Here is a 57,671-nt window from a genome sequence, read left to right on the forward strand (position 1 = left end):
TGCCCGCCGCGGCCCGGCCGAAGGCCTCCAACTGCGCCGGCGGGCTGTCCTTGTCCTGCGCCGAGGTGGCCAGGAACAGCCCGACGTCGGCCCTCTTGGCCTGCCGGACCAGCCACAGCGGACTGTTGCGCTCACGCAGCACCGGATCGGCCAGCACCTGCGGATCGCCGCCCAGCGGATCCGGGTCCAGGGCCGCCCCCGCCCGGAACACCTTCGGGTACTGCAAGGGCAGCTTGGCCGCGCAGAACGCCCCCGTCGAAACCCCCATCAGCCCCCAGCCCTTCGGCTCGCGCAGCGTACGGAAGTTCTTCGCGACCAGGTCCGTCACGTCCTCCGCGAGCCAGCTGGCCACCTTCCGCGTCGGCGTGTTGCTGCAGTCCGTGTTCACCCCGCCCGGGTAGATGTCCGGGATCACCACGATGAACGGGTGCGCCGCGCCCAGCCGGATCAGCTGGTCCAGCGTCCCCGGCATGCCGCCCAGATCGATCCAGGTCCGCGGCGAGCCCGGATACCCGTGCAGCAGCATCAGCACCGGGAACCGGGTCTTCTCCGCACCCGGCGCCCCGTACTCGGGCGGCGTCCACACGATCACCTGCCCGGCCAGTTTCGAATGCGAGCCGCGGAAATAGGTGCTCCGCGTACCGTCCCCGCCCTGGGTGAACTTGGCCCGGCCGAGCGGCGGCCCCGTCATCGCCGAGGAGTTCTGCACGTTCTCCGTGCCCAGCAGGTCGTTCCACGAGGAGTAGAGCCCGTAGCTGCCGTTGATCCACGTCGCGATCACCGCGATGGACGTCAGCTGGCACAGCGCGATCATCAGCACCCGCACGGGCCAGCGCACCCACCCCGGCCCGGGGATCCGGTTCCACAGCAGCAGCGCGGCGAGCATCGCGAGCACGGTGACGGCGATGAGGGTGACGAGGAACGACGTACTGGTCAGCTCCACGAGGGCCGGCTCCTGACGTGCGGGTCGGTTTCCCAGGATGTCCGCATCATGCCTTCCTCCCGGGCCCAGGCCGGACACGCACCGACACCGAGTGCCACCCGGTCGCCCCGTCGGGGACGGTCCCCCTGCGCACGCCCGTCTGCACGGCGCCCGTGCCGTCCGTGGCGCGGACCTCCAGCGTGTGCCGCCCGGGGCCCGCCTCCCACTCCCACACCCACTGCCGCCAGGTGTCGTTGCCGTCCGCCGCCCCGAGCCGGGCCTCCTGCCACGGGCCCCCGTCCACCCGCACCTCCACACGGGAGATCCCCCGGTGCTGCGCCCACGCCACCCCCGCCACCGCCACCCGGCCCGCCGGCGGCTCGGCGGACGGGCGCGGAGTGTCGATACGGGACTGCGTCTTGACCGGACCCTGCTGCGCCCAGGACCGGCGCACCCAGTACGCGTCGTACTCCGCGAAGGTCGTCAGCCGCAGCTCACTCAGCCACTTGCAGGCCGAGACGTACCCGTACAGGCCCGGCACGACCATCCGTACGGGAAAGCCGTGCGCGAAGGGCAGCGGCTCGCCGTTCATCCCGACGGCCAGCAGCGCGTCCCGGCCGTCCATGACCGTCTCGACGGGCGTGCCGATCGTCATCCCGTCCACCGAACGCGACACGAGCTGGTCCGCCGGCCCGCCCTGCGAGGGCGGCCGGACCCCGGCCTCGCGCAGCAGGTCGGCCAGGCGCACGCCGAGCCAGCGGGCATTGCCCGCGTACGGGCCCCCGACCTCGTTCGACACGCAGCACAGGGTGATGTCGTGCTCGACGAGCGGGCGGGCCAGCAGCTCCCGCAGCCCGAGTTCGAGCGGGGCGGACACGCCCTCGCCGTGGATGCGCAGCCGCCAGGTGTCCGCGTCCACCCGGGGGACCACCAGCGCGGTGTCCACCCGGTAGAAGTCCGGGTTGGGGGTCAGGAAGCGGGAGATCCCGGGCACCCGCAGCTGCGCGCCGGGCGGTACGGGCGGCGCGGGCACGGCCGGCTCCGGCAGGACCAGATCCGCCCGGGAGGCCGTCGCCCCGGCCGAACCGTACGCGCCGAGCCGCCGCCCCGCGTACCCGATCCCCGCCGAGGCCACGAGGGCCGCGCCGACCAGCCGCCCGAAGCCGCGCCGGTCCAGCGACCACGCCCCGCCGGGCGGTGCGCCCACCGGAGGGGGCCTGGTCAGCGCGCGGACCAGCAGGTACAGCACCCCGGCCGCGCCCAGCCCGCCGACCAGCGACGGGAGCGCGTCGTGCCAGGTCGCCTCGGGCCGGCTGAGCGCGGCCACCGCCCCGAGCAGCCCGAAACAGCCGGCGAGCGCGAGCCCGGCGGGCAGGTGCCGTACCGCGAGCACCCCGGCCAGGGCGGCCACCGCAGCCAGGACGAGGATGATCCCGAGCGCCAGCAGCAGTTTGTCGGCGGTGCCGAACTCGCGGATCGCCCATTCCTTGACGCCCACCGGCGTACGGTCGACCACGGCTCCGCCGACCGCGGTGACCGGGGAGGACTCCGGCCGGACGGCCGCCGCGACCAGCTCCGCCAGGGCCAGTCCGGCGCAGGCGGCCACCAGCCCGCAGGCGGCGCCGCCCAGCAGGCGGCGGCGCCGGCCCGGGTGCGCATTCACACGGGTCGTCATGAGCAAGCCACCGTCCGCGCCACCGTCCGCGTCACCGTCCGCGCCTTCGTCCGCCGGGAAGCCGACGGCTTCCAGTGTGACTCCGGCCGGGGCGGACCTGCGCCCCGCCGCGCCCGTTCGGGTCAGCGCACGGGCGCCGGCGCCGGCGGCACCCAGCGCCCGGTGCGCGGCGCCTTCACCCCGTACTCCGCCTTCAGCTCGGCCGGGATGGCGTGGTGCATGACCCGCCCCCGGGTCAGCGCGGACAGCTCGAAGCCGGCGAGCAGCGAGCCCGCCTTGTCGAGCGCCCACTCCGCCAGCGGGCCGCTGTCCTCGATGGCCTCCAGCAGCCCCAGCACCGCGGGGACGGCCCTGGCCGCCGCGTCCCAGGGGCTGCGCGGGACCTCCAGCCAGTCGCCGATGGTGTCCCCGACCAGGTAGCGGACGGTGGCCGGGACCATCGGGTCGAACAGCGTGCCGGGGACCACGTCCGCGTACAGCCGCAGCAGCTGGGCGTTGAGGAGCACGCCCTCAGGGGAGGGGCCGAGGTGGCGCTGCAGGTAGAGGTCGCAGTACGCGCGCGCCTCGGCGAGGTTCTGCGGCACGGCCGCCGTGTCGCAGCCCAGCAGGGCGGCCACGACCCGCCAGGCGTAGTAGTAGGCCTCCGCGCCCTCCTCGCTCATGTGGATGCCGAGCCGGTGCATGGCGTCGAGCACCAGCAGCGAGAAGAAGGTCTGCCCGGCGATCATGTCCTCCTGGCAGATGGGCAGGCCGTCCCGCTCGACGTCCCAGTGGCCGCCGTGGCGCAGGTGGTGGCGCACCGCCGCGTGCAGCAGCCGGACCTTCTGGGCGGCCGGGATGAACTTGCCGCCCTCGGCGAAGGAGTCCGTCCGCATGAGGTACGTGACGAACTGGCCGGTGTTGGCCATCCGGCGGGAGGGGTACGCGAGCGAGTGCGTCGAGGACAGCAGCCGGGCCATCCGGGGGACGGCGTAGCTGACGGGCATCGCGGCGAAGGACAGGCCGGTGTTGATGTGGGCGGCGTTGTCCATGAAGAACAGCCGGGCCTGCTCCATGACGTCCCAGTCGACCCAGGCCGGTGGCAGGGCGGTGGCCTCGAAGTAGCCGCGCGCGGAGGCCGGGAGCCGGTCGGGCAGCGGGTCGCCGGCGGTGGTGAAGAAGCGCATGAGGGTGTTGAAGTCGCCCACCTCCTCGCGGCGGAACATCGCGGCCACCGTCTCGTCGGCGAGCGGATCACCCTGAGTGGACAGGGCGTCGAGCGCGGCGTCGTCGTAGCGGGGGCGCGCAGGGGCGGAGGCGGTCTCGGCACGGTTGTCGGCGGTGGTCACTTCACTCGTCCTTCTCGTGTGTACGGGGGCGGGTGCGGGGCGGGGCGTCGCGTCCCGGGCGCGGGGCATCGGCCGCGGGGCGCCGGCCCGCGGCTACAGCGAGCGCTCGGCGGCGGTACCGGCGAGCTCGCGCAGCGCCGACCGGGCCTCCGCGGGCATCGGTACGGCGTCCAGCGCACCGGTCGCCCGGGTGATGCGCTCCCGGATCATGTCCTCGACCTGCTGCCGGGCACCGCAGCGCTCCATCAACCTGCGTACGGCGGCGGCCTCTTCGGGGCCCAGGTCCGGGCGGCCGACCAGCTGCGCGAGCAGCCCCCGGTCGTCGCCGCCGGCCGCGGCGACGGTCAGGGCGAGCAGCGCGGTCGGTTTGCCGTCCCGCAGGTCGTCCACGTTCGACTTGCCGGTCCTGGCCGGGTCGCCGAAGGTGCCGAGCAGGTCGTCGCGCAGCTGGAAGGCCTCGCCGAGCGGCAGCCCGTACGCGGAGAAGGCGTCGAGCAGGGCGCGGGAGCCCCCGCCGAGGGTGGCGCCCAGGTGCAGCGGCCGCTCGACGGTGTACTTGGCCGTCTTGAAGCGGGCCACCTCCAGCGACTCCGCCACCTGCGGGACCGGCTCCGGCCGGGTGCGGAGCACTTCCAGGAACTCGCCCGCCATCGTCTCGCGCAGCAGCGCCGCCCAGAGGGGGACGGTACGGGCCAGGTAGGCGCCGGGCAGCCCGCAGGAGCTGAAGACGTGGCCGGCGTACCCCATCAGCAGATCGCCGAGGATCATCGCGAGCGAGGTGGAGCGCGGTCCGGCGGCGGCGAACGCGGCGTGCGCGGTGAGCCGGCCGTGCCGCATCCGGCTGTCGTCGATGATGTCGTCGTGCGTGCAGGCGGCCGCGTGTACGAGCTCCATGGCGGCCGCGGCCCGGATCACCCCCTCGCAGTCGGGCTGCCCCGCCGCCCGCCAGCCCCAGTACAGGTACGCGGCCCGGATCCGCTTCCCGCCGGCCAGCGACCGGCGCAACTGCTCCGACAGCGGGGAGAGTTCGACGTGCAGTCCGAGCAGCTCCCGCTCCTCCTCGTCGGCCAGCCGGACCAGCACCGCGTCGACGCGCTCCTTGAAACCGGTGTGGTCATGCACGGGGGTGTCCCTCGGAGGCGACCCGCTCGGCGGCCCGCCGGGCCATGGTCTCCAGGTGGTTCTCCGCTCCCGCGCCGGACCGGCGCGTGGCCAGCTCGCCGCGCTTGCGCAGTTCCACGACCCCGTCGGTGAGCAGTTCCCGCAGATCGGAGCGGCGCAGTACGTCCTGGGCCCGGTCGGCGGACTGGCGTAACTGGTCGAGGGCCAGATCGGCGACCCCGGCGGCGAGGAGCGTCAGCAGCTCCAGGGTCACGGGCGGGGTGCGGTCCTCGGCGGGCGGGGTGTCCTGGGACATGCTCGGTGCACTCCTGATGGCTTCGGGCCGTGTGACGGCGTCGGAAGGGGCGGCCGCCGGATGTTCCGACGGCCGCCCCTGGTGGTCGTTCCGAGCCAGTCAACCGAGTGCGCCTCCCGCGCGTCGAACCACCGGCGGAGTTCTCCCCCGCACGGGTAGCCGGATTCCCACGGGCGGGTGGTGGCAGCGCATCATCCGACCGCAGCCGTCCCGGGTGGTGTAGGAGGTCAGCGGGCGGCCCCCTCCGAGGACTTCAGGGCCGCCGCGATCTTCGCCGCCAGGGCGTACGGATCCCCGCTCGGGCCGTTCGGCCCGCTCGGGTGCCGCGTGGTGCGCCGGGCCCACTCCTCCTCGAAGTCGTGCCAGTCGATCTCCCGGGGAGCCGCCCGTCGGACCAGGGACTCCTCCAGCGCCGCGAAGTAGGCCGCCCAGCGGGGCGCGTACAACTCCCCGATCAGGCCGCTCCATTCGCGGTTCGCGTAGTCGTGCAGGAAGCCGCCCTCGCTGGTGCTGCGCCGGCCCCACACGCTCAGGATCGCGCGGGCGTCGTACTCGTACCGGTCCTGCTCGGCCTCGTCCGCACCCCAGGAGCGGGCCGCCGACAGCCAGTCGCCGAGCAGGAAGTTCGGGTCGGATCCCGTGACCGCGTCCAACTGCCGCTCCCCGTCGGCCCATTCGGCGGTGAGCGCGCGGAACCGGGTCAGGTCCGCTGCCTCGTACGCCGCCTTGATCTTCGGCAGCAGCACCCGCGAGTGGTTGGCCAGGGCCTGCCGGGCGGTGTCCACCAGGTCGAAGCGGTAGGCGCTGGAGCCCCGCAGCTTCGGATCCACCTTGAGCAGGTGGTCCAGGGCCCGGCGCACCCCGTCGGCCGGATACCGCATCGATGTGGGGCTCCAGTACGCCGCCCCCACCGCGGTCAGGCTCGGCCGGGCGGTGAACAGGCTGTCCTGGGACTCCGACCACAGACCCGAGGACGTGCTGTACGGGCCCGCGCGCAGCTCCTCCCAGGCGGCCGCCGCCTCCTTGTCGGGCCGTCCGTAGCGGCGGCCCGCGAAATCGGCGAACCACTTGCGCTGGTCGATCGGCCCGGGCTCCCAGGCGAGATCGGTGAACAGGTCGAAGGCGGCCGGGTTGGTCCCGGTGGCCTCCGGCAGGTACGCGATGCCCTTCAGGGCGCTGTTGGACTTGGCCCGCCAGGAGCCGAACCGGTCGATCCACACGGAGGTGTTCGCGCCGATCGTCGTGTGCCCGCCGAAGTTGTAGATCGTGCCCATCGCGTACGGGGCCCCGCCCCAGCGGGTCTCCCGGTCCAGCTGGTTGTACCGGTCGGACAGGCCGTCCAGGATCAGCAGCTTCGAGGTGTCCACCCCGGCGAGCAGCTCCGCCTTCGGGCTGTCCTGCCACCCCAGCACGGCCCACATCGCCCCCGGGTGGGCGGCGTGCAGCGCCGACTGGACGGCCCGGGCCGCGGCCTTCACGTCGACGGTGCCCGCCGTCCCGCCCTCGTGCAGCGGGCTCATCCGGTACATCGCGCTGTCCCCGAACACGGCGCGCTGCTCCGCGTAGTACGCGGCGGCCAGCTTCCCGAACACCGGCGAGGACGGGTCCAGCCAGTCGGGCCGTTCGAAGCCCGCCCAGTCGCCCTGCGCCACCGTCTTCGCACCCGCGTTGCGGGCGGCGAAGCCCGGCGGCACCGTCCCGAAGTAGCCGGGCAGCACCGGGGTCATGCCGAGCCCGCGCAACTGCTCGGCGATCCGCCCGCCGAGCTCGGCGCGCTCCCGCACCAGCCGCTCGGAGACCGGGCCGCCGAAGCCGCTCAGGTTCTGCAGCAGCCACCAGCTCTGGTGGCCGGGGCCGGGGATCCACTCGCGCAGCTCGGCTGCGGAGTAGCCGAAGCCCTGGAGCGCCCGGTAGTACGGGTACTCGGCGCCGGCCTGGACGAACACCTCGTTGATGCCGTGCAGGGCGAGCAGGTCGATCTGCCGCTGGTGCTGCTCGAAGGTGCGGTACGCGCCCGAGTAGCCGTCGTCGGTGTCGTTCAGGGCGTACCGGTGCGGGACGAGCGCGCTGCGGGTGACCGGCGCGGGCACGGCCGGCAGCCGCGCGGGCAGCATCCCGATGCTCTCCCCGGGCCAGCCGATGTCGGCCCCGGCGACGTGTTGGAGGTACCAGCCGACGCCGGTGAGCAGGGTGGCGCCGGTGGATCCGCGCACGGTGATCGCGCCGGCCGGCCCGGACACGGTGAACCGGTCGGCCCCGGCGGCCGGGTCGGGCACGAGGGTGAACTGGCCGGCGTGGCGCGGCAGCAGCCGCTCCAGCGCGTCCCGCGCCGGCCCGACGTCGAAGGCCCGGGGCCTGGGCGCGCCGGACAGGCCCTGCGGCGGCGGCGCGGGCGCACGGCCGCGTACGTGGCCCCCGTCGGCCGTGCCGGCCAGCGCGGGGGAGCCGGCGCCGAGCAGGGCCGCCAGGGTGGCGAGGGCGATCCGGCGGCGCAGTCGCGCGCGCCGCGGGCGCCGGGAAGGGGAGTTCGTCATCCGATGGGTCACCGATCACCGGTCCGTGGTCTGGTCGGGGTCAGACGGGCAGGGACCAGGCCTGGTCGACGCGGTGGTCGCCGCAGTCGGTCAGGCGCAGCCGCTCGGCCGGGGCGTCCGGGGCCGCGGCCGCGGCGGGGGCCGTCAGGCACAGCCCGCTCACGTCCTCGACCAGTGCCCCGTCCCTGCGGTGCGTCCAGCGCTGGCCCGGCTCACCGGGCGCGCAGCCGGCCAGTTCCACGACTCCGTCCGCGCCCGCCGACAGGCACCTGCCGGTCAGGAGTACGCGCCCCTCCTGCCCGAGCACCCAGCGCTGGTCGGCTGCCGCGGTGCACGGCGCCAGGACCACCGCGCCCACCCCCGTGGTGTTGACCCCGTCCGCGCACTGGGCGCCGTTCCCGGTGATCTGCCCGGTCGGCACGGCGGCGCCGCACCCCTCGTGCGGGGTGAGCCGGAAGACCGCCGTGTCGTGCGCGGCCACCTTCCCGGTCAGGGAGGTCGAGACCTCGGCGCTCTTGCCGCTCCACAGGTCCTTGGCGTCGACCGTGCAGGAGTACAGCCCGACGTCGCTGAGCGGTACGGAGACGTCCCGCGCGCTGCCGGACCGGTTGAGCACGGCGACGGCGCGGTCACCGCCCGCCAGCGGCCGCGCCAGCACCTCGAAGGTGGCGTTGGCGGAGAGCACCGCGCCCTGGCGGCCCATCGGGTCCTGGTCCAGCGCGATCAGGTCGGTGTTGCCCAGCGCGGCCAGCCCGGCGGGGGTGAGCTTGGAGACCTCCGAGGACAGGATGAAGGGGGCCGCCATCATCGCCCAGAGCCCCACCTGGCTGCGGCTCTCGGCCTCGGTGAGCCCGGGGGCGCCCGCGATCAGGAAGTCGGGGTCGTTCCAGTTGCCGGGGCCCGCGTACCGGCCGAGCCAGCGGTTGTAGCCGTAGTTGCCGAGCACCGAGCTCCACCGGGAGGTCGCGGGCGCGGCGGCGTTGTAGACCTTGATGTCCTTGCCCTCGCGCCACAGCTGGCCGGTCTCCCCGACCCAGCCGAGGACCTTGTGCCAGTCGGAGCCGCCCCATTCGCCCTGCTGGAAGTAGGCGGGGGCCGAGGCCGAGAGCACCATGTCGCGGCCGCTCGTACGCAGGGCCTCGGCGACGGCGTTGTACGCGTCGCGGTACGCCTGCTCCTTCGTCGTCCCGGGCGGCACCCACAGGTTGCAGCCGTCCATCTTGACGTAGTCGACCTTCCACGACGCGAACTGCCGGGCGTCCTGGGCGTAGTGGTCCGGGCCGCCGCCGTCGGGCGAGCCGCTGCCGGGGTAGCGCTCGCAGGTGAGGGAGCCGGCGTCCTCGTAGATGCCGAACTTCAGTCCCTTGGCGTGCAGATGCTCGCCGAGCCAGGCCATGCCGTGGGGGAACTTCTGTGTGTCGACGACCAGGTTGCCCTCCGCGTCCCGGCTCTTGGCCATCCAGCAGTCGTCGACCGTCACCGTGTCGTAGCCCTTGGCCGCGAGGCCGCTGAAGACGAGCGCGTCGGCGTTCGCGACCACCTTGGCCTCGTCGATGTCGCACATGTAGTGCGCCCAGTTGTTCCAGCCCATGGGCGGGGTGAGCGCGAGCGGGGCGTCCGAGGTCGCGTGGGGCTCGGCCGACGCGGGGGCGGGGGCGAGGCAGAGGGCGAGCAGGGCGGCCGCGGTCAGGCAGGGGAGCGACGCACGCAGGCGAGGCGGCACGGAGACTCCTTGAGGTGGGGCTGCAGTGCGCTCAGTGCAGCGGTGCGACTACCCGCTGTCAACATAAGTCGATGGTTATGGCTCAATGACCAGCAATATGGCCGTAGTCGACGTCACACGATCGGGGCGGGCCAACGGAGATACAACGTCTGTTACGGCGTCTGTTACGGTGTATCTCATGCCGAGGAGATCAGCAGCCCTGGACCGTGCGACGCCCGAGGCGATCGCGGTCGCCGCCCTGCGCCTCATCGACGAGGAGGGGCCGAACGCCCTGAGCTTCCGGGCCCTCGCCGACCGGCTGGAGGTGTCGCACGCCACCGTGCAGCGCCGCTGCACCGACCTCGCCGGGCTCCTCGACCTCTGCACCGAGCACCTCGCCGGCCGGCTCCCCGAGATCCCGGCCGGGACCGGCTGGGCGGAGGCCACCGAGCTGCGCTTCACCGCGCTGTACCGGCTCCTCGTCGCGCACCCCGGGCTGCTGATGCTCCGCGGCGGCCGCCCCTGGCTCGGCCGGCAGCTGCTGGCCCGGCTGGTCGAGCCCGCGCTCGCCGACAGCGTGGCCGCCGGGATGACCGCCGCCGAGGCCATGACCGTGTACCGCCGCATGTACCTGCTCACCCTCGGCAGCGCCGCCTTCGTGGACCACCGGGATCCGGCCGGAGCCACCGCCGCCTCGCGGGCGGCCCTGGCCGCGCTGGATCCGGAGGGGTTCCCCGTGCTCGCGGGCGGGCTGGCCGACGTACTGCCGGCCCTGACCGACCACGAGGTGTACTACGGCGCCCTGCGCCAGCTGATCGAGGCCAACCGGCCCGCCGACTGAAGCCGCCCGAAGCCGCCCGAAGCCGTCCGAGCCGCCCCAAGCCGTCCGAAGGGACCCCCGTCATGGAACAGCAGCCCGACTACGCCGCCGTACGCGCCGCCGCCGAGCGGATAGCCGGAGCGGTCCGCCCCGTCGCCGTCGCACCCGCCGCCGATGGGCTCTGGTACGCGCTGGAGTACCTCCAGCACACCGGGTCCTTCAAGGCCCGCGGCGCCCGCAACTTCCTGGCCGCCCACCGTGACGCAGGCACCCTCCCGGACGCGGGCGTCACCATCGCCTCCGGCGGCAACGCGGGCCTCGCCTGCGCATGGGCCGCCCGAGCGCAGTCCGTACGGGCCACCGTCTTCCTGCCGGCCAACGCGCCGCGCGTGAAGGTGGAGCGGCTGCGCGGGTACGGGGCCGAGATACGGCTCGTCGGCGACCGGTACGCCGAAGCGCTGGCCGCGTGCGAGGAGTTCGCGGCGCAGAGCGGCGCGCTGAGCAGCCACGCGTACGACCACCCGCTGATCGCGGCGGGCGCGGGTACGCTGCTGGACGAGATCCGGGCCGGGCTGCCGGGACTGGACACCGTGGTCGTCGCGGTGGGCGGCGGCGGGCTGTTCGCGGGGGTCGCGGCCGCGGCGCGCGAGCACGGCGTACAGGTGATCGCGGCCGAGCCGGAGAACTGCCGGGCCCTGAACGCCGCCCTGGAGGCGGGCCGCGTCGTCGACGTGGCCGTGGACTCGGTCGCCGCCGACTCGCTGGGCGCCACCCGGGTCTCGGCGGCCGCGCTCGCCGCCGCTCAGGAGAAGAACGTACGCTCCGTCCTGGTCCCGGACCCGGCGATCACTGCGGCCCGGCGCGCGCTGTGGGAGGAGCACCGGATCGTGGTCGAGGCGGGCGCGGCCACGGCCCTGGCGGCCGTACGGACCGCTCCGCAGCCGCTGGGCGCGCGCGTGGCCGTCATCCTGTGCGGCGCGAACACCGACCCCGGGGACCTGACGGCTCCCTAGTCCTCGTCCGCGTCAGCGCCCTCGCGGACCACGACCACCGTGCTCGACGCGTACTGCGCCACCTGCCGGCTCACCGAGCCGAGCAGGGCGCCCTTGAAGCCGCCGTAGCCCCAGGCGCCGACGACCGTCAGGTCCGCCTCCTTGGAGGCGTCCACCAGCACCTGGGCCGGCGAGCCCTGTTCGACCCGGCGGAAGACGGGCACGCCGGGCGAGGCGCCGACGGTACACGGACGAGGGGGGCCGGCCCCGACCGGCGACGATCGTTGCGGGCGCCGAAGACTTTGGAGGACAGTGCGCGGTCCCCGTGGCCTGCGAAAGTCCGGGTGCAAGGAAGACCGGCAGGGCACGAGGGTACGGAGGAACGGACGTGGCACAGCGCAAGGGCTGTCTGATCGGCTGCGGGGTGGTGCTGGTGCTCGGCATCGCAGCCGTCGGAGCTCTCCTCTTCGGCGTCGGGAAGGTCGTGGACGCCGCGGGCAAGACGATGCTCGACCCCGGCGTCTACCGGTCCGTGAGCGTCGGCGACCCGGAGGGCGCGGTCCGCGCCAAGATGCCGTCCGGGGAGAGCTTCATCAAGGCCGCCCTGAAGTCGGGCGGCCCGGCCGAACCCGAGGGCAGCGTCTGCACCTGGTACATGTCCGACGCGGACACCGAGGGGGAGACGGTGTACCGCTTCTGCTTCAAGGACGGAAAACTCGCCGAAAAAGTCGAGTACCGGATGAAGTAGGCGGAGCGACGGCCTCCCGGAGCCGCGCGAGGGCGGGGGAGAGGCGGGCTGTCACGGGCCGTGGGAGGCGGGCGCATTCCGCGTCGATCCAGCCGAGTACGGCCGCCCGCCGGCCCGCGTCGCACACGGAGAGGTGGAACACCAGCTGCCGCCACGCGCGGGCGGCCCTCTTGGGCGTCGCCGATCGGCGCCTGGCGGCGGTGAACGCCCCGCGCGCCAGCCCCTCCCACCCGGACGGCGGGTCGATGCCGACCACGCGGACCAGGGTGGCCGTGTTGAACGTGGTGAGGACGCGCGCCTGTTCGTCGACGGCCGCCTCACGGGCGAGGGCGACGACCTGAGGGCCGTCAGGCCCGGTGCACCGGTACGGCGGCAGCCCGGCCCGCCGGGCGCACAGCTCGGCGAACCCGGCCGGATCGCCCCTCTCGGCCAGGTCCCGCAGCGCGGCGCAGTCGATGCCGTAGTAGCGCTCGTACGGAGTGCCCTTGAGCAGGTCGGCGGCCGTCCACGCGGCGGGGAACAGGTCGGCGTTCACCGCGTACGTCGTGGCGGAGGCGAACGGCTCGGTCAGGACGGGCACCGGCAGACCGGCCGGTTTCGCGAGCCGGGCCAGGGTGTTCGCCAGCCGGTTCGGGATCCCCGCGCCGGGGAAGGCCTCCACGGCGAGTTCGCCGATGGCCCGCAGCTCCCTCCGCGCCTGCGCCGCGGTGAGGGCGGTGGTCGGCAGCGGTATCAGCTCGGCCAACACCTCGGCGGAGGGGATCGCCCCGTCCAGCAGCAGGTCGGCCACGGACCCGAGGTCCGCAGGGGGGAGCAGCGCAGGCCGCTCCCGCCAGGCGGCGAGCGCCTCGGGCTGCGCCCCGAGGGCGGGCTCTTCGCGCCGCGCCCCGAGGGCGGGCTCAGGCTTCCGGGGCCGGTGGTCGGCGTTCTCTTCCATGGCCGGCGTGGCAGGTTCCGCCCCTGCGCCCTCCGACTGTGCAGGTCGGTGCTCTGGCTGCTGAGCTACACGCCGCGGGGGCGAACTCAACCATCCGAAGCCCGCGTGCGCAACGGGGTTTTGGGCCGGTGGCAGGTAAAGCGCATTAGTGCGCGGCCTCTTGTACCGCTGATAAGAAGTCAACATCCGGCGCCGGGCATGCGTTGTTATGGAATCGATATCACCTTGAGGCAGCTCTCAACTAAAGCGCATTAGTCCTGGTCGTCGCGGTGTTGACTGAGCCCCTTTCATCTGCCTGCACAGGGGCCGCCGCCATTCGGGACCCGCCGGTACCCGCCCATGGGGACTTCGGCCGCATTGACGCGATCTGGATTTGGGGTCAGCGTGGGCTGCGCGCTCCGGCAGTGAGGCCGGAACTCCCTGCGAAGGCGGCGACGATGACCCGTTCGAACGCGACCCGTACAGCCGTCGCCACGCTCGTGGCCGGCACGTTCCTCTCGGTCTCCGCCTGCGGAGTCGGCGGCGGCGCCGCGGAGGTGCCGGAGGGCAAGAGGACCGGCAAGGTCGCCGGCGAGATCACCTTCCGCACCCTCCAGCTCAAGCCCAAGTTCACGGCGTACGTACAGGGCGTCATCGACGCCTTCGAGAAGAAGTACCCCGAGGCGAAGGTCAGATGGGAGGACGTCCCGGGCGACGGCTACAACGAGAAGCTCGTCGCCGACGCCCAGGCCGGCGCCCTCCCCGACGTGGTCAACCTCTCCACCGACTCCTTCCAGCTCCTCGGTGACCGCGGCCTGCTCGCCGACGTCGCGGGGCTCGACCCCGAGGTCGCCAAGGAGTACGTCCCCGGGGCGTGGGAGCAGTTCAAGCTCCCGGGGAAGGGCGACGGCGTGTACGCGTATCCCTGGTACGTGACCCCGGAGATCCTCACGTACAACAAGGAGCTCTTCGCGAAGTCCGGCCTGGACCCGGCGCAGCCGCCGACCAGCGTCGAGCAGTTCTTCGACTACGCCGACAAGATCGCCGCAGCGTCCGGCGGCCGCTACTCGGCCTTCATGGCCGACCCCAAGGGCCGCCTGCCCGGGGACTGGCAGAAGATGGGCGTGCCGGTCCTGAACGAGCAGCAGGACCGTTTCGTCTTCGACACCCCCAAGGCCGTCGAGTGGGTCCAGCGGATGAAGGATCTGTACGCCAAGGGCGCCATGCCCAAGGAGTCCCTCCTCAAGTCGGACGACGTCAACCAGCTGTACGGCGGCGGCAAGCTCGTCTTCGGCCCCGGCTCCCCGGGATTCGTCAAGGACATCAAGCAGAACGCGCCGCAGATCTACGCCGGCACCCAGGTCGCCGGGGCGGTCACCGGCAAGCTCGGCCACATCGGCATCTACGCACAGTCGCTCGGAATCAAGAAGGACACCAAGCACCTCGACGCGGCGAGCGAGTTCGCCAAGTGGGTCACCAACGGCCCCAACCAGGTGGAGTTCTCGAAGAACGCGACCATCTACCCGTCCAACGCCCAAGGCCTGGCCGATCCGCGCTTCGCCGACCGGGGCGACGGGGGGGACGCCGAGACGGTCGCCCGCGCGGTCGGCGCCGAACAGCTCAAGAGCGCGGCACTCGACGCCAACACCCCGGTCCAGTGGACCAACCAGGTCGGCGACGCGGTCGTCCGCGAGATGCAGAAGGCGATCCAGGGCGAGCAGGACCCGCAGACGGCCGTACGAAAGGCCCAGGAGGAGGCGAACCAGCTGCTCGCCAAGTCGGCACGGAAATGACGCCGCGCCCGGCCCGCTCCGCCGGTCGGCGCCGCAAGGCCGCCCTCGCGGCCATGGAGGCCGAGACCGGCCTGGTCCACCGCAGATGGTGGACCCCCTACCTCTTCCTCGCCCCCGGCCTGGTGATGGTGGCCCTGTTCAGCCTCTGGCCGTTCGTCAACACCGTCATCCTGTCCCTCACCGACGCCCAGATCCTGCGCGGCGGCACCTTCGTCGGCTTCGACAACTACACCCGCGCCTTCGCCGACCCCGGCTTCTGGACCGCCGCCGGCAACAGCGTGCTGTACCTGGTCGTCGTCGTACCGTGCCTGGTGTTCCTCCCGCTCGCCCTCGCCGTGCTCGTCCAGGCGAAGATCCCCGGAATCGGGTTCTTCCGCTCCGCCTTCTACACCCCGGTGATCGCCTCCGCCGTGGTCGTCGGCCTGATCTGGCAGTGGGTGCTGCGCAGCGACGGGCTCGTCAACACCGTGTTCCGGAAGCTGAGCATCGTCTCGGAGCCGGTCCCGTTCCTGACCGACAGCACCATGCTGCTGGTCTCCGCCATGATCGTGACCGTGTGGAAGGGCCTCGGCTACTACATGGTGTTCTACCTCGCCGCGCTCGGGAACGTGTCGCCGTCGCTCCACGAGGCGGCCGCGCTCGACGGCGCCGGCGCCGTGCGGCGCTTCTTCAGCATCACCGTCCCCCAGGTGAAACCGATGATGCTGCTGGTCGGCACGCTCTCCGCCATCTCCGCGCTGAGGGTCTTCACCGAGATCTACATCCTGGGCGGGGAGAGCGGCGGCCCCGGTGGCGGCGCCCGCACCCTGCCCTTCCTCATCCGGCAGGTCGGCCTCGGCTTCTCCGGCGAGACCGGCTACGCCTCCGCCCTCTCGATCCTGCTGTTCCTGCTGACCCTGGTCTTCAGCCTGCTGGGCCGCCGCCTGTCGAAGGGGGACGAGAGTTGACCGCCACCGCGCCCCGCGGGCGGATCGGGCTCGCCGTCCGGTACGCCACGCTGGTCCTGATGCTCGTCGTCATGCTCGGGCCGATCGCCTGGCAGTTCCTGACCTCGATCCGCGGCCGCACCGAGAACGTGTACGACGGCGTGCTGCCCGCGCGGCCCACCCTCGACAACTACGTTCTCGTCGCCGACTCCTTCCCGCTGCTCCAGTACGTCGGCAACACGCTGGTGGTGGCCGCCCTCGCGGTCACCTCGAACATGCTGTTCGCGGCGATGGGCGGGTACGCCCTCTCCCGGGCCGGCTGGAGGGGCCGCAAGTCCGTCTTCACGGTGCTGGTGGCCACGCTTATGTTCCCCTTCGAGTCCGTGATGATCTCGATGTTCCTGACCGTGCGCGAGATGGGGCTGGTCGACACCCTCATCGGCGTGTGGCTGCCCGGCGCGGTCTCCGTCCTCAACATCATGGTCATGCGCTCGGCCTTCCTCGCCGTGCCCAAGGAGGTGGAGGAGTCCGCCGTCCTGGACGGAGCCGACGAGTGGACCCGGTTCACCCGGCTGTTCCTCCCCGCCGCCAAGGGAGCCCTGGCCGTCGTCTGCATCACCAGCTTCATGGGCGCCTGGGACGATTTCCTCTGGCCCCTGCTGGTCCTCACCAACAGCGACCACTACACCCTCCAGCTCGGCCTGAAGACCCTGGCCGGAGCCACGACCACCAACGACCAGCGCATCATCGCCGCCGGCGCGATGGCGGCGCTCCTGCCGATGATGCTGCTCTTCTTCGCCCTCCAGCGTTTCTTCTTCAAGGGAGTGGGCGAGGGAGCCGTCAAGACCTGAGTCCGCCGCACACGACCTGCCGTGACACGTCCTGCCGTCACACGACCCCTCCCTCCCTTGGAGCAGCCGTCATGCACGACGACCGCAGCATCACCGAGCACCGCCTGCGCCGGGTCCTCAAGGAGCGCATCAAGCCCGCCGTCCACTCCCGCCCGGTCCCGCTGGAGATCGGGCGCTGGGAGGCACCGGGCGAGCCCGTGCCGGTCGCCGACGGCCTGGCGGCCCCGTACGGGCCCTGCGCGATCGGCGACGCGTGGGGCCCGGCCTGGGGCACCACCTGGTTCAAGGTCACCGGCACCGTCCCGGCCGAGTGGGCGGGGCGTACGGTCGAGGCCGTCCTCGACCTCGGCTTCGACCGGATGATGCCCGGCTTCCAGTGCGAGGGGCTCGTCCACCGGGCCGACGGCAGCGAGGTCAAGGCGCTGAACCCCTACAACGACTGGGTGCGCGTCGCCGACTCGGCGGCGGGCGGCGAGCAGGTCGAGTGGTACGTCGAGGCCGCCTCGAACCCCGTCCTGGTCGACCACTCGGCCACGTACGAGGGGGACCGGCAGACCAGCGGCGACCAGCCCCTCTACCGGCTCGCCCGGATGGACCTCGCCGTATTCGAGACCGAGGTCTGGGAGCTCGTACAGGACCTGGAGGTCCTCTACGACCTGATGACGCAGCTCGGCGAGGCCGACGCCCGGCGGTACGAGATCCTGCGCGCGATCGACGCCGCCCTCGACGCGGTGGACCTCGGCGACGTCCCCGCGACGGCCGCCGCCGCCCGCACCCGTCTGACCGCGGTGCTCGCCGCCCCCGCCCGGGCCTCGGCGCACCGGATCAGCGCCGTCGGGCACGCCCACATCGACTCCGCCTGGCTGTGGCCGCTGCGCGAGACGGTCCGCAAGGTCTCCCGGACCGCGTCCAACATGGTCGGTCTGATGGACACGCATCCCGAGTTCGTCTTCGCCATGTCGCAGGCGCAGCAGCTGGACTGGATCAAGACCCACCGGCCCGAGCTCTTCGAGCGGATCAAGAAGAAGATCGCGGACGGGCAGTTCGTGCCGGTCGGCGGCATGTGGGTGGAGTCCGACACCAACATGGTCGGCGGTGAGGCGATGGCCCGTCAGTTCCTGTACGGGAAGAAGTTCTTCCTGGACGAGTTCGGCATCGAGACCCACAACGTATGGCTGCCCGACTCCTTCGGGTACACCGCCGCGATGCCGCAGATCGTGAAGCTGTCCGGCTCGAAGTGGTTCCTGACGCAGAAGATCTGCTGGTCTCAGGTGAACGCCTTCCCGCACCACACCTTCTGGTGGGAGGGCATCGACGGCACCCGCGTCTTCACCCACTTCCCGTCCGTCGACACCTACAACAGCGACCTCGGCGGCGCACAGTTGGCGCACGCGGCGGCCAACTACCGGGAAAAGGGCAGGGGTTCGCGCTCACTCGTCCCCTTCGGCTGGGGCGACGGAGGCGGCGGCCCCACCCGGGAGCACCTGGCCCGGGCCAGGCGGCAGCGGGACCTCGAAGGCTCCCCGCGCGTGGAGATCGAGAGGCCCGACGCGTTCTTCGAGAAGGCGCACGCCGAGTACGCGGACGCCCCCGTCTGGGCCGGCGAGCTGTACCTGGAGCTGCACCGCGGCACCTACACCTCGCAGGCCAAGACCAAGCAGGGCAACCGCCACAGCGAATCGCTGCTGCGCGAGGCCGAGTTGTGGGCGGCGACCGCCGCGGTCCGGGTGCCGGGGTACGGGTATCCGTACGAGGACCTGGAGCGGATCTGGAAGACCGTGCTGCTCCACCAGTTCCACGACATCCTCCCCGGATCGTCCATCGCCTGGGTGCACCGCGAGGCGCGCGCGACGTACGCGCGGGTACGGGAGGAGCTGCGCCACATCACGCTGGCCGCGCAACTGGCCCTGGCCGGAGAGGGCACCGCCGAGCTGGTCTTCAACTGCGCCCCGCACGCCCGGCGCGGCATCCCGGCCGGGGGCGCGGGCCTGCCGGAAGCGGCGGCCGGGGACCAGCCGGTCACCGTGGAGGAGCGGCACGGCGGCGGGCACGTCCTGGCCAACGGACGGCTGCTGGTGGAGGTCGACGGCCGCGGGCTGATCGTGTCGGCGTACGACCTGGAGGCGCGCCGGGAGGCGCTGGCCCCGGGGAGGGCCGCGAACCTGCTCCAGATCCACCCCGACTTCCCGAACATGTGGGACGCGTGGGACGTCGACGCGTTCTACCGCAACAGCGTGACCGACCTGGTGGAGCTGGACGCGCTGGAGGTGGCGGAGGCCGGCCCGGACGCGGTGACGGTCCGGGTCTCCCGCCGCTTCGGCCGCTCGGCGGCGGTCCAGTCGATCACGCTGCGGGCGGGGGCGAAGACGGTGGACATGGTCACGGAGGTGGACTGGCGCGAGACGGAGAAGTTCCTGAAAGCCGCCTTCCCCCTCGACGTGAAGGCCGAACGGTCGGCTTCGGAGACCCAGTTCGGGCACGTGTACCGGGCCACCCACACCAACACCTCTTGGGAGGCCGCCAAGTTCGAGATCTGCGCGCACCGGTGGATCCACGTGGAGGAGCCGGGATGGGGGACGGCGATCCTCAACGACTCCACGTACGGCCACGACGTGACCCGCGACATGCGCCCCGACGGGGGCCAGACCACGACGGTCCGCCTCTCCCTCCTGCGGGCCCCGCGCTATCCGGACCCGGAGACCGACCAGGGCGCCCACACCCTGCGGTTCTCGCTGGCACCGGGGGCGGAGATCGCGGACGCGGTGCGCGAGGGCCACGCGCTGAACCTGCCGGAGCGGGTGGTCCGCGGAGCGGCACCGGTCGCCCCGCTGCTGGCACTCGACAATGACGCGGTGGTGGTCGAGGCGGTCAAACTGGCCGAGGACCGCAGCGGTGACCTGGTCGTCCGCCTCTACGAATCCCGGGGAGGCCGCGCGACGGCATCGCTGGAGGCGGATTTCCGCATCGCGGCGGCGACGGAGACCGACCTCCTGGAGCGCCCCCTGCCCGGCACGGCGGTATCCGCCCCCACGGCGGACGGCACGGTGGCCCTCACCCTGCGCCCGTTCCAGATCGTCACGATCCGCCTGCGCCGGGCCTGACCGGCCGCGGCGGCGGAGTCCGGCCCTGCGCGAGCCCGGCTTCCGCCGCCCGGCCCTCGGCGGGGGAGCCCGACACCGTCCGCGTGATCTGCCGGGTGGGTGCGCGGCGCCCCGGCTGCTCCCGCCGGCCGCCGGCGCCGGCTGGTACCCGGCGCTCGACGGCTCCCGGGACGCAGTCGCGGGCGTGAACTCCGCCACTTGGTTATGCACCTAGTTGCACAATAGGCCTCCTCCTCGCTAGAACAGGTCCATCACCCCCGCGCGAGGAGGCGCCCCCCATGAGTTCCCAGAGCCGGTACCCGAACCTGCTGAGCCCCCTGGACCTCGGCTTCACCACGCTGCCGAACCGCGTGATCATGGGGTCGATGCACACCGGCCTCGAAGAGCACCAGGGCGGCTTCGAGCGGCTCGCCGCCTTCTACGCCGAGCGCGCCCGCGGCGGCGCCGGCCTGATCGTCACCGGCGGCATCGCCCCGAACGACGCCGGCCGCCCGTTCGAGGGAGGGTCCCGCCTCACCACCGAGGACGAGGCCGCCGAGCACCGTGTGATCACCGAGGCCGTGCACGCCGAGGGCGGGAAGATCGCGATGCAGATCCTCCACTTCGGCCGCTACGCCTACCACAAGGACCTGGTCGCCCCCACCGCCCTCCAGGCCCCCATCAGCCCCTTCGTCCCGAACGAGCTCAGTGACATCGAGGTCGAGCGCACCGTCGAGGACTTCGTCCGCGCCGCCCGCCTCGCCAAGCTCGCCGGCTACGACGGCGTAGAGATCATGGGCTCCGAGGGCTACCTGATCAACGAGTTCATCGCCGCGGCGACCAACAAGCGCACCGACCGCTGGGGCGGCGCGTACGAGAACCGCATGCGCTTCCCGCTGGAGATCGTCCGGCGCACCCGCGCGGCCGTCGGCGAGGACTTCATCCTCATCTACCGGCTCTCCATGCTCGACCTGATCCCCGGCGGCTCCACCCTCGACGAGGTCGTCCGCCTCGCCAAGGAGATCGAGGCCGCCGGCGCCACCATCATCAACACCGGCATCGGCTGGCACGAGGCCCGCATCCCCACCATCGCCACCTCCGTCCCGCGCGGCGCCTACACCTGGGTCACCAAGCGGCTGATGGGCGCGGTCTCCGTCCCGCTCGTCACCAGCAACCGCATCAACACCCCGGAGATCGCCGAGGAGCTGCTCGCCGACGGCCGCGCCGACCTGGTCTCGCTGGCCCGCCCCTTCCTCGCCGACGCCGACTTCGTCGCCAAGGCCGCGGCCGGCCGCTCCGAGACCATCAACACCTGCATCGGCTGCAACCAGGCCTGCCTCGACCACACCTTCAGCGGCAAGATCACCAGCTGCCTCGTCAACCCGCGCGCCTGCCACGAGACCGAACTCGTCCTCTCGCCCACGCAGCTGAAGAAGCGCGTCGCCGTCGTCGGCGCCGGCCCGGCCGGCCTCGCCTGCGCCGTCTCCGCCGCCGAACGCGGCCACGCCGTCACCCTCTTCGAGGCCTCCGGCCACATCGGCGGACAGCTCGACATCGCCCGCCGCATCCCGGGCAAGGAGGAGTTCGAGGAGACCATCCGCTACTTCGGCACCCAGCTCGCCGCCCGCGCCGTCGACGTACGGCTGAACACCCGCGCCGACGTCGAGACCCTCCAGGGCTACGACGAGGTCGTCGTCGCCACCGGCGTCACCCCCCGCATCCCCGACATCGAGGGCGTCGAGCACGCCAACGTCGTCAGCTACCTCGACGTACTGCGCGACGGTGCCCCCGTCGGCGACCGCGTCGCCGTCGTCGGAGCCGGCGGCATCGGCTTCGACGTCGCCGAGTTCCTCACCGACAGCGGCGAGGGCGCCTCCCAGGACCCCGAGACGTACTTCCGCCACTGGGGCGTCGACACCGCCTACGCCGGCCCCGGCGGGCTCACCGCCCCCGAGCGGCCCGCGCCCCCGCGCCAGGTCCACCTCCTCCAGCGCAAGACCACCAAGGTCGGCAAGGACCTCGGCACCACCACCGGCTGGATCCACCGTGCGGAGCTCAAGCACCGCGGTGTCGTCTCCGTCGCGGGTGCCACGTACGACCGGATCGACGACGAGGGCCTGCACATCACCGTCGGCGGCGAGCAGCGGCTCGTCCCCGCCGACACGGTCGTGCTCTGCACCGGCCAGGAGCCGCGCCGCGACCTGTACGAGGCCCTGCTCGCGGCCGGCGGCCGACCGCACCTGATCGGCGGCGCGGATGTGGCCGCCGAGCTGGACGCCAAGCGGGCGATCCGCCAGGGTACGGAACTGGCAGCGACACTCTGACCCGGTTCGGGAGTCACGATGTTCACGTTCGACAGCAGCGACGGCACCACCGTGACCGTGCACACGTGGCTCCCCGGACCGGCCGGCCCCGATCCGCGGGCGATCGTCCTGATCGCCCACGGCATGGGTGAACACGCCCTGCGGTACGCCCCGTTGGCCGGCGAGCTGGCCGCGCACGGCTACGCCGTCTACGCGCCCGACCACCGGGGCCACGGCCTGACGATGAACGCCGGGCCCGGCGTGCTCGGCGAGAACGGCTGGCAGCTGCTGGTCGACGACCTCGCCGCGCTCTCGGAGACGGTCCGCGGACTGCACCCCGGCATGCCGCTGGTACTGCTCGGACACAGCCTCGGCTCCTTCGCCGCGCAGCACTACCTGCTCGACTGGCCGGAGCACGCCGACGCCGTCGCGCTGTACGGCACCACCGCCGTGGACCGGATGTTCCTGCGGGTCGCGGAGGCCGGCGCGGACCCGCTCACCGCCTTCAACGCGCCGTTCGAGCCCGCCCGTACGCCCGCGGACTGGCTCAGCCGGGACGAGGCCCAGGTCGACGCCTACCTCGCCGACCCGCTCTGCGGCTTCGCGATCGACGACCGGGCCATGGGGGAGCTGTACGAGGCCGCCTCGACCCGGTTCCACGACCCGGCGGGCGCGCCGGCCGCCGTTCCGCTCTACGTCGCCGTCGGCTCGGCGGACCCGCTCAACTACGGGCTGGAACTCAGCGATCTGGTGGTCGAGCGCTACCGTGCGGCCGGCCACCCGGACGTCGAGTACCACACGTACGAGGACGCCCGCCACGAGCTGTTCAACGAGACGGATCGGGGCGAGGTCGTCGCCGACCTCCTGGCATGGCTGGAACGCGTACTGCGCTGAAAGGTGTTGTGGCGGCCGGGGGCGGGCCGCCACAATCTGCGGGTGACCCTGACGCCCGCAGACGCAGACAAGATCCTCGCCGACAACTTCGCCCCCTGGGTGCTCGCCCTCGGGCTGACCGTCCAGGAGACGGGCGAGCGGCACGCCGTACTGCGGCTGCCCTGGTCCGAGGCGCTGGCCCGGGACGGCGGCGCCCTGTCCGGGCAGGCCCTGATGGCGGCCGCCGACACCGCCACCGTCATCGCGATCTCCGCGGCGCGCGGGGCGTACGGGCCGATGACCACGGTCCAGCAGTCGACCAGCTTCCAGCGGCCGGTGGTCGGCGCGGACGTGCTGATCGGGGTCCGGGTGACCAAGCTCGGCAAGCGCATGGCCTTCGCCGACATCACCATGACCCCCGAAGGCGCCGAGGAGCCGTCCGCGACGGCTTCGACGGTCTACGCCCTGCTGGGCTGAGCCGGGTGCCGGCCCTCGTCCACCACCCCTCGCTCTGGCGCAACCGCGACTTCAACATCTTCTGGCTCGGCCAGGCGCTGTCCGTCCTCGGCGGGTCGATCTCGCTGCTCGCGCTGCCCCTGCTAATCCTCGACGCCACGGGGTCCGTGGTCCAGATGGGCCTGATCACGGTCATCTCGGGGGTCGGCGCCATCGTGACCGGGCTGTTCGCCGGGTACGTGGTGGACCGGACGGACCGGCGCCGCCTGATGATCGCCTGCGATCTCGTACGGGCGCTGCTGCTGGGCGCGGTCCCGTTCATCTGGCTGGCCGGGCCGCGGATCTGGGTGCTGTACGTACTGACGGCCCTGGTGACCGCCTTGAAGACGCTGTTCGACGTGGCGTACGTGACGGCGGTGCCGAACCTGGTCCGCGCCGAGGACCTGATCACCGCCAACGGGCGGCTGACGGCGGCCTTCGCCTTCGGGACCCTGTGCGGACCGGCGGCGGCGGGGTTCATCGCCGCCGGGGTCGGCGCGGACTGGGCCCTGGGGGTGGACGGGGCGACCTTCCTGGTCTCGGCCGTGAGCCTGCGGTGGGTGGCCTTCGGGCGGGAGGGCACCGCCGCGCCGGGGGCCTCGAAGCCGGGCACCCCTGAAGCGGGGAAGCTGCGCGAGATGTTCGTCGAGGGGTTCCGCTTCCTGTGGGGCCACCCCGTGCTGCGGGCGCTGACCGTACTGCTCACGCTGCTGACCTTCGTCACCATGGGCGCCACCGACCTGCTGGTCTTCCGGATCCGGCACGATCTCGGGCTGGGCGCGGCCACCGTCGGCTACGTCATCGCGGTGAGCGGGGTGGGTGTGGTCGGCGCGGCCTTCGCCGCCGCGCCGCTGCGCGGGACCTTCGGTTTCGGCGCCTGCTGGCTGGGCTCGACCGCCCTGATCGGCCTGTCGGTGGCGGGGACCGGTGTCAGCCGGAGCCTGCCGGTGATCGCCGTGCTGGCCGCCGTGTTCATGTTCGGGCTGACCCTCGGCGCGGTCTGCTCCTTGACCCTGCGCCAGGAGGTGACCCCGGATCCGCTGCTCGGGCGGGTCACCTCCGCCTTCTGGACCGTGCACAACGCCTCGGGTCCGGTGGGCGCGGCCGCCCTGACCGTGCTGGCCGCCCGGCACGGGGTCCCGGCGGTCAGCGTGGCCGCCGGGGTGTTCTGCCTGGCCATCCTCGGGGCGGGGCTGCTGACGCCGCTGCGGGGGAGCCGGGTCGGCGGCGGCCCGGCGGGGGACGCGGCGCGCGCCTAGGGCGCGGGTCCGCGGTCGCCGCGGATCGCCGGCGGGCTTCGCGCCCGGCGCGGCCCGCGAGGACGCGCCCGACTTCGGCCGCCGGATCAAGGGCCGCCGGGGAGGCGTCCTGATCGGCGGCCGAAGCCCCGGGGTCAGAACCTCCCGTCGGTCAGGACCGGGAAGCGCTGCGGCGACTGCGGGGCGATCTCGGAGCGGCGCTCCTGCGCGCCCGGGGCCGTCCGGCAGGTCACGTCCCGGGCGGGCAGCTTGCCCGTCGCCAGGTAGGAGTTGACCGTGGCGTTGGCGCAGGAGTTCGGATCGGCGAGGTACACGCCGTGGCCCTCACCGCCCATCGCGAGCACCATCCGCGAGCCCTTGAGCGCCTTGTGCAGGCCCTGGCCGCTGACCAGCGGGGTCTGGGAGTCCCACTCGTTCTGCACGGTCAGCACATCGGTCTTCGTCTTCATCGCCGTCGCCGGCTCGATCGGCCGCTGCCAGTACGCACACGGCTTGATGTTGGAGGCGTAGTCCCCGTAGAGCGGGTACCTGGCCTTGTCCTTCGCGGCCTCCCGCTCGTACTGCTCCGGGTAGCGGGGCCATTCCGTGTCCCCGCACACCACGGACCAGAAGACGGCCGTGCCGTTGTCCGACGCCGGCTCGGCGGTCGGCTTCAGCAGCTTGCGCTGGGGCTCGGTCAGCCGGAGCGGCTTGCCGTCCGCCGCGTCCTTCAGCGCCTTGACCAGGGGGGCCGCCTGCGAGGGGTAGAAGAAGAGGGCCCGCGCGGTGCGGATGTCATCACCGGTGAGCTTCGTGCCCTCGAACTCGATCGGCTGCTGGTTCGCCCGGGCCACGAGGTCCCAGAAGGTCTTCGAGACCGCGTCCGGGGTGTCGCCGAGCCCGAAGTCGGCCGAGCGCTCGGCCGTCCACTGCGTCCACCGCTTGAAGGCGGGCTCGGCCTCCGTCGCCCACACCTGGATCATGCCCCGCCAGATGCGCGCCGGGTCCACGCCGCTGTCCAGCACGAAGCGGTCGCTGCGGTTCGGGAACATCTGCGTGTACACCGCGCCCAGGTACGTCCCGTACGAGTAGCCGACGTACGAGATCTTCTTCTCGCCCAGCGCGGCGCGGATCGCGTCCATGTCGCGCGCGGTGTTGCGGGTGGTGACGAACGGAAGGATCGAGCCGGACTTCTCGCGGCACTTCTCCGCGACCGTACGCGCCCAGGCCACGTCCGCCGGGAACGTCTCCTCCTTGTACGGCCGGTCGATGTTCTGCTCGGCGTCGGTCAACCCGCAGGTGATGGGCGTGGAGGCGCCGACTCCGCGCGGGTCGAAGCCGATCAGGTCGTACTGGTCGCGCACGTCCTTCGGCATCAACTCGTTCATCATCAGCGGCAGATCGAGTCCCCCGCCGCCCGGGCCGCCCGGGTTGAGCAGCATGGCACCGTGCCGCTTGGCCGGGTTCTCGCTCTTGATCCGCGATATCGCGAGGTCGATCGTGCGCCCCTGCGGGCGCCGGTAGTCGAGTGGGACCTTGATCGTCGCGCACTCGTACGAGGCGGGCTGACCGGTGCTGCAGCGCTGCCACGCCGGCTTCTGCGGGGTGTACTCCGCGGCCGGGGAGGCGGAGGCCTGCGTCGCCGAGAGCAGCGGGACGGTGGTCGCGATGAGACCGGCGGCGGCGAGCATGGGTGCGAGGCGTTTCATGTTCACGAAGAGCCGTTTTCCTTCCGTGAATGCGATGGCCTCACCACCCTGTTGTACGAAGGCACCCGGGCGAATCATCCCGGAGGGCCGGACCGTATGCGTCTCACGAACGAGCTCGAAACCGGACAACTGGCCGACACGCCAAAGGAACTGGAGCAACGGGGGATTCGGGACCGGAGGGGTCAGGGGCCGCCGGTGATGCGCTGGATGGCCACCATCGCCGCGTCGTCGCCCAGGCTGCCGCCCGGGGAGTGCGCCAGCAGGTCCGCGCAGAGGTGGCGCAGGAGCGCGTCCGGGCCGTCCCCCGGCCAGTCGGCGGCCCGCTCCGGCAGCGGGTAGAAGGCGCCCTCGGCATCGCGGGCCTCGATGACGCCGTCCGTGTAGAGCAGGATCACGTCTCCGGGCTCGAAGGAGAAGGACTGCGGGGCGAAGCCGGTGTCCACGTACTGCGTCAGGCCCAGCGGCGGCGCCGGGTGGTCCACCTCGAGGGGGACGGCCCGTCCTCCTCGCAGCAGCAGCGGCGGCGGGTGCCCGCAGCTGATGAGCCGCACGGTCATCTCCCGATCGGGGATGTCCAGTACCGCCGCCGTGGTGAACGCCTCGCCGGGCTCCGCCGCCGGCTCGCCCGTGCCGTCCGGGTCCGCTGCCACGGCGGCCTCCAGGTGGGCGACCAGTGTCGGCAGGTCCGCCTCCTGGTGGGCGGCGGCCCGGAACGCGCCGAGCACCAGGGCGGCGTCCCCGACCGCCTCCAGGCCCTTGCCGCGGACGTCGCCGATGATCAGCCGGGTGCCGCTCGGGGTGCGGGTGGCGGCGTACAGGTCCCCGCCGATCTGGGCCTCGGCCTCCGCGGCCAGGTAGACCGAGGCCAGGCGCAGCGGGCCCATCCGGTCGCGCAGCGGTCGAAGGACCACCTCCTGGGCGGCCTCGGCGACGGAGCGCAGCTGGGTCAGCTGCTTCTCGTGGACCTCGCGCAGGTGTGCGAACACGGTGACGAAGATCGAGATCAGGACCAGCGCGATGATCTGGAAGGTGTGGTTCAGATCGGTGCCGGTGGTCCGCACCACGGCGACCGTCACCTGGGCCGCGACGGCCACCGCGCCGACGAACCCCGTCATCCGCGGACCGGCGAAGGACGCGGTGAGGGCCGGGGCCGCGACCAGGAACGGCCCCAGGTGGACATCGGGCGGGGCCAGGACGTCGACCACCGTGACGGCCGCGATCAGCGCGAAGGGAACCGCCAGCAGGGGCAGGCGCGGTTCGCCGACGTGGCGCTGGCTCGGATGCGGCGGCCGGTCGTCCATGAGTCCTGCATACACCGCGCGTATTGTTCCCGCGCACCGGCTGCGCACCGGCCGCGCACCGGCCGCGCTCCGTCGTACGGCCGTATCGGGGGGCGGCTGCGCTGCCGGTCCGGGGGAGTGGAGAGAGGATGGGAGCACCCCGGGCGCGGACCCGGGGCATGGAGACCCAGCAGGCCGATGCACCGCCCTGCGGCAGTGGACGGGAAGGAGCGGCCGGCATGAGTACGGCGGACGCCTTCCCGGCCGACCCGGAACCGGCACGCCCGGGCGCCCCTGCCGAGCCGGGCGCCCCTGCCGAGCCGGGCGGCCCGGAACCCTCTGTCGACCCCGCCACCGGGCCCGGCCTCCTCGACGTGCTCGGCGTCGCGGCGGTGGTCCTCGATGCCCAGGGGCGGATCGCGCTGTGGAGCCCGCAGGCCGAGGAGCTGTTCGGCTACACCGCCGACGAGGCGCTCGGCCGGCTCGCTGCGCAGCTGCTCGTCGACGAACAGAACCTGGCGATGGTCCTCTCCCTCTTCGACGAGGTGATGTCCGGCGAAGGCGCGTGGGCCGGGGCGTTCCCCGTACGGCACAAGGACGGCAGCACCCGCATGGCGGAATTCCGCAACATGCGGCTGGAGGACGCCGACGGGCGGCTCTACGCCCTCGGCATCGCCTCCGACCAGGCCACCGTACGGCGGGTGGAACGCGACCTGGCCCTGTCGATGCGGCTGGTCACGCAGTCCCCGATCGGCCTGGCCGTCTTCGACACCGACCTGCGCTACGTCCTGGTCAACCCGGCCCTGGAGCGGATCAACGGGCTGCCCGCAGCCGACCACATGGGCCGCCGCCTCCACGAGGCCCTGCCGCGGCTGGACGCCGAGTCCATCGAGGCGGCCATGCGCGAGGTCCTGTCCACCGGCCGACCGCAGCTGAACCGGTTCACCACCGGCCGTACGCCCGCCGACCCCGACCAGGACCACGCCTGGTCGCTCTCCATCTACCGGCTGGAGGACCCGGCCGGGCGGCCGCTCGGCGTCGCCGCCTCCGTCGTCGACGTCACCGAACAGCACAAGACCTCGACGGCCGTCGCCCTGGCCCGCCAGCGACTCGCCCTGATCGCCGACGCCTCCGTACGCATCGGCACCACCCTCGACCTCTGGGTCACCGCGCGCGAGCTCGGCGACATCGCGGTGCCGCAGCTCGCCGACCTCGCCACGGTCGACGTCCTCGACGCCGTCCTGACGGGCGACCACCCGCCCGGGGCCGAGACGGACGAGACCGTCCAGTTCCGCGCCCTGGCCGTCAAGGCGGCCCGCCCGACCCCCGCCACCCTCGCGGCCGACCCGGTCGGCTCGATCGCCCGGTACGACACCACCCGGGTGGTCACCCAGTGCGTACGGGCCGCCCGCCCCGTGCTCGTGGCGGAGGTCACGGCGACGGAGCTTCCCAGCGTCGCCCGCGACGCCGACGCCGCCACCCTCCTCGCCTCGGCCGGGCTCCACTCGTACCTGGCGGTGCCGCTGATCGCCCGCGGCGAGGTCATCGGCGCCCTCGGCCTCCAGCGCACCGACAACCCGCTGCCGTTCGACCACGACGACGTCCTGCTGGCCAGCGAGCTCGCGGCGCGCGCCGCCGTCTGCATCGACAACGCCCGCTGGTACCAGAACCAGCGCCGCGCCGCGCTCGCCCTCCAGCGCCACCTGCTGCCCCACCACCCCACCCCCACCCCGGGTCTGGAGATCGCCTACCGCTACCAGCCCGCCGAGGCGGCCGGCGAGGTGGGCGGCGACTGGTTCGACGTCATCCCGCTGCCCGACGACAAGACCGCCCTCGTGGTCGGCGACGTCATGGGCAGCGGCATCAACGCGGCCGCCACCATGGGCCAACTGCGCACCGCTGCCCGCACCCTGGCGGAGCTCGACCTCGACCCCGCCACCGTCCTGACCCGGCTCGATCACACCGCCACCGGGCTCGGGCACACCATGGCCACCTGCGTGATCGCCGTGTACGACCCGCACCGCAACCGGTGCCGCATCGCGATCGCCGGCCACCTGCCGCCGGTACGGACGAGCCCCGGGCGGCCGCCCGAGCTCCTCGACCTGCCGACCGGCGCGCCCCTCGGGGTCGGCGGCGTGCCCTTCGAGGCCACCGCGCTGGACCTGGACGTCGGCGACCAGCTCGTCCTCTACACCGACGGGCTCGTCGAAACCCGCGACCAGGACATCGACATCCGTCTGCAGGCGCTCACGGCCCTGCTCGACGACCCCACCCGTCCCCTTGAGGAGACCTGCGACCTGCTGCTGGCCGAACTGCGCCAGCCGGACGACCGCGACGACGTGGCCCTGCTCGTGGCCCGCACCCACTCCGTGCCCGGGGCGCCCTAGCACAGGCGCCGGCGCTCGCGAACGGTACCAGCCTTTCGGGGCGTTGCCCGGATGTTTGTCCATTCGTGATGGTCCTTCCAAACAGACACCACAACTGGCACTAGCGTCCCGTGGCACCCGGGGAGCACGGGTGCATTGGACACGGGCAACTGCCGGAGCCCGAGCCGTCGCAGCCCCCTCCCGGTCCACGCAGCAAGGAGGCAAAGTGCTGTCTTTCCGTCGGTCGGCCGTCGGCAGCATGTCGGTGGCATCGAGACACGTGATGGCAACCGGCGTAGTGATCGGCGCCCTCGCCTTCACCCTGATCGCGTTGCTGATCCCCGTGCAGAAGTTCGGCGGGTCGAACGCCGCGGCCGCCACCGCTGCGGCGGCCGATGACGACGGCGGCGGGATCCAGAGCACGGCCTTCGGGCCGCTCACCCCCCAGGACCGGGACTTCGTCCGCAAGGTGCGGCTCGCCGGCCTGTGGGAGCTGCCCGCAGGGCGGCAGGCGATGCAGCGCGGCACGCGGCCCGCCATCCGCACCGCCGGGATGCATCTCGTCGAAGGCCACACCGAACTGGACCGCAGGGTCCTGGAGGTGGGACAGGCCCTCGGCATGGAGCTTCCCAGCCGGCCCAGCGCACAGCAGCAGGAGTGGCTCGACCAGCTGGACAAGGCCCAAGGCCCCCAGTACGAGCAGCTGTTCGCGCAGCTGCTGCGCAGGGCGCACGGCAAGGTGTTCGCGCTGGTGGCCCAGATCCGCGCGCAGACCCGCAACTCCATGGTCCGGGCCCTGGCCACGGACGCCAACACCACCGTCCTGGACCACATCACGGTCCTAGAGGCCAGCGGGCTGGTCGACTTCGACGGCCTCGCGGACGCCCAGCCGGGGACCCCCGCCGCCCCCGCCCCCGCCTCCTCCACCGTTTCCCGACCGACGAAGTGAAGTGATCGCATGAGCCAAAAGGGCCACAAACGCCGACTGCGGCCGAAGCACAAGATCCTTGCCGTGATGTCCGCCCTCGCGCTGGGCGGCGGCGCGGTCGTGATCGTCGAACAGGGCGCCTTCGCGGGGCAGGACTCCCGTGCGCCCGTGACCGCCACCATCGACTGCCCCGACGTCGGCGACAAGCTGGAGAACGTCCCCGACCAGGCCCGAGGCGAGGTGGACGCGAACCTCGCGAAGCTCGACACCCAGGTCGCCGACGCCTATCAGAAGCTCTCCTCGGGCCAGGCCCAGGGCAAGGCCCTGCTGGGCGGGCTGAAGCAGCAGCGCGATAAGACCATCACCAACCTGTCCGACGCGCTCGGGAAGGCAGGCCAGAAGCCCGCCGGCCTGCAGGGGCTCAGCGCGTGCGTGATGAAGGAGGCGGCGGCCGCCGACCCGGCGGACGAGCCGGCCCTCGCGAACGGGGCCGACGCCGCCGCCAAGCAGGGCGCACCCCAGCAACAGCAACAGCAGCAGCAACAGCAGCAGCAACAGGCCAAGGGAGGCCCGGCGCGCAGCGACTTCGTCGCCATCGGCACCGTGAAGCCCAATGTGCGCAAGCCGGCGGCCCGCGGCGGCGCCTCCACCGGATCGTTCGCCGTGCAGTGCGGGCGCAACGAGAACGGCCACTTCAACCCCGACAACGTCATCGTCGCGCCCGGTGTGAGCAACGGCGCCCACCACATGCACGACTACGTCGGCAACAAGACCACCGACGCCTTCTCGACGAACAACAGCCTCGCCCAGTCCGGGACCACCTGCACCAACGGCGACCAGTCGGCGTACTACTGGCCGGTGCTGCGCCTGCGCGACGGCAAGGCGGAGAAGGACGCCAAGGCGCCCGGCGGCGGCCAGGACGCGAACATCGGCACGATCCTGAAGCCGAAGCAGGTGACCATCGAGTTCAAGGGCAGCCCCGTCAGCAAGGTCGCGGCGATGCCCCGCTTCATGCGGATCATCACCGGCGACGCCAAGGCCCTCACCAACGGCAACGCCAACGCCAACGCGTCCTGGAGCTGCACCGGGTTCGAGAACCGCCAGCTGAAGGACAAGTACCCGGTGTGCCCCAAGGGCAGTGACGTCGTACGGACGTTCAACTTCCAGAGCTGCTGGGACGGCAAGAACATCGACAGCGCCAACCACCGCACCCACGTGGCCTTCGCCGACGCCAACGGCAACTGCAAGAAGGGCTTCAAGGCCATCCCGCAGCTGGTGCAGCGGATCGTCTACAGCGTGCCGCCCGGCTCCCGCTTCGCCGTGGACAGCTTCCCCGAGCAGCTGCACAAGCCGGTGACCGACCACGGCGACTTCATCAACGTCATGTCGAACGGCCTGATGGCCGGAGCGGTGCGCTGCATCAACGACGGGCGCGCCTGCCGCTGAGAACCTCGGGGCGACGCCGCCCTCCCACCTCCCCCGCGTCGCCCCGAGAGCGGTGCCGGTCCGAAGCCGACTTCGGACCGGCACCGCATACGCGTTTGTGCCACCGCCCGAAGGGGCCTGAGCACGGGCCCTGAGACACACACGAGGAGTGCCATGTCCGGCTCTCGTCACACCACCCCTCCCGAACCCGACCCCGGACCCGGTTCGGGTCCCGAGCCCCCGGACGGGGAGCTCATACTGCGGCTCAGGGCGGCCTACGCCGCCGGCGACGGCGATCCGGCCGCCTGCGAGCTCCTCCACCGGCGGCACCGTGCCGCCGCTTTTGCATGTGCGCGCCGCTGCTCCCGGTCCCCGCAGGATGCCGAGGACCTGGTCTCGGAGGCGTTCATCCGCACGCTCCAGGCCGTCCGCTCCGGAGCGGGCCCGCGGGAGGACTGGCGTCCGTACCTCCTGTCGGTGGTCCGCCGCACGGCCGTCGAGTGGCGGGCCTGCGCCGGCCGGACCGTCCTGACGGCCGACATCGAGGCCTGGTGCCGGCCCGGTCCCGACGGGGACGACCCGCAGCGCCGGCTGCTGGACGGCGAGGACCGCCGGCTCGTCGCCCGCTCCTTCCAGGCCCTGCCCGAACGCTGGAGGGCCGTCCTCTGGCACACCCTCGTCGAGGACGACTGCCCGCACCCCGTCCCGCTGCTGCTCGGCATCACCCCCAGCGCGGTCACCTCGCTGGCCTTCCGGGCCCGCGAAGGGCTGCGCGAGGCGTACCTGCGGGCCCATCTGGACACGGCCGCCGACGACCGGTGCCGCCACTACGGCACCCTGCTCGGGGCGGTGATCCGGCGCCGCGGGACCACGTCCCGCGGCCGCGGTCTCGCCCGGCACCTCGCGGTCTGCCGGTCCTGCTCCCGTGCGTACGCCGAACTGCTGGACCTCAATGCCGCGCTGCGGGCCGGGGCGGCGTCCGCCGTACTCGCGAGCCTGTAGGCCGGTGGCACGCGGCGGCCCCGGTCCCCTCCGCTCCGCGGGGGCGGGGGAGGGGACCGGGGCCGAATCCGTATATAGGGGGAGGGTTGGGGGTTGGGGGTCGGGGGCCGGGGGGCCTGGGGGTCGGGCCGGGGGCTACAGGCCGTTGACGCGGGCCATGCGCCCGACGCCCAGCGGCCGGAAGTCGGTGGTGGCGACGCGCACCTTGCGGCCGACCCGCGAGTGCTGACGGCGTACCTGGGCCATCAGGCGGCGGCTGCGCAGGGCCATTTCGAGCTCGAACCGGGTCCGCGGATCGCGCAGGCCGGGGCCGAAGAGCTTTTCGAGCTGCCGCATGCGGTAGCGCACGGTCTGGGGGTGCACGCTCAGCGCCTTGGCGGCCTCGGGGGCACCGCCGCCCTCAAGCCAGGCCAGAAGGGTCACTTCGAGCCGTTCGCTCTGGCGCGGGGTCAGGTTGGCCAGCGGCCGCAGCCAGCGTGCGGCCAGCGCGTGGGCCAGGGGCTCGTCCTGGAGCAGCATCAGGGTGGAGAGGTGATCGTCGACGAAGAGGGCCCGCGCCTCCAGGCCGGGGCGGTTGGGGGTGAGGGACAGCAGTCGCAGGGCCCACCGCAGGGAGGAAGCGGTGTCGCGGGGGGCGACGGGGTGGCCCACGGCGGCGAACCGGCCGCGCAGCAGGGCCTCCAGCGAGGCTCGGGTCTCCGGATCCGGGCTCGGGACGAGCAGGCAGGGCTGGCCGCCGACCATGCCGGCGAGTCCGTCGTCCAGGACGGCCGCCAACTGCTGGGTCTCGCCCGGGGTGGCGAGGGCGATGGCGCGTATCTCGGCCGGGAGCGGCCAGCCGGCCGCGGCGGCCAGTTCGGAGAGCGCGATTTCAGCCATGGGCATGTCACTTGTAAGGGCGGAGAACAGCTCGCGCCTCGCCCGTTCGGAGCGGGTTCCGAGTCCCTCGCGGGGGACGACCGTCAGGGGGGCCAACTGCCTTCGCCGGCGGGGGTCGCGGAGCTCGGACGGCGGACCGCGATGCTCTTCATCCTCTTCCTCCTCTTCTTCCTGGCCCGGTCGGCCGTGCTCGGCCGCGTAGTCCTCCTCTTCCTCATCCTCTTCGGGGTGGGCGTGCTCCGTGGTCTTGTCCCGCTGTTGCGGCGCGGGTTCGCGGTACCCGAGGGCGGTGAGCAGGGCCACTTCGAGCCGCTGTCTGACCACCTCCTCGTCGAGGTCGTCGACGAGGGCGGAGAACCCGGGGAGCTCCTCCCTCAGCTCCTCCACCATCCCTGCTGTCAGCGCGGGGAGTTCCCTGCGCAGGACCCGGGTCCATTCGCCTCGGGGACGAGCCCAGATGCGGTTCAGAAGTTCGCACATTGTTACCTCGTTCATGCCGGGGTACGGCCTGCCCCGTGGGAGGGTGACAAGCCTGTCGAGGCGGCCTTCGTCCCCCCTCTGCGTCAATGCGGACGGGGGAGTTGAGCACCTCGTACACCCTCCAGGAGAGTGCCATCCACTTGCAGTCCCGCGGCTTTGCCTGAGTTTTGCCGTCGGGGAGGTGTGGTGGCGGACAAGGCGTCACTCCCGTTGCCACCGCACCGTTGGAAGGGAATCTTCCGGGGACGTCCGGTGTGACGATGCCACGCGCGCCAGAACTTGTCACGATTAGATAAATACTGTGGAGGCGTTGCGAAGGTCCACGATGCTTCTGCACTCCGGCCCCCGCTCCCGGTCGGTGGGACCTCATCTCCCGCCCGCCGCGGAGCAGTTCCGTCGACTACCCCGGGCGCCGAGTGCGCGGTGGAGTGCCTCGGGCCTGGGCGTATGGGAGAACTACATGCCCCTGTCCCCAGCCCGTACGCCCCGCTCACACCGGGCCCGCAGCACCAGACGCCATGCCGGCGTGGCCGCTGCCGCGGCCGCCGGCAGGCGGGCCGTCCGGCGGCCGCCCCTGCTGTCCCCCGCCGGAGGCGTACGCCCAGCCACCCTCGTCGTCGGCGCCCTCACGGGCCTGCTCGCCCTGTCCGTGGCGGCCCGGGCGGGCGCCCTGAGCCACTTCTGGGACTTCCTCGACTTCGGGGCGGGCGTCCTCTCGCTCGTCTCGCTCACCTCCGCCGTCCTGTGGGGCCTCGCGGCCACGGACCGTACGGTCCTCACCTCCGGCCACCGGCTGGTCGCCCAGGCGGCCCACCGCGGCCTCGCCGTGGCGGGGCTCGGCTTCCTGCTCCTGCACATCTGGGTCAAGGTCGCCGAGTCGGAGACGGGGGTCGCCTCCGCGTTCCTGCCGTTCACGGACCAGGACCAGCCGGTGCTCATCGGCCTCGGCACCCTGGCCGGATACCTCTTCGTCTCCGTCGCGGTCTCCGGCGCGGTCCGCAGCGCCTTCGCCACCAAGGGCCGCTCCCTGTGGTGGCGGGCCCTGCACATAGGCGCCTACCCGGCGTGGGGCGCTTCCCTGGTGCACGGGCTCAAGGCCGGCCGTCCCGCCAGCGCCTGGGTGACCGTGTCGTACGCGCTCTGCCTGCTCGGGGTCGCCGGCGTGCTCGCCGTACGGCTCCGGGCGAGGCTGCGCGTCGAGCCCGTACGTCCCGTCGCGGCGTCGGCGGCCACCGCCCAGGGCGCCCCGCCCCGGCCCGAGAAGCCGCCGCGGCGGTTCGTCCGGCAGCCCGCGGAATGGGCCGCCGAGCGGCTGACGGCGCGGCTGGCCCGGCAGTCGGGCCGGCGCCCGGTCGCACAGCAGCCCGACCCGGTCGCCGCACCGGCGGGGGCCCCGTTCGTGCCCTCGCCCCGACAGGCCCTGGAGCCCACGACCGAGGTCCTCCAGGCGTACGGCACGACGCCGTACGTGCCGTCGTACGGTGACGATGCGTACGGCGCCGAGTCGTACGGCGCTGATGCGTACGGCGCCGGTGCGTACGGCGGCGACGCGTACGACACGGTGGTGATCCCCAGCGGCATCGGGGCCGGGCCCGGAACGGACCGCCCCGGTGGGTCGCTCGGCGGGATGCGGGGCCGTCAGTGACCTCGATCGTCGATCCCGCCCTCGGGTGCGTCGGCCAGCCCAGGCTGCTGGCCGGACTCGATGTGCTGCCGCGGCTCGACCGCGCCAACCACTCGGTGGTGCACGGCCCGCTCCCGCAGTACACCTCGGGCGATCTCGTGGAGCTCGCCGAGGGCATCGACCTGCGGGGCCGCGGGGGAGCGGGCTTCCCGTTCGCCCGCAAGCTCAAAGCGGTCATCCGCTCCGCCCGGACCAAGGAGGGGCGGACCGCCGTCGTGGTGAACGGCACCGAGGGGGAGCCGAGCTGCCTCAAAGACGCCGCCATGCTGCTGCACTCCCCGCACCTGGTGCTCGACGGGGCCCTGTTGGCGGCCGACGCGATCGGCGCCGAGGAGGTCGCGATCGGGGTGACCAGGGACGACGTGGAGCAGTCCCTGCGGGCCGCCGTTGCCGAGCGCGGTGTGGCCGGCGGCCGCCTGCGCGTCGGCAGGCTTCCCGAGCGCTTCGTCAGCGGAGAGGGCACCTCTCTCGTGAACGGCCTCAACGGGGGGGCCGCCGTTCCGAACGGGCAGAAGGTCCGGACCAGCGAGCGGGGCCTGAGCGGACTGCCGACCCTGCTGTCCAATACCGAGACGTACGCCCAACTCGCCGTCGCGGCCAGGCTCGGGGTGCCGGGATTCCGCTCGGTCGGCCTCGATTCCGAACCGGGCACCGTCATGTTGACGATCAGCGGTTCGACGGTGGTCGAGGCGCCGCTCGGGACATCCCTGGCATACGTCCTGGAGCTGTGCGGCTCGTCGCCGGGCCAGGGCGTCCTGGTCGGCGGGTACCACGGCAAGTGGCTGACGGCTGCGGCGGCGCGGACCGCCCTGCTCTCCCGGGAGTCGCTGTCCTCGCTCAAGGCCACGCTGGGGGCGGGTGCGGTCCTGCCGCTGCCGGAGGACACCTGCCCGGCCGGCGAAGTGGCCCGCGTGATGCGCTGGATGGCGGACGAGACCGCCGGCCAGTGCGGCCCGTGCGTCAGGGGCCTGCCCTCGCTCGCCGATGCCGTGGAGGCCCTCGTGGCCGGGGGAGGCAGGCCCGCCCTGGAGGCGGTCGAGGCGCGGATGCGGGGGGTGCTGCGCCGCGGTGCGTGCAGCCATCCCGACGGAACCTCGGCCTTCATGGCCTCCGCGCTCGCCGTCTTCCCCGACGAGATGCGCGACCACGCCCTGGGCAGCGGCTGCGGACGCCGCGTGCTCGGGGCTCTGCCCCTGCCCGAGGACGAGAACCCCGAACGGCTCGTCGTGGACTGGACGCTGTGCAAGGGCCACGGGCTGTGCGTGGACGTACTGCCCGACGTGGTACGGCTGGACCGGGACGGCTATCCCGCCGAGGCCGTCATGTCGGTCCCCGGAAGGCTGCGGCCGATGGCGCTCCGCGCGGTACGGCGATGCCCCGCGCTCGCACTGCGCATTCAGGAATGAGCCCGCGGTAAACGACCCTCTGCGGCGGGAGTTCAAGCGTTAGCGTGATCTGATAAATTCCCGCTCATTCGAATTCGGTGAACCCGTCAGGCCTTATGAATAAGGCAGTAGAAGAACCCCCCGGGTTCAACCCGAAGGAGTGATCGTGAACAAGATGCGTCGTATCTCATCGGTCGGATCGGTGGCCGTGGTTCTGCTGCTGGCGTCAGGTTGTGGAAGCAGCGACAACGGCGCCGCGCGCAACGCGAATTCCGTACAGCCGGCAGGTGCCGGCAAGGCCCTCGGAGGCGCATACGACACGGGCTACGGAGCGGGCGGCTACGGATCGGACGCCGCCGGCTCCGGGTCGGGCTCGGACCTCGGATCGGGCTCCGGATCCGGCAAGGCCGGGTCGGCGGGGCAGCTGTCCGTACGGGACATCGCGAGCGTGGGCAGCGTGGTCACCGACAGCGCCGGCATGGCCCTCTACCGCTTCGACAAGGACACGCCGCAGCCGCCCAAGTCCAACTGCGAGGGGGACTGCGCCACGACGTGGCCGGCGGTGCCGGCGGAGGACGCCTCGGCCGCCGCCGGCATCGACGCGTCCCTCGTCGGCTCCGTCGCCCGGGCCGACGGCAGCAAGCAGCTGACCCTCGGCGGCTGGCCCGTGTACCGCTACGCGAAGGACACGAAGGCGGGCGAGGCGAAGGGCGAGGGCGTCGGCGGCACCTGGCACGCACTGGCGCCGGACGGCAAGAAGGCGATCGACAAGAAACAGAAGGCGGACGGAAATACCGGAGCGGGCACGGAAATGGGGGCGGGAACGGGGGGCATGGACATGAAGTCGGGTGCGGAGCTTTCCGTCGCCGACAACGAGAAACTCGGCAAGATCCTGGTGGACGGGCAGTGGCGCACCCTCTACCGATTCGACAAGGACAGTGCCTGGCCCATGAAGTTCGGCTGCCTCGGCGCCTGCCTGGATACGTGGAAGCCCGCCCCTGCCGTCGACAAGGCGAAAGCCGAGGGGATTTCCGGCAAGCTGGTCGGATCGGTGAAGCGGCCCGACGGCAGCGAGCAGCTGACGATCGACTGCTGGCCGGTCTACACGTTCACCGGGGACACCGCGCCCGGCCAGGCGAACGGGCACAACAAGCAGGGGCTCTGGTTCGCGGTCACCGCCGAGGGCAAGAAGGTCCCGCCGACGGCGTAGCGCGCTGTCGCCCCCGTTCCGCCCGTTCCGCCCGTTCCGCCCGAACCCTGTGAGGCAGTCAGCCATGCCCCGTTCACCCCGTCCCGCCGCTCGCGCCGCGGCCGCCGCTGCCGTGCTGCTCGCGACGCTGCTGTGCGGCGGCTGCGCCGCCCGGGTGGCGGCCGGTCCACAGGCTCCGTCCGATCCGAGCGCCTCCCCCGCCGCGGCCTCGGCCGCCCGCCCCGCCCAGCTCCAGGACATCGCCGACGCCCTCGGCTGCACGCCCGAGATCACGGTCGACGCGGAGGAGCTCCGGGAAGGGGCGTGCGGTTCGGGCCAGGAGGGCTTCCGGATGGCCACCTTCACCAGCGAGCAGGGCCGGCAGACCTGGCTGACCGAGGCCCAGATGTACGGCGGCACGTACCTCGTCGGCCCCACCTGGGTCATCACGGCGGCCTCCGCCGAGGTCCTGGCCGGCGCCCACACCCGCCTCGGCGGAACGATCGAAACGGCCTCCGGCCACGGCTCCTCCCCCCACGACGCGGCGCACGACCCCGCGCACGACGCTTCGCACGACCCCTCGCACGAGGCAGGCACCCCCCACGCCGCCGGGCACGACTCCCCGAGCCCCGCCGCGTCCTGAGGGGGCGTCCGGCCCGGCCCGCAGCCTTAATTGCGGTGCCGGGCCGTCGGCGTGTCCCTACACTCGCTCTCATGCCGCCACGGGACGTGGTGCGCACTTCGTCGACGAGAGGGGAGCCGGGCCGTGTGTCACCGCATCGCCGTGTTCGCTCCCCGGTCCCGGTACGACGTGATCCTGGTGTCTCCGTCTTCCCGATGACGGCTGCGCGGCCGCCATCGGATGTCCGCGACGACTGACACGACCCTTCCCCCCAGAGCGTCCTCGCACGCCCTGACGGGAGCCGGTACGCCCCGGTACGCCCTGATCTGCCCGGGTACGTCCTTCGTCCGGAAATCGCGCCGCCCTCTTCTCGACCTTCCAGAAAGACCTCGGGCCATGCGCACCCACCTGAACCCCTCGACCACCGTCCGCAATATCGGCATCCTCGCGCACGTCGACGCCGGCAAGACCACCGTCACCGAGCGGATCCTCTACGCCACCGGGGCCACCCACAAACGCGGCGAGGTCCACGACGGCACGACCGTCACCGACTACGACCCCCAGGAGCGCGACCGCGGCATCACCATCTTCGCCGCCGCCGTCAGCTGTACCTGGGACGGCCACCACGTCAACCTGATCGACACACCGGGACACGTCGACTTCTCCGACGAAGTGGAGCGCTCCCTGCGCGTACTCGACGGAGCGGTCGCGGTGTTCGACGCCGTCGCGGGCGTCGAACCGCAGAGCGAGTCGGTATGGCGGCAGGCCGACCGCCACGGCGTGCCGCGCCTGGTCTTCGTCAACAAGATGGACCGCGTCGGCGCCGACCTCGACCGGGCGGTCGCGTCCGTACGGGAGCGGCTCCACGTCGTTCCGCTCGTCGTCCAGCTGCCCATCGGGCAGGAGGGCGGGTTCCGCGGGACGGTGGACCTCGTCCGCATGCGGGCGCTGCTCTGGGGCGCCACCGCGGACGCGTTCGAGGCGGGTCCCGTACCCGACGCCCTGTACGAGGAGGCGCGCAGCCGCCGCCGACTGCTGGAGGAGCGGGTCGCGGAACTCCACCCGGCCGCCCTGGAGGAGTACTGCGCCACCTCGGCGCTCTCCGCCGCCACGCTGACCGCGGCACTGCGCGACCTGACGCGGAGCGGTGAAGGCGTCGTCGTGCTCTGCGGCTCGGCCTACCGCAACCGCGGGATCGAGCCGCTGCTGGACGCCGTCGTGTCGTACCTCCCCTCGCCGGCGGACATGCCGCCCGTACGGGGGACCCACGGCGCGGCGGTGGAGGAACGGGCCGCCGACCCGTCGGCGCCGTTCGCCGCGCTGGCCTTCAAGGTGACCGCGACGGCGACCGGACGGCTCACCTGTCTGCGGGTCTATTCGGGAACGATGAGGAAGGGGGACACCGTGCTGGACGCGGGCACCGGCCGCACCGAGCGGATCGGACGGATCCTGCGCGTCCAGGCCGACCGCCACGCCGAGGCGGACCAGGCCGTGGCCGGGGACATCGTCGCGGTGGTCGGGCTCAAGACCACCCGTGCCGGGTCCACGCTGTGCGCACCGCAGGCGCCTCTCGTACTGGAGCCGCCGCGGGCCGCCGCGCCGGTGGTGTCCGTGGCGGTCGAGGCGGGCAGCGGCGCCGAGACGGGCCGGCTGTCCGCGGCGCTGGCCAGGCTGGTCGAGGAGGACCCGTCGCTGGTGGTGCGGACGGATCCCGAGACGGGCCAGACGGTCCTCTCGGGAATGGGCGAGCTGCACCTGGAGGTCGCGGTGGAGAAGATCCGCCGCAGCCACGGGCTGCGGATCGGCGTGGGCCGCCCGCGGGTGGCGTACCGGGAGGCCGTCGTGCGCGGGGTGTCGGGGCTGGTGTACCGGCACGTCAAACAGGACGGCGGCGCGGGCCAGTTCGCCCACGTGGTCCTCGACGTCGAGCCCCTGGCACCGGATGCGGAGCGGGCCGGCGACGGCGCGTTCGAGTTCCGCTCGGCCGTCGTCGGCGGGCGGGTGCCGCAGGAGTACGCCCGGGCCGTGGAGGCGGGCTGCCGGGACGCGCTCGCCGAGGGCCCCCTCGGCGGTCATCCGGTGACCGGGCTCCGCGTCACCCTGACCGACGGGGCCACGCACTCCAAGGACTCCTCGGAGATGGCCTTCCGGGCGGCCGGCAGGTTCGCGCTGCGCGAGGCCCTGAGGGCCGCCGCGATGGAGCTGCTGGAGCCCGTGGCCGAGATCGTGGTGACCGTACCCGACGACGCCGTCGGCGGGGTGCTGGGCGATCTGGCCGCCCGGCGCGGACGGGTCTCGGGCTCGGCCGCACGGGCCGGCACCACGGCGGTCACCGCCACCGTGCCGCTGGCCGAGCTGTTCGGCTACGCGTCCCGGCTGCGCAGCCGCACCCAGGGCCGGGGCACGTTCACCACCCGGCCCGCGGGCTACGCCCCCGTACCGGTGGCGGCGTACCAGCAGGCCCTGTCGGGCTAGTGAGCACGCCCGTACCTCCGGTCGCCTCGGCGGCCGGGGGTACGGGCGCAGCCGTCAGCCCGTGGCGGGGGCGGCGGCGTCCGCCTCCTCCAGGTACCCCTCGGGGAAGGGCTGTTCGGCCCAGATGGTCTTGCCGCGGGCGTGGTAGCGGGTGCCCCACAGCTGGGCGAGCTGCGCCACCATGAACAGCCCGCGTCCTCCCTCGTCGGTCTCCTCAGCGCGCCGTACGTGCGGGGAGGTGCTGCTGCCGTCCGACACCTCGCAGATCAGCTCCCGGTCGCGGATCATCCGCAGCTGGATCGGCTCGCTGCCGTAGCGGATGGCGTTGGTGACCAGTTCACTGACCACCAGCTCCGTGGTGAACTCCAGCTCGTCCAGGCCCCATGCGGCCAGCTGCCGCGTCGCCAGCGTGCGGGCGCGGGCCACGACCTCGGGCTCGGCCGGCAGCTCCCAGGTGACGTGGTGCTCGGCCGGCAGCTCGTGCAGACGCACCATCAGCACCGCCACGTCGTTCTGCGGCAGCACCGGGAGCAGCCGCCCGATCACCGCGTCGCAGGCCTGGTCGAGCCCGTGCGGCGGGGTGAGCGCGACGCCCGAGAGCGCCTCCGGGAGCCGTTCGAGGCCGAGGTCCACGTCCCGGTCGGGCGCCGCGACCAGGCCGTGGCTGTAGAGCACGAGGACGTCCCCGTCGCCCAGCGTCACCTCGGCGCTCTCGAACGGCGATCCACCGAGACCGAGGGGAGGCCCGGGCGGCAGGGCCACGACGGCGGCCTCCCCGCCCACCGGCGCGAGCACGGGCGGCGGATGGCCCGCGCACGCCACGGCCAACTGCCGCGTGATCGGGTCGAAGACGGCGTACGCGCAGGTCGTCCCGGCCGCACCGCCGGGGCGCGACCCGCCGGCCCCGTCCTGGCCGTGCTCGTCCACGAACCGGTGGATCTGGTCGTCCATGTACGAGAGCAGCTCGTCGGGGGAGAGGTCGAGGTCCGCGAGGGTCCGTACCGCGGTCCGCAGCCGGCCCATGGTCACCGCGGCGTTCAGGCCGTGCCCCTGCGCATCGCCCACCACCAGCGCCACCCGCGCGCCGGACAGCGGGATCACGTCGTACCAGGCCCCGCCCAGCTCCGCCTGTCCGTGCGCGGGCAGGTAGCGGGTCACCGCCTCCAGCGCACCGAGTACGGGCAGCCGCTGGGGCAGCAGGCTGCGCCGCAGTGCCAGGGCCGCCGTCCGCTCGCGCGTGTAGCGGCTCGCGTTGTCGATGCACACCGCCGCGCGCGCCGCGATCTCCTCGGCCAGCAGGACGTCGTCCGGCTCGAAGCCGTGGGCGCGCGAGTGGCGTACGAAGACGGCGGCGCCGAGCACCGCGCCGCGGGCGGACATCGGTACGAGCAGCCAGGAGTGGACTCCGTACGCACGGACCCGCTCGGCCTGCGGCGGGTCGACCGGGGCGAGCTCCGCGATCAACTCCTCGCCCGTCAGCAGCAGCGGTTCTCCGCTGGCCATGGCCCGGGTGAAGAGGGATCCCGGCCCGGAGGTGAAGGGGTCCGGGTCGCCCGTCGCGACCGCCGCCTTCACCGGGCTCCCGGGTAGGGAGGACGTCGCCGCGCGCAGCAGGGTCACCGCCTCGCCCACCGGGCCGACGAGCGGGTCCTCGCCGCCCAAGACCGAGCCGGGCAGGTCGACGTACGCGTGGTCGGCGAACTCCGGTACGGCCACCTCGACGAGCTCCTGCGCGGTGCGCAGCACGTCCAGGGTGGTGCCGATGCGCGTGCTCGCGTCGTTGACCAGCGCCAACCGCTCGCGCGCCCGGGCCCGTTCGGTCACGTCGGCCACCGTGTGCGCGAGGGCGATCAGCTCGCCGGAGCTGCTGCGCAGGGGGAGGATGGTCTCGGACCAGACGTGCTGCCGGTCGGGATCGCCGCGCAGCAGCCCCCGCACCTCGGTCTGCACCAACGCCTCACCGGTCTCCAGGACGTGGCGCTGGCGCGCTTCGAGGGCCGCCATGTCCAGCAGGTCGGGCGGTGCCACCTCGGACATCGTGCGCCCGACGAACTCCTCGTTCGCGAAACCCGCGCCGCGCCGCAGCGCGTCGTTCTGCGCGATGAAGCGCAGCCGGGTGTCGAACACGTCAATGAGGAAAGGGGACTCGGTGAACAGCCCCCTGATCAGGGCCTCGCTGAGCTCGCGCCGCTGCGTCGCGTCGGTATCGGTCGCCTGGATCAGCCACTGCCGCTCCCCGGCCGTGGACGTCATGGGCCGCGCGTGGAGCGCGACCTCGACCCCGCGCCCGCTCCGGTGCCGCAGTACCGCGTGGCCGAGCTCGGAGCGCGCGAGCAGCAGATCGGCCCCGCGCCACCCGTGCACCTCCCGGGCGGTGTACCCGAGCAGCCGCTCCGCCCCCGGCCCCCAGCCGATGACCACGCCGCGCGCGTCGAGCAGGGCGTACGTCTCGTCGCCCGGTTCCGCAACCACGCCGGAGGCATCGTGGAACGCCGGGTCGTGCATCACTGCGCCCCACTTCCCGATCCGCGGAACGACTCTCTGCGTCCTGCTTCCGATTATCGCTCTGCGTCACCGCTTGTGCAGCATGGGTCGAGCCCCGCCGGAGCCCCCCCGCCATCCCGCTGCCCGAGCCGGGCCCGGTCTGGTCCGGGGGCCCGCGGCTGCGTAGGCTGGCCCCGCCCTTGCGAGGCGGCCCTCGACCTGCACACCGCAGGCGGGGAGCAGACACACCGGGAGTTGCCCCATGCTGCGCACCATGTTCAAGTCCAAGATCCATCGGGCCACGGTCACCCAGGCCGACCTGCACTACGTCGGCTCCGTGACCGTCGACGCCGATCTGCTCGACGCGGCGGACCTGCTGCCCGGGGAGCTCGTCCACATCGTGGACATCACCAACGGGGCGCGGCTGGAGACGTACGTCATCGAGGGCGAGCGCGGTTCCGGGGTCATCGGGATCAACGGCGCCGCCGCACACCTCGTGCACCCCGGGGACCTCGTCATCCTCATCAGCTACGCGCAGGTCGAGGACGCCGAGGCAAGGGCGTTGAAGCCGCGCGTCGTGCACGTCGACGCGGACAACCGCATCATCGAGCTGGGTGCGGATCCGTCCGCCCCGGTGCCGGGAACGGACCAGGAGCGCAGCCCCCACGCGGTGGCTGTCTGAGGGGAGTCGGGGATCATGTCGCAGACCGGGGCCATCGGGTTCGAGGACGACCGCGAGGCAGGACGGCTGCTCGCCGTCGAGGACGGTGAGGTGGTCGGCCTCATCGCGTACTTCGTGCTCGAAGCGGCGCCCCACGCGCTGGTGGCGGTGCACACCATCGTCGAGCCGGGGCACGAGGGGCGGGGCATCGCCGGGGACCTGGTGAAGGCCTTCTACGGGATCGCCGCCGCCGAGGGGGTGCCCGTGGTCCCGCTGTGCCCGTATGCGGCCAGCTGGGCCGGACGCCACCCCGACCAGGCGCCCGAGGCGCCGGCCGGGGTCGTCGCGGCGGCGAAGGCCCAGCTCGACGCGAGCCCCGACCTGTGGTGACGCCCCTGACCCTGGTGCACACCTCGCCGGTGCACGTGCCGGTCTTCGACGCCCTGCGGGACCGGGACCACCCCGGCGCCGTACTGCGCCACCTCGTGGTGCCGGAGCTGCTGGACCGGGCCCGTACGGAGGGCCCGGACGCGGTGGCTCCGGCCCTGCGGGCCCTGCTGGCCGGCTCCGGCGGCCCGGTCCTCGTGACCTGCTCGACCATCGGCGCGGTCGCGGAGGCCCTGGAGCCGGAGCTCGGCGTCCCGGTCCTCCGCGTCGACCGCCCGATGGCCGCGGAGGCCGTCCGTACCGGCCCGCGCGTCGCGGTGCTGGCCACCGTGGAGTCGACACTGGCCCCGACGGCCGCCCTGCTGGAGGAGGAGGCCGGGCGGGCCGGCCGCCGCGTCTCGATCACCACGCACCTGATCGCGGAGGCCTGGCCCCGCTTCGAGGCCGGCGACACCGCCGGCTACCTCACCCTGGTGGCCCGGGCGGCCGACGCCGTCACCGACGCGGACGTCATGGTCCTGGCCCAGGCCTCGATGGCGGACGCCTGCGCCCTGGCCACCACCCCCACCCCGATCCTGTCCAGCCCGGCCCCGGGCCTGGCCGCGGCCCTCGCCCCCTGACAGCCGCAACGGCCCGTAGTCGAGCGACACCTCGGGCTGCAGACCGCCGTGGTGCCGGGGGTGCTGACCTGCGGCCGGTACAAGGTCAACGGAGCCCCGGACTACTTCGGCGGCTTCACCGGCGGCGTCGGCAACCTCGCCGCCTTCCCCTACGCGGCGCCCCTGACCGCCCCGGCGCCATGGGCCCGATGTCCCTGTCGGCCGAGCCGAGCCACTGCCTGGACGACGACAACGGCCGCACCCTGGACGGGAACAGGATCCAGGCCTGGGACCGCAACATGATCAACGGCGGCGACGCCCAGAAGTTCGAGATACGGGCCGACGGCACCATCCGCGTCGCGGGCAAGTGCATCGACCCGCCTACGCCGGCACCGCCAACGGCACGCTCATCTGTGGCTCTACCCCTGCAACGGCAGCTCGGCCAGCAGTTTCGGCCCCACGCCGGCGGCACGATCTACCACCCCGAGTCGGGCCCCGCTGCCTGGACGCCGGCAACATGAACACCGGCACGCAGCTCTACCTCCGGGACTTGCAACGCCACCAACCCCCAGCGCCGGACCATCCCGACAGCGAGCACCGCCCCGCTGCCCGTACCTCTCTGGTGACGCGCGGCACCGACTGACCGCACGCGGGTGCCCCGGCGCCCCGCTGCACGACCGCCCCGGCGCGCGAAGCGCCGGGGCGGTCACTCGTATGGGCCCCCTCCGCCGGGCGTAGCAGGGCGGATCCGGGGAAGGTGGGGCTCATGGTGCGAAACGTAGAGATGACGGAGCCGCCCGTCCCCGGACCCGGTCCGGTGCCGCCCGGGCCCGGCCCGGGGCCCTTCCCGGATCCCGAGCCGATTCCGCAGCCCGTGCCGCCCGTGCCGGCGCCGGTGCCGGAGCCCGATCCGATCCCGCCGCCGCCCGGACCCGCGCCCATTCCGCAGCCCGGGCCGCTGAGCGGGGAGCCCGCCTAAGCCGTACGGATCTCGGAGCGGTCGCCGCTCCAGAGGGTGTGGAACGAGCCCTCGCGGTCGGTGCGCCGGTAGGTGTGCGCCCCGAAGAAGTCCCGCTGGCCCTGGGTGAGGGCCGCCGGGAGCCGCTCCGCGCGCAGCGCGTCGTAGTACGCGAGGGACGCGGAGAAGGCGGGCACCGGGATGCCGTGTGACACGGCGGCCACCAGGACGGCACGCCAGTCCTCCTGGGCCTCGCCGATCTCCTGGGCGAAGCCCGGGTCCGCCAGGAGGCTCGGCAGGTCCGGCTGCGCGTCGTACGCCGTACGGATCCGGTCCAGGAACGCCGCCCGGATGATGCAGCCGCCCCGCCACAGCGAGGACACCGCGCCCAGGTCCACGCCCCAGCCGTACTCCTCGCTGCCCGCCCGGATCTGGTGGAAGCCCTGCGTGTACGAGACGATCTTCGAGGCGTACAGGGCCTGCTCCACCTGGGCGGCGAAGGCGTCGGCCGCCTCCGCCGACAGCGGCGAGGCCGCCGGGCCGGCGAGTCCCCGGGAGGCCGTACGCAGGTCCGCGTGGCCCGAAACCGCACGGGCGAAGACCGCCTCCGCGATCCCCGACACCGGAACGCCCAGGTCCAGCGCGATCTGCACGGTCCAGCGGCCGGTGCCCTTCTGCTCCGCCGCGTCGGCCACGACGTCGACGAACGCCTGCCCCGTCTCGGCGTCCGTGTGGGCGAGCACCTCCGCCGTGATCTCGATCAGGTACGAGTCCAGCCGCCCCCGGTTCCAGGTCCGGAAGGTCTCCGCGATCCGCGCGGGGGAGTAGCCGGCGATCTCGCGCAGCAGGTGGTAGGCCTCGGCGATGAGCTGCATGTCGGCGTACTCGATGCCGTTGTGCACCATCTTGACGAAGTGTCCGGCGCCGTCGGGGCCGACGTGCGAGACGCACGGCGTGCCGTCCTTGGCCTTCGCCGCGATCTTCTCCAGCATCGGACCGAGCGACGCGTACGACTCGGCGGAGCCGCCCGGCATGATGCTCGGGCCGAGCAGCGCGCCCTCTTCGCCGCCCGAGATGCCCGCGCCCACGAAGTGGATCCCCTGCTCGCGCAGCTCCTTCTCGCGCCGCCGGGTGTCCTCGAAGTGGGCGTTGCCGCCGTCGATGATGACGTCGCCCGGCTCCAGCAGCGGGGCGAACTCGTGGATCACGGCGTCGGTCGGCTCACCGGCCTTCACCATGATGATCAGACGGCGCGGCCGCTCCAGCGCGTCCACGAACTCCTTCGCGGACTCGGTGGCGACGAAGTCCCCCTCGTGCCCGAACTCCTCCACGAGGGCGGTGGTCTTCGCGGCCGTGCGGTTGTGGACGGCGACCGTGAAGCCGTTGCGGGCGAAGTTCCTGGCGAGGTTGCTCCCCATCACCGCGAGCCCGGTGACGCCGATCTGGGCCGTGCTGCTCATGCATGCGCTCCTGAGTGCTTCGATGTGCGGGTGGGAGCGACGCTACATGGGCAGAGATGCCGCAAGCCGTCCCGCCATGCGAATCAATGTCAACTTCCCACGGCGTACGCCCTGTTGCGCCCCTTGTCATGTTCTGATCGCGCCGTTAGGTTGTGCGGTTCCTGATGTCTTCAATGGGGGCTCCCATGGGTGTACGGGGTCGGCATCGCCGGTACCAGCCGAGCAGCATCAACCGCGCCTCGCTCGCCGTCACCGCCGGTGGCGCGGGGTTGGCGCTCCCTCTGATCGGCGCCGGAACCGCCCACGCAGCCTCGGTGGACACGTGGAACAAGGTCGCGGACTGCGAGTCCACCGACAACTGGCACGTCAACACCGGCAACGGCTACTACGGCGGGCTCCAGTTCAGCCAGAGCACGTGGCGCGCCTTCGGCGGCACCGCGTACGCGGCCCGCGCCGACCTGGCCACCAAGGACCAGCAGATCGCGGTGGCCGAGAAGGTCCTCAAGGGGCAGGGGCCGCAGGCCTGGCCGGTGTGCGGGAAGCAGGCCGGGCTCTCGCGCAGCGGCCCCGTGCCCGCCGTCTCTCCGCAGGGCCAGGGCAAGAGCCAAGGCCAGGGCGTGAAGGTCCAGGTCCAGGTCCAGGCCAAGGAGGCGAAGGCCGCCGCCCCGCCGGCCGCCCCGCCCCGCCCGACGGGGACCTCGGTCCTGCCCAACCCGTACGTGGTCGCGCCCGGCGACTCCCTCTCGGCGATCGCCACCGGTCAGCACGTCGAGGGCGGCTGGCAGGCGCTGTACGAGACCAACCGGGCCACCGTGGGGAGCAATCCGAACCTGATCTTCCCCGGTCAGCGGCTCACCCTGCGCGTCACCGCCGCGCCCGCCCCGCCGGCCGCACCACCGGCGCAGAACCCCGAGAAGCCGCCGCGGACCGCGGAGCCGGTCAAGCCGGTGGAGCCGAACGCGCAGAAGCCCACCGAGAAGCCCGCGGAGAAACCCGCCGCGAAACCCGCGGAGAAGCCCGCCGCGGCTCCCGCCTCAGCGGAGCAGCAGCGGGCCTCGGGCGGCTTCGTCGCCCCGGTGGACGCCGGCATCGGCACCGCGTACCACGTCGCCGGATCGTCCTGGTCCAGCGGCTACCACACGGGCGTCGACTTCCCCGTCGCCACCGGCACCTCGGTCAAGGCCGTCGGCCCCGGCTCCGTCGTGTCCGCCGGCTGGGCGGGTGCGTACGGATACCAGGTCGTCATCCGCCACGCCGACGGCCGGTACTCCCAGTACGCCCACCTGTCGGCGCTCGGGGTCAAGGCCGGGCAGGAGGTCTCCGGCGGGCAGCGGATCGGCCGCTCCGGATCCACCGGCAACACCAGCGGACCGCACCTCCACTTCGAGATGCGCACCTCCCCCGGCTACGGCTCCGACATCGACCCGCTGAAGTACCTCCGCGGCCGCGGCGTCGGCATCTGACCCCCGTACGTGCGGCGGCACGACCGTGAGCACGATCAGGCCGGCCGCCGCCAGCACGGCGCTGGCCAGGGCCGCAGCCGTGCCCGCCGCCCCGAACCGGAAGCCCTCGTCGAACAGCGAGATGCCGACCGCCGCCGCGACCACCGGATTGACCACGGTCAGCGTGGCCAGCGGCGCGGTCAGCCCCGCGCCCCGATAGGCCGCCTGGGAGAGCAGCAGCCCGCCCGAGGCCAGCACGGCGACCGCCGCCAGATCGGGCCACACGGAGCCCAGCGCGCCCGGTGAGAAGGCGAAGTCCTCGGCGTTCTCGGCCACCGACTTGGTGAACACGGAGGCCATGCCGAAGGCCGTACCGGCCGCGACCGCCAGCAGCACACTGCGCAGCACCGGCCGGTGCATCCGGTGCGCCGCCAGGAACAGCACAGCGACCCCGGCCCCGGTGGCGATCAGCAGCAGGCTCCGCTCCCCGCCCGCCAGCGGCTGGTCCGCGTCCCGGTCCCCGCCCGTCAGCGCCAGCAGCCCGGCCAGCCCCACCGTGGCCAGCACCGCGCCGCGCCAGGCCGCCGCACCCGCCCGGCGGTGCACGAAGAGGGCCGCCATCGGCAGCGCGAACACGATGGTCAGCGCACCGAGCGGCTGCACCAGGCTCAGCGGCCCGTACGCGAGGGCCACCACGTGCAGCAGGGCGCCCGTGCAGTTCAGCCCGACCGCACACCACCAGCCGACCCGGCGCAGCGGCGCGTACGGGCGGTCGGGGGTGCTCGCCGCGACCTGTTCCTGGACGATCGCGCCGCCCGCGTACGCGACGGCGGACACCAGGCAGAGCAGGACCGACAGCGCAAGGGCACTCATGATTTCCACAATGCCCGACCCCAGCGGCCTATTCCTCCCCCTGCGGGTGGTCGCGGGCGATACTCCGGCGATACCCCAGGCATACTCCGAAAGGAGTACAGGGGCCCTGCGGCGGCACCGCCCGGCCTGGCCCACGGTGATGGCTCCGTAGCGGTGCGTGAGGCGCCGGACGACGGGTTTGGTTCCGGGCACGTCGGATCCGTACAGTGGCGGTTTTGGGGACTTCCGCAGAGGCGGATGCGGACGAGTGAGCAAGGAACGGCAGCGGCCATGACGGTGACCGAAGACAACCACGTGAGCGCGGACGACCACGCCTACGGGCCGGGCATCGACCCCGACCGGCTGGCGCTCTGCCTCAGCGTGCTCGAGGAACTCGACAAGATCGACGTCGACCACCCCGACGCCATCACCGTACGCCGCGCCACCGCCGGCCTCTACCGCACGGTCAAGCAGCGCCGCCGCCAGGAGCGCCGCGCCGCCAAGACCGCCAACGACAAGGCCGTCACGGAGGCGACCGCGACCGGCTCCGCCGAGCGCATCGACGACGAGACCGAGGGCATCCTGCCTTCCTCGGTCACGGAGGCCGGCCGGATCGCCGGGATACTCCAGCGCCCGCGCTCCTGCTACATCTGCAAGACCCGGTACGTCGAGGTCGACTACTTCTACCACCAGCTCTGCCAGCCGTGCGCGAGCCACAACCGCGCCAAGCGCGAGGCCCGCGCCGACCTCGCCGGCAAGCGCGCGCTGCTCACCGGCGGCCGGGCCAAGATCGGCATGTACATCGCGCTGCGACTGCTGCGCGACGGCGCCCACACGACGATCACCACCCGCTTCCCCAAGGACGCCATCCGCCGCTTCAAGGCGATGGAGGACTCGGCGGAGTGGATGCACCGTCTGGAGGTCGTCGGACTGGACCTGCGCGACCCGGGGCAGGCCGTGGCGCTCGCCGACCAGATCGCCGAGGCCGGTCCGCTCGACATCCTGATCAACAACGCGACGCAGACCGTGCGCCGCCTGCCCAGCGCCTACGCCGCGCTGGTCGAGGGGGAGAGCGCCCCGCTGCCGGCCGGCGAGCTCCCCGCCCACCACGTCATCGGCGCGTTCAACTCCGGCGCGGTCGACGGCCTGGCCGCGCTGCCCGTCGGCGTGAGCGGGCTCGACGCGCAGAAGGTCGCCGACCTCGCCCTGGTCGCGGGCAACGCCAGCATCGAACGGCACCTCGACGGCACCGCGATCGACGCGGGCGGCCTGCTGCCCGACGTCGTCGAGACCAACACCTGGGTGCAGACCATCGACCAGATCTCCCCGGTGGAGCTGCTGGAAACCCAGCTGTGCAACTACACGTCGCCGTTCATCCTGATCAGCGCGCTCCGGCCGGCGATGGCCGAGGCCGCCCGCAGGGCGTCCAGCGGGCGTGCGTACGTGGTCAACGTCTCCGCGATGGAGGGCGTGTTCAGCCGCGGCTACAAGGGCGCCGGGCACCCGAACACCAACGCCGCCAAGGCCGCGATGAACATGGTGACGCGGACCAGCGGCCAGGAGATGTTCCAGACCGACGGCATCCTCATGACCTCGGTCGACACCGGCTGGATCACCGACGAGCGCCCGCACTTCGACAAGCTGCGCCTGGCCGAGGAGGGTTTCCACGCGCCCCTCGACCTGGTCGACGGCGCGGCCCGCGTCTACGACCCCGTCGTGCGCGGCGAGGCCGGCGAGGACCTGTACGGCGTCTTCCTCAAGGACTACGCGCCCGCCAACTGGTAGGCCCGTCTCCGGTCGCCCCACCGCCTCGGCCCCGTGCCCCGGTCCCCTTCGAAGGGGCCGGGGCGCGGGCGTGTCACGGCGTGCGCTCGTACGCCCTCGCCGCCACCAGCTCCAGGACCGGACGCCAGTCCTCCATCACGCCCGCGTCGAGCCCGACGACCTTGCCCGCGTCATCCGCTTGGCGCAATGTCACCGCCGCTTCCGCGTCGGGGTCGGCCGCGAAGGCCCGGACCTCCGCCTCGTCCATCAGCCCGCCCTGCGCCCGCAGGGTCAGCGCGCTCTGCGGGGACAGTGCCCGGTCGGGCTCCACGGCCGCCAGGTAGCGCTTGGCCGGCACGTGCAGCCGCACCAGCCGGGCCACCCGCTCGCCGAGCAGCGGGCGGATCGCTTCCGCCGCGTGGTCGGCGTGTCCCGCGTCGTCCCCGGGGGAGAGCAGGTGGCCCAGGTCGTGCACGAGCCCGGCGACTTGGAGCTCCTTGTCGAACGGATGCGAACGGCGCAGCAGTGCCGCAGTCTGGAGCCCATGATCGTGCAGATCGACCGGGTCTCCGCTGCGGTCGGGCGTGTCCCACGCACCGCGGCACGCGAGCAGCAGCTCCATCAGCTCCTCGGTGCTGTCGACCCTCGGTACCCCCGGCACTCCGGACCTCGCCGCCACCGTCGCTCCCTCCGCCGCCTGTACCCCAGTCGTGTCACCGGCGTCGAGCAGACCACCCGAGCCGGTCACATCGGCGTACGACTTCCTGAACTCGCGGAGAAATCCAGCCGTCGAGCGGATTTTGCCAATCCATCGAGCGGGGGCGCGCTCATATGTGTACTCTGAGTGGCACAAGACGGCCGTATCCAGGCCACGCTCCACCAAGGCGCCACCGCGTCCGGAAACCCTTTATCCCTTGTGCCCGGCGCGCGGCTCGCCCGCCGGGTTACGCGACACAAAGGAGTGCGCGGTGACAGACACGACGACGAAGTCCGACGAGACGCTGAGGACGCACCCGGCCGGACGGTTCCGTCCGCACGCCGACGAGCTCGGAAGCCTCGAAGTCTGGGCCCGGTCCGCCCCGATCCGACTGGCCGGCTACGAGGACGACCTGGCGGAGCCCCACATCCTCCCCGGCATCGACTAGGCCGACGCCACGCAGACGCCACGCAGCGCCCCCGAGCCCATCGGCGACCGGGGGCGCGGTGCTGCGCCGACGCCGACCGCGCGGGCCCGTGGAGGGGTTCCCGTCGGCCGTACGCCGTGAGCGTCATCGCTGTGGGCGATCAAGGCTTCCGGACCGGGCCCCGGCACCGGCACGCTGGCCCGCATGAAGCTACTGATGCTGGGCGGTACCGAATTCGTCGGACGCGCGATCACCGAAGACGCCCTGGCCCGGGGCTGGGAGGTCACCGTCTTCCACCGCGGGAACCACGCGCCGCCGCCGGGCACCTCCGTCCTGCACGGCGACCGCACAGCACCCGGGGGCCTGGACGCCCTCGCGGCGGGGGAGTGGGACCTCGTCGTCGACACCTGGGGCGGCGCCCCGACCGCCGTGCGCGACAGCGCCCGGCTGCTGGCCGGCCGCGCCGGGCGGTACGTGTACATCTCCAGCCGCTCCGTCTACGCGTACCCCGCTCCGGCCGGCCTGGCCGAGGACGCACCACTGGTCGACGGCTCGGCCGACGCCGGGTCCACGGCCTACGCCGAGGACAAGCGGGGCGGTGAGCTCGGCGCCGTCGCCGCCTTCGGGGACCGGGCCCTGCTGGTCCGCGCCGGGCTGATCATCGGCCCGTACGAGAACGTGGGCCGGTTGCCCTGGTGGCTGGACAGGACCGCCCGCGGCGGCCCCACGCCGGCCCCCGGCCGGCCCGGACTCCCGCTCCAGTACATCGACGTGCGCGACCTCGCCCACTGGACCCTGGACGCGGCCGAGGCCGGGCGCGGCGGACCGTACGACGTGGTCTCCCCGGCCGGGCACGCCACGATGGGCGCGCTCCTCGATGCCTGCGCGGCCGTGACCGGCGGCCGCGCCGAGTTCCGCTGGATCGACCAGGACCGGATCGCGGAGGCGGGTGTGGAGCCCTGGACCGAACTGCCGATCTGGCTCCCCGAGGGCGAACTGCACGACCACGTGTTCGGCTGCGACGTCACCAAGGCGCAGGCGGCGGGCCTCGCGTGCCGCCCGGTCGAGGAGACCGTGGCCGACACCTGGGCCTGGCTCCAGTCCCTCGACGGCCCCGCGCCGCTGCGCGGCGACCGCTCGGCGAAGGGCATGTCGGCGGAGCGCGAAGCCGTGCTATTCGAGCTCTGACCAGGAGGCTTCGGCGAGGCGGGTCGGGGGGAGGTACTCGCGCAGCAGCGTGCGGTGCCACCATGCGCCGGTCTCGCGCAGCTCCCGCCAGGTGGTGAACCGGTAGCGGTACAGCCTGGCCCGTACGTACAGCGGCGGGGCGTCCGGGAAGGGGTTGTGGCGGAGCAGCCGCAGCGTGTCCCGGTCGCCCGCCAGCAGCCGCTCCACGAACGGCCCGAACCAGTCCCGCGCGTAGTCGGGGGAGAGCGCCGCGAACCACATCAACCAGTCCAGCCGCAGGTGGTACGGGGCGAACTGGCGCGGAACCCTGCGCGGATCACCCGGTTTGCCCTTGAAGCCGTACTCCCGCCACGCCCCGTCCTCCCGCGGCACCCGGTCCGCGGTCCCCTCCACCACCACCTCGTCCCGGATCCGGCCCACCGTGCCGAAGGCCCCGTACGTGTTGACCAGGTGCAGGGAGTCGAAGGATCGGTTCATCACCTGGCGCCGCGAGATCATGTTGAGCACCGGATGCCGGCTCAGCACCAGCACCAGCACGGTCACCGCGCACACCACGACCGCGTACCAGACGGGGGCCGCGCGCGAGGCCGCGGCCGGCGGCGGCCCCGCCGGCCCCGTGAAGTCGATGGCCGACAGGGCCACCGTGATGGTGATCCAGTTCAGCCAGGCGAAGTTGCCCGACAGCACCAGCCACAGCTGCGTCACCACGATGATCCCGGCCGCGTACGAGGCCACGGGCTGCGGGGTGAAGAGCAGTACCGGGACCACCAGTTGGGTCACGTGGTTGGCCGCGCACTCCACCCGGTGCAGCGGCTTCGGCAGATGGTGGAAGAACCAGCTCAGCGGCCCCGGCATCGGCTGCGTCTCGTGGTGGTGGTAGAGGCAGGTCAGCTTGCGCCAGCAGGGGTCCCCGCGCATCTTGATCAGCCCCGCGCCGAACTCCACCCGGAAGACCACCCAGCGCAGCAGCCACAGCACCAGCACGGGCGGCCCCACCTGCGCATTGCCGAGGAAGACCGCGAGGAAGCCCACCTCCAGCAGCAGTGACTCCCAGCCGAAGGAGTACCAGGTCTGTCCCACGTTCACGATCGACAGGTACAGCAGCCACAGCAGCGCCCACATCCCCATCGCCGCGCCCAGCGGAACGAGGTCCCCCGCCCCCGCCGCGAGGGCCGCGGACACCGCCGCACCGGCCCAGGCGCAGCAGGCGAAGAGCCGGTCCGAATAGCGCAGTTGGAACAGGCTCGGGGCGCGTCGGAAGGGCACGTACCGCACGTAGCGCGGCACGGGCAGCATGCCGCGCGCCCCGATCAGGGCCCGGAACTGAAGGGCGGCCGCGACGAAGGCGAAGAGGTAGACGCCGGCGAGGGCCCGCTGGAAGACCAGCCGGCCGAGCCAGTAACCGGGCGCCGTGAACCAGTCCATCCCCTCCAGTATCGGGCGGATCAGGCCGCGGCCGCCAGCTTGCGTACGGTACGGCCCAGCCAGCGGGCGTAGCACTGCTGGAGGAAGGGGACCAGCGGGCCCGCGAGCCGGGTGTACCAGGCGGCCGGGCGGCTGAAGGCGGTCACCTCGAACCACACCGTGCCGTCCGGGTCCCGGAGCACCATGAAGGACTCCTCCCCGCGCTCCGGGTGCCCGGCCAGCGTCCCGTAGGCGAAGCCGATGCGCGCGGGCTCGTACGCCGTCCAGATCACCTCGCACGGCGCGCTGATCCGCAGCGGCCCGAAGCCGATCCCGACCACCACCCGGCTCCCGGGCCGGACCGCACCGTGGCCGGCCCGCACCAGCATGCCCGAGGCCCGGTGGGCGCCGAAGGTGGTGACGGCGGTTCCGGCGGCCTCGAAGGCGGCCTGCCCGCGGCCGATCCGTGTGCGGTGGTGCAGGTGGTGGTATCCGGCGGGCAGCGGCCGCCCCCGCGTCGCACCCCGGTCGGGGTAGTTGACGGTGTCACGGCCGGCGCTGATGAGGCGGGTCATGGCGTGGTCTCCATTCGGTCGGCGGCCAGCCTGCGCCAGGCCAGCAGCGAGCACAGGGCGAAGCCGAGCGCGTTGCCGAGACCATGGGTCGCGGCCATCCAGGTCAGAGTGGGGTGTACGAGGTCGGCGGCCTCGCCGAGCGCCCACCACAGGGCGAGCAGCATGGTGGCCCCCAGGACCCCGGCCGAGGTCGCCAGCAGCGCGCCGGTGGTGCGGTCGCGGGCTCCCGGCCGGATTTCCCGCCAGGTCAGCAGTGCCACCGCCCACATCCCGCCGGTCAGCACCACCGCGCCCGCGAGCTCCGCCCAGTCGTCCACGAAGTAGCCGAGGAGGACGAGCAGGGTCCCGCCGGGCACGCTGTACGCGGCCCAGCGCGACAGCGTCGTACCGCCGGGCGCGGCCGGGGCGGCCCGGCAGACCAGCCCGGCGACCAGGGCGGCGGTGAATCCCGCGAAGTGGAAGTGGGGCACGGTCAGCGCCAGGACGTCCAGGTCGAAGCCGAACATCCGGTACCCGGCGCGCTCGGCGAGGAGGGCGGTCCCGGCGACCGACGGCGAGAGCAGTGCGGTGAGCACGGCGATCTCGGCCGGCGCGAGGGGTCCGGTTGCGGCGTCCGGCGTCCGGAGCGACCGCAGCATCCGGGCCGGGGCCCGGGCCGCGAGGGCCAGGGTGGCCGCGGCGTACAGCGCGGCGAGCGCCGTGGCGGTCGCGCCGCGCGGCAGCCAGAGGCAGACGG

The 57,671-nt window shown here is 73.0% G+C and carries 46 protein-coding genes, 1 tRNA gene and 1 pseudogene (2 of these 48 cut by a window edge); 28 read left to right on the plus strand and 20 right to left on the minus strand.

Annotated elements, in window-relative coordinates; translation table 11 throughout:
- From ACIBAD_RS19275 to ACIBAD_RS19305, 7 genes are all read right to left on the minus strand, one after another.
- A protein-coding gene (locus ACIBAD_RS19275; protein ID WP_398907806.1) for an alpha/beta hydrolase crosses the window boundary here: on the minus strand, nt 1-943 show its 5' portion. It extends 131 nt beyond the left edge of the window; 943 of the gene's 1,074 nt are visible here — the first part of the coding sequence; its start codon is at nt 941-943; its stop codon lies off the left edge, out of view.
- Between the two features lie 46 nt (nt 944-989).
- Nucleotides 990-2,597, minus strand: a complete 1,608-nt coding sequence (locus ACIBAD_RS19280; RefSeq protein WP_398907807.1) for a molybdopterin-dependent oxidoreductase — start codon at nt 2,595-2,597, stop codon at nt 990-992.
- A 122-nt stretch (nt 2,598-2,719) separates the two neighbouring features.
- The gene (locus ACIBAD_RS19285; RefSeq protein ID WP_398907808.1) at nt 2,720-3,925 is read right to left on the minus strand and encodes an oxygenase MpaB family protein; all 1,206 of its coding nucleotides are present in this window, start codon (nt 3,923-3,925) and stop codon (nt 2,720-2,722) included.
- A gap of 93 nt (nt 3,926-4,018) precedes the next feature.
- Entirely contained in the window at nt 4,019-5,047 is a 1,029-nt protein-coding gene (locus tag ACIBAD_RS19290; protein WP_398907809.1) for a polyprenyl synthetase family protein, read from the minus strand.
- A complete protein-coding gene (locus tag ACIBAD_RS19295; RefSeq protein WP_199828582.1) occupies nt 5,040-5,342 on the minus strand; it encodes a hypothetical protein in 303 nt (100 codons plus the stop codon). Before ACIBAD_RS19295 ends, ACIBAD_RS19290 begins: the two co-directional genes overlap by 8 nt.
- Nucleotides 5,343-5,569: 227 nt before the next feature.
- Nucleotides 5,570-7,876, minus strand: a complete 2,307-nt coding sequence (locus ACIBAD_RS19300) for an alpha-N-acetylglucosaminidase (protein ID WP_398907810.1) — start codon at nt 7,874-7,876, stop codon at nt 5,570-5,572.
- 40 nt (nt 7,877-7,916) lie between these two features.
- Nucleotides 7,917-9,599: a ricin-type beta-trefoil lectin domain protein gene (locus ACIBAD_RS19305; RefSeq protein WP_398907811.1), complete on the minus strand. Its 1,683-nt coding sequence runs from the start codon at nt 9,597-9,599 to the stop codon at nt 7,917-7,919.
- Nucleotides 9,600-9,777: 178 nt separating this feature from the next.
- On the opposite strand from ACIBAD_RS19305, the gene ACIBAD_RS19310 reads away from it, so the two are divergent.
- Together ACIBAD_RS19310 and ACIBAD_RS19315 are read left to right on the plus strand one after the other, a co-directional pair.
- On the plus strand, nt 9,778-10,419 hold the full coding sequence (locus tag ACIBAD_RS19310; RefSeq protein WP_134069634.1) for a TetR/AcrR family transcriptional regulator C-terminal domain-containing protein: 642 nt from the start codon (nt 9,778-9,780) through the stop codon (nt 10,417-10,419).
- A 62-nt stretch (nt 10,420-10,481) separates the two neighbouring features.
- The gene (locus ACIBAD_RS19315) at nt 10,482-11,411 is read left to right on the plus strand and encodes a serine/threonine dehydratase (RefSeq protein ID WP_134069632.1); all 930 of its coding nucleotides are present in this window, start codon (nt 10,482-10,484) and stop codon (nt 11,409-11,411) included.
- Here the strand turns inward: ACIBAD_RS19315 and ACIBAD_RS19320 are convergent.
- On the minus strand, nt 11,408-11,614 hold the full coding sequence (locus ACIBAD_RS19320; RefSeq protein ID WP_398907812.1) for a universal stress protein: 207 nt from the start codon (nt 11,612-11,614) through the stop codon (nt 11,408-11,410). The two genes, ACIBAD_RS19315 and ACIBAD_RS19320, sit on opposite strands and share 4 nt — an antisense overlap.
- A gap of 164 nt (nt 11,615-11,778) precedes the next feature.
- On the opposite strand from ACIBAD_RS19320, the gene ACIBAD_RS19325 reads away from it, so the two are divergent.
- Nucleotides 11,779-12,138, plus strand: a complete 360-nt coding sequence (locus ACIBAD_RS19325; RefSeq protein ID WP_134069628.1) for a hypothetical protein — start codon at nt 11,779-11,781, stop codon at nt 12,136-12,138.
- Here ACIBAD_RS19325 and ACIBAD_RS19330 read toward each other — a convergent pair.
- Together ACIBAD_RS19330 and ACIBAD_RS19335 are read right to left on the minus strand one after the other, a co-directional pair.
- A complete protein-coding gene (locus ACIBAD_RS19330) occupies nt 12,092-13,075 on the minus strand; it encodes a hypothetical protein (RefSeq protein ID WP_398907813.1) in 984 nt (327 codons plus the stop codon). The genes ACIBAD_RS19325 and ACIBAD_RS19330 overlap by 47 nt on opposite strands.
- Nucleotides 13,075-13,150: transfer RNA gene (locus ACIBAD_RS19335), tRNA-Cys, on the minus strand. The genes ACIBAD_RS19330 and ACIBAD_RS19335 overlap by 1 nt, the downstream gene beginning before the upstream one ends.
- 362 nt (nt 13,151-13,512) lie before the next feature.
- On the opposite strand from ACIBAD_RS19335, the gene ACIBAD_RS19340 reads away from it, so the two are divergent.
- From ACIBAD_RS19340 to ACIBAD_RS19375, 8 genes are all read left to right on the plus strand, one after another.
- The gene (locus ACIBAD_RS19340; RefSeq protein ID WP_134069624.1) at nt 13,513-14,847 is read left to right on the plus strand and encodes a sugar ABC transporter substrate-binding protein; all 1,335 of its coding nucleotides are present in this window, start codon (nt 13,513-13,515) and stop codon (nt 14,845-14,847) included.
- Entirely contained in the window at nt 14,844-15,794 is a 951-nt protein-coding gene (locus ACIBAD_RS19345) for a carbohydrate ABC transporter permease (protein WP_134069622.1), read from the plus strand. Before ACIBAD_RS19340 ends, ACIBAD_RS19345 begins: the two co-directional genes overlap by 4 nt.
- A complete protein-coding gene (locus tag ACIBAD_RS19350) occupies nt 15,791-16,624 on the plus strand; it encodes a carbohydrate ABC transporter permease (protein WP_398907814.1) in 834 nt (277 codons plus the stop codon). Before ACIBAD_RS19345 ends, ACIBAD_RS19350 begins: the two co-directional genes overlap by 4 nt.
- A 71-nt stretch (nt 16,625-16,695) precedes the next feature.
- Nucleotides 16,696-19,725 carry an alpha-mannosidase gene (locus tag ACIBAD_RS19355; RefSeq protein WP_398907815.1) on the plus strand — a complete coding sequence of 1,010 codons (3,030 nt, stop codon included), beginning with the start codon at nt 16,696-16,698 and terminating at the stop codon, nt 19,723-19,725.
- A gap of 278 nt (nt 19,726-20,003) precedes the next feature.
- A complete protein-coding gene (locus ACIBAD_RS19360) occupies nt 20,004-22,028 on the plus strand; it encodes an FAD-dependent oxidoreductase (RefSeq protein ID WP_398907816.1) in 2,025 nt (674 codons plus the stop codon).
- Nucleotides 22,029-22,046: 18 nt separating this feature from the next.
- The gene (locus ACIBAD_RS19365; RefSeq protein WP_398907817.1) at nt 22,047-22,901 is read left to right on the plus strand and encodes an alpha/beta fold hydrolase; all 855 of its coding nucleotides are present in this window, start codon (nt 22,047-22,049) and stop codon (nt 22,899-22,901) included.
- A 42-nt stretch (nt 22,902-22,943) separates the two neighbouring features.
- Nucleotides 22,944-23,357: a PaaI family thioesterase gene (locus ACIBAD_RS19370; protein WP_134069614.1), complete on the plus strand. Its 414-nt coding sequence runs from the start codon at nt 22,944-22,946 to the stop codon at nt 23,355-23,357.
- Between the two features lie 5 nt (nt 23,358-23,362).
- A complete protein-coding gene (locus tag ACIBAD_RS19375) occupies nt 23,363-24,634 on the plus strand; it encodes an MFS transporter (RefSeq protein ID WP_398907818.1) in 1,272 nt (423 codons plus the stop codon).
- Between the two features lie 134 nt (nt 24,635-24,768).
- Here ACIBAD_RS19375 and ACIBAD_RS19380 read toward each other — a convergent pair whose 3' ends face one another.
- Both ACIBAD_RS19380 and ACIBAD_RS19385 read right to left on the minus strand, forming a co-directional pair.
- Complete coding sequence (locus ACIBAD_RS19380) at nt 24,769-26,322, minus strand: alpha/beta hydrolase (RefSeq protein ID WP_398907867.1); 1,554 nt, start codon at nt 26,320-26,322, stop codon at nt 24,769-24,771.
- Between the two features lie 182 nt (nt 26,323-26,504).
- Complete coding sequence (locus ACIBAD_RS19385) at nt 26,505-27,623, minus strand: PP2C family protein-serine/threonine phosphatase (protein WP_398907868.1); 1,119 nt, start codon at nt 27,621-27,623, stop codon at nt 26,505-26,507.
- Nucleotides 27,624-27,841: 218 nt separating this feature from the next.
- Here ACIBAD_RS19385 and ACIBAD_RS19390 point away from each other — a divergent pair, with 218 nt between their 5' ends.
- The 4 genes from ACIBAD_RS19390 (at nt 27,842) to ACIBAD_RS19405 (ending at nt 33,323) form a co-directional block, all read left to right on the plus strand.
- Nucleotides 27,842-29,989 carry a SpoIIE family protein phosphatase gene (locus tag ACIBAD_RS19390; protein ID WP_398907820.1) on the plus strand — a complete coding sequence of 716 codons (2,148 nt, stop codon included), beginning with the start codon at nt 27,842-27,844 and terminating at the stop codon, nt 29,987-29,989.
- Between the two features lie 262 nt (nt 29,990-30,251).
- Nucleotides 30,252-30,917, plus strand: coding sequence for a DUF4142 domain-containing protein (locus ACIBAD_RS19395; RefSeq protein WP_398907821.1), 666 nt, complete (start codon nt 30,252-30,254; stop codon nt 30,915-30,917).
- 9 nt (nt 30,918-30,926) lie between these two features.
- On the plus strand, nt 30,927-32,342 hold the full coding sequence (locus ACIBAD_RS19400; protein WP_398907822.1) for a DUF1996 domain-containing protein: 1,416 nt from the start codon (nt 30,927-30,929) through the stop codon (nt 32,340-32,342).
- Nucleotides 32,343-32,495: 153 nt separating this feature from the next.
- The gene (locus tag ACIBAD_RS19405) at nt 32,496-33,323 is read left to right on the plus strand and encodes a sigma-70 family RNA polymerase sigma factor (RefSeq protein ID WP_134069603.1); all 828 of its coding nucleotides are present in this window, start codon (nt 32,496-32,498) and stop codon (nt 33,321-33,323) included.
- Between the two features lie 135 nt (nt 33,324-33,458).
- Here ACIBAD_RS19405 and ACIBAD_RS19410 read toward each other — a convergent pair whose 3' ends face one another.
- Nucleotides 33,459-34,682: a helix-turn-helix domain-containing protein gene (locus ACIBAD_RS19410; RefSeq protein ID WP_134069601.1), complete on the minus strand. Its 1,224-nt coding sequence runs from the start codon at nt 34,680-34,682 to the stop codon at nt 33,459-33,461.
- Between the two features lie 526 nt (nt 34,683-35,208).
- Here ACIBAD_RS19410 and ACIBAD_RS19415 point away from each other — a divergent pair.
- The 5 genes from ACIBAD_RS19415 to fusA all read left to right on the plus strand — a co-directional run bounded on the left by ACIBAD_RS19415 (nt 35,209) and on the right by fusA (nt 42,037).
- Nucleotides 35,209-36,327, plus strand: a complete 1,119-nt coding sequence (locus ACIBAD_RS19415; protein WP_398907824.1) for a hypothetical protein — start codon at nt 35,209-35,211, stop codon at nt 36,325-36,327.
- Nucleotides 36,324-37,772: an NADH-quinone oxidoreductase subunit NuoF family protein gene (locus ACIBAD_RS19420; RefSeq protein WP_134069599.1), complete on the plus strand. Its 1,449-nt coding sequence runs from the start codon at nt 36,324-36,326 to the stop codon at nt 37,770-37,772. Before ACIBAD_RS19415 ends, ACIBAD_RS19420 begins: the two co-directional genes overlap by 4 nt.
- A gap of 154 nt (nt 37,773-37,926) precedes the next feature.
- The gene (locus ACIBAD_RS19425; protein ID WP_134074277.1) at nt 37,927-38,961 is read left to right on the plus strand and encodes an SCO0930 family lipoprotein; all 1,035 of its coding nucleotides are present in this window, start codon (nt 37,927-37,929) and stop codon (nt 38,959-38,961) included.
- Nucleotides 38,962-39,025: 64 nt separating this feature from the next.
- Nucleotides 39,026-39,583 (plus strand): hypothetical protein, encoded by a 558-nt coding sequence (locus tag ACIBAD_RS19430; protein ID WP_398907825.1) that lies wholly within the window; start codon nt 39,026-39,028, stop codon nt 39,581-39,583.
- A 375-nt stretch (nt 39,584-39,958) separates the two neighbouring features.
- Nucleotides 39,959-42,037 carry an elongation factor G gene (gene fusA / locus ACIBAD_RS19435; protein ID WP_398907826.1) on the plus strand — a complete coding sequence of 693 codons (2,079 nt, stop codon included), beginning with the start codon at nt 39,959-39,961 and terminating at the stop codon, nt 42,035-42,037.
- Between the two features lie 54 nt (nt 42,038-42,091).
- On the opposite strand, the gene ACIBAD_RS19440 is transcribed toward fusA, so the two are convergent.
- A complete protein-coding gene (locus tag ACIBAD_RS19440) occupies nt 42,092-44,509 on the minus strand; it encodes a SpoIIE family protein phosphatase (protein WP_398907827.1) in 2,418 nt (805 codons plus the stop codon).
- A gap of 274 nt (nt 44,510-44,783) precedes the next feature.
- Between ACIBAD_RS19440 and panD the strand changes: the two genes are divergently transcribed.
- The 4 genes from panD (at nt 44,784) to ACIBAD_RS19460 (ending at nt 46,689) form a co-directional block, all read left to right on the plus strand.
- Nucleotides 44,784-45,203 (plus strand): aspartate 1-decarboxylase, encoded by a 420-nt coding sequence (gene panD, locus ACIBAD_RS19445; protein WP_048475279.1) that lies wholly within the window; start codon nt 44,784-44,786, stop codon nt 45,201-45,203.
- Between the two features lie 15 nt (nt 45,204-45,218).
- A complete protein-coding gene (locus ACIBAD_RS19450) occupies nt 45,219-45,572 on the plus strand; it encodes a GNAT family N-acetyltransferase (protein WP_134069591.1) in 354 nt (117 codons plus the stop codon).
- Entirely contained in the window at nt 45,566-46,189 is a 624-nt protein-coding gene (locus ACIBAD_RS19455) for an aspartate/glutamate racemase family protein (protein WP_398907828.1), read from the plus strand. The genes ACIBAD_RS19450 and ACIBAD_RS19455 overlap by 7 nt, the downstream gene beginning before the upstream one ends.
- Before the next feature lie 188 nt (nt 46,190-46,377).
- Entirely contained in the window at nt 46,378-46,689 is a 312-nt protein-coding gene (locus ACIBAD_RS19460) for a ricin-type beta-trefoil lectin domain protein (protein WP_398907829.1), read from the plus strand.
- Between the two features lie 454 nt (nt 46,690-47,143).
- Here the strand turns inward: ACIBAD_RS19460 and gndA are convergent, their stop codons facing one another.
- Nucleotides 47,144-48,586, minus strand: a complete 1,443-nt coding sequence (gndA, locus tag ACIBAD_RS19465) for an NADP-dependent phosphogluconate dehydrogenase (protein WP_398907830.1) — start codon at nt 48,584-48,586, stop codon at nt 47,144-47,146.
- Nucleotides 48,587-48,771: 185 nt separating this feature from the next.
- Between gndA and ACIBAD_RS19470 the strand changes: the two genes are divergently transcribed.
- Entirely contained in the window at nt 48,772-50,049 is a 1,278-nt protein-coding gene (locus tag ACIBAD_RS19470; protein ID WP_398907831.1) for a transglycosylase family protein, read from the plus strand.
- Between the two features lie 108 nt (nt 50,050-50,157).
- Here the strand turns inward: ACIBAD_RS19470 and ACIBAD_RS19475 are convergent.
- Nucleotides 50,158-50,901: pseudogene (locus ACIBAD_RS19475) on the minus strand (DMT family transporter); the annotation flags it as partial.
- 270 nt (nt 50,902-51,171) lie between these two features.
- On the opposite strand from ACIBAD_RS19475, the gene ACIBAD_RS19480 reads away from it, so the two are divergent.
- Nucleotides 51,172-52,665 (plus strand): SDR family NAD(P)-dependent oxidoreductase, encoded by a 1,494-nt coding sequence (locus ACIBAD_RS19480; protein ID WP_134069579.1) that lies wholly within the window; start codon nt 51,172-51,174, stop codon nt 52,663-52,665.
- Between the two features lie 73 nt (nt 52,666-52,738).
- Here the strand turns inward: ACIBAD_RS19480 and ACIBAD_RS19485 are convergent, their stop codons facing one another.
- Nucleotides 52,739-53,266, minus strand: coding sequence for an HD domain-containing protein (locus ACIBAD_RS19485; RefSeq protein ID WP_398907869.1), 528 nt, complete (start codon nt 53,264-53,266; stop codon nt 52,739-52,741).
- A gap of 346 nt (nt 53,267-53,612) precedes the next feature.
- On the opposite strand from ACIBAD_RS19485, the gene ACIBAD_RS19490 reads away from it, so the two are divergent.
- Nucleotides 53,613-53,789 (plus strand): hypothetical protein, encoded by a 177-nt coding sequence (locus tag ACIBAD_RS19490; protein WP_166682013.1) that lies wholly within the window; start codon nt 53,613-53,615, stop codon nt 53,787-53,789.
- Nucleotides 53,790-53,972: 183 nt separating this feature from the next.
- Nucleotides 53,973-54,956 carry an NAD-dependent epimerase/dehydratase family protein gene (locus ACIBAD_RS19495; protein ID WP_398907832.1) on the plus strand — a complete coding sequence of 328 codons (984 nt, stop codon included), beginning with the start codon at nt 53,973-53,975 and terminating at the stop codon, nt 54,954-54,956.
- Here ACIBAD_RS19495 and ACIBAD_RS19500 read toward each other — a convergent pair.
- The 3 genes in view from ACIBAD_RS19500 to ACIBAD_RS19510 are tightly spaced (at most 20 nt apart) and all read right to left on the minus strand, a layout consistent with a single transcriptional unit that may run on beyond the window.
- Complete coding sequence (locus ACIBAD_RS19500) at nt 54,942-56,381, minus strand: lipase maturation factor family protein (RefSeq protein WP_134069575.1); 1,440 nt, start codon at nt 56,379-56,381, stop codon at nt 54,942-54,944. The two genes, ACIBAD_RS19495 and ACIBAD_RS19500, sit on opposite strands and share 15 nt — an antisense overlap.
- Before the next feature lie 20 nt (nt 56,382-56,401).
- Entirely contained in the window at nt 56,402-56,935 is a 534-nt protein-coding gene (locus ACIBAD_RS19505) for a DUF1990 domain-containing protein (RefSeq protein ID WP_134069573.1), read from the minus strand.
- Nucleotides 56,932-57,671, minus strand: partial view of a YndJ family protein gene (locus tag ACIBAD_RS19510; RefSeq protein ID WP_398907833.1) — the 3' portion only. The gene runs 130 nt beyond the window's last position; 740 of the gene's 870 nt are visible here — the last part of the coding sequence; the start codon falls outside the window, past its right edge — the gene reads right to left on this strand; the stop codon is at nt 56,932-56,934. Before ACIBAD_RS19510 ends, ACIBAD_RS19505 begins: the two co-directional genes overlap by 4 nt.

Origin of the sequence: Streptomyces sp. NPDC051109, assembly GCF_044455885.1 — a bacterium.
Classification (GTDB): Bacteria; Actinomycetota; Actinomycetes; order Streptomycetales; family Streptomycetaceae; genus Streptomyces.

Coding starts and splice junctions, on each gene's coding strand:
- ACIBAD_RS19430 (WP_398907825.1), top strand. CDS start 39,026: ATGCCCCGTTCACCCCGTCCCGCCGCTCGCGCCGCGGCCGCCGCTGCC.
- ACIBAD_RS19315 (WP_134069632.1), top strand. CDS start 10,482: ATGGAACAGCAGCCCGACTACGCCGCCGTACGCGCCGCCGCCGAGCGG.
- ACIBAD_RS19470 (WP_398907831.1), top strand. CDS start 48,772: ATGGGTGTACGGGGTCGGCATCGCCGGTACCAGCCGAGCAGCATCAAC.
- ACIBAD_RS19280 (WP_398907807.1), bottom strand. CDS start 2,597: ATGACGACCCGTGTGAATGCGCACCCGGGCCGGCGCCGCCGCCTGCTG.
- ACIBAD_RS19410 (WP_134069601.1), bottom strand. CDS start 34,682: ATGTGCGAACTTCTGAACCGCATCTGGGCTCGTCCCCGAGGCGAATGG.
- ACIBAD_RS19330 (WP_398907813.1), bottom strand. CDS start 13,075: ATGGAAGAGAACGCCGACCACCGGCCCCGGAAGCCTGAGCCCGCCCTC.
- ACIBAD_RS19295 (WP_199828582.1), bottom strand. CDS start 5,342: ATGTCCCAGGACACCCCGCCCGCCGAGGACCGCACCCCGCCCGTGACC.
- ACIBAD_RS19480 (WP_134069579.1), top strand. CDS start 51,172: ATGACGGTGACCGAAGACAACCACGTGAGCGCGGACGACCACGCCTAC.
- ACIBAD_RS19495 (WP_398907832.1), top strand. CDS start 53,973: ATGAAGCTACTGATGCTGGGCGGTACCGAATTCGTCGGACGCGCGATC.
- ACIBAD_RS19345 (WP_134069622.1), top strand. CDS start 14,844: ATGACGCCGCGCCCGGCCCGCTCCGCCGGTCGGCGCCGCAAGGCCGCC.
- ACIBAD_RS19360 (WP_398907816.1), top strand. CDS start 20,004: ATGAGTTCCCAGAGCCGGTACCCGAACCTGCTGAGCCCCCTGGACCTC.
- ACIBAD_RS19340 (WP_134069624.1), top strand. CDS start 13,513: ATGACCCGTTCGAACGCGACCCGTACAGCCGTCGCCACGCTCGTGGCC.
- ACIBAD_RS19385 (WP_398907868.1), bottom strand. CDS start 27,623: ATGGACGACCGGCCGCCGCATCCGAGCCAGCGCCACGTCGGCGAACCG.
- ACIBAD_RS19310 (WP_134069634.1), top strand. CDS start 9,778: ATGCCGAGGAGATCAGCAGCCCTGGACCGTGCGACGCCCGAGGCGATC.
- ACIBAD_RS19485 (WP_398907869.1), bottom strand. CDS start 53,266: ATGGAGCTGCTGCTCGCGTGCCGCGGTGCGTGGGACACGCCCGACCGC.
- ACIBAD_RS19460 (WP_398907829.1), top strand. CDS start 46,378: ATGTCCCTGTCGGCCGAGCCGAGCCACTGCCTGGACGACGACAACGGC.
- ACIBAD_RS19500 (WP_134069575.1), bottom strand. CDS start 56,381: ATGGACTGGTTCACGGCGCCCGGTTACTGGCTCGGCCGGCTGGTCTTC.
- ACIBAD_RS19300 (WP_398907810.1), bottom strand. CDS start 7,876: ATGACGAACTCCCCTTCCCGGCGCCCGCGGCGCGCGCGACTGCGCCGC.
- ACIBAD_RS19395 (WP_398907821.1), top strand. CDS start 30,252: ATGGCAACCGGCGTAGTGATCGGCGCCCTCGCCTTCACCCTGATCGCG.
- ACIBAD_RS19355 (WP_398907815.1), top strand. CDS start 16,696: ATGCACGACGACCGCAGCATCACCGAGCACCGCCTGCGCCGGGTCCTC.
- ACIBAD_RS19425 (WP_134074277.1), top strand. CDS start 37,927: ATGCGTCGTATCTCATCGGTCGGATCGGTGGCCGTGGTTCTGCTGCTG.
- ACIBAD_RS19380 (WP_398907867.1), bottom strand. CDS start 26,322: ATGAAACGCCTCGCACCCATGCTCGCCGCCGCCGGTCTCATCGCGACC.
- ACIBAD_RS19505 (WP_134069573.1), bottom strand. CDS start 56,935: ATGACCCGCCTCATCAGCGCCGGCCGTGACACCGTCAACTACCCCGAC.
- ACIBAD_RS19405 (WP_134069603.1), top strand. CDS start 32,496: ATGTCCGGCTCTCGTCACACCACCCCTCCCGAACCCGACCCCGGACCC.
- panD (WP_048475279.1), top strand. CDS start 44,784: ATGCTGCGCACCATGTTCAAGTCCAAGATCCATCGGGCCACGGTCACC.
- ACIBAD_RS19450 (WP_134069591.1), top strand. CDS start 45,219: ATGTCGCAGACCGGGGCCATCGGGTTCGAGGACGACCGCGAGGCAGGA.
- ACIBAD_RS19390 (WP_398907820.1), top strand. CDS start 27,842: ATGAGTACGGCGGACGCCTTCCCGGCCGACCCGGAACCGGCACGCCCG.
- ACIBAD_RS19365 (WP_398907817.1), top strand. CDS start 22,047: ATGTTCACGTTCGACAGCAGCGACGGCACCACCGTGACCGTGCACACG.
- fusA (WP_398907826.1), top strand. CDS start 39,959: ATGCGCACCCACCTGAACCCCTCGACCACCGTCCGCAATATCGGCATC.
- ACIBAD_RS19400 (WP_398907822.1), top strand. CDS start 30,927: ATGAGCCAAAAGGGCCACAAACGCCGACTGCGGCCGAAGCACAAGATC.
- gndA (WP_398907830.1), bottom strand. CDS start 48,586: ATGAGCAGCACGGCCCAGATCGGCGTCACCGGGCTCGCGGTGATGGGG.